This is a genomic window from Micromonospora matsumotoense, assembly GCF_900091525.1.
Classification (GTDB): Bacteria; Actinomycetota; Actinomycetes; order Mycobacteriales; family Micromonosporaceae; genus Micromonospora; species Micromonospora matsumotoensis.
Genome location: NZ_FMCU01000002.1, coordinates 397,614 through 455,284 on the forward strand (window position 1 = coordinate 397,614; position 57,671 = coordinate 455,284).

The 57,671-nt window shown below is 73.4% G+C and carries 41 protein-coding genes (1 of these 41 only partly in view); 22 read left to right on the top strand and 19 right to left on the bottom strand.

Annotated features, from left to right (window positions below; translation table 11 throughout):
* The 9 genes from GA0070216_RS05500 to GA0070216_RS05540 form a co-directional block, all read right to left on the bottom strand.
* Positions 1-3,055, bottom strand: partial view of an eCIS core domain-containing protein gene (locus tag GA0070216_RS05500; RefSeq protein ID WP_091239903.1) — the 5' end (the start) only. 4,514 nt of this gene lie to the left of the window's left edge; only the first 3,055 of its 7,569 coding nucleotides appear in the window; it begins with the start codon at positions 3,053-3,055; the stop codon falls past the left edge of the window.
* Complete coding sequence (locus GA0070216_RS05505) at positions 3,052-3,294, bottom strand: hypothetical protein (RefSeq protein WP_091239909.1); 243 nt, start codon at positions 3,292-3,294, stop codon at positions 3,052-3,054. The genes GA0070216_RS05500 and GA0070216_RS05505 overlap by 4 nt, the downstream gene beginning before the upstream one ends.
* Positions 3,291-5,138: an ATP-binding protein gene (locus GA0070216_RS05510; RefSeq protein WP_091239913.1), complete on the bottom strand. Its 1,848-nt coding sequence runs from the start codon at positions 5,136-5,138 to the stop codon at positions 3,291-3,293. The genes GA0070216_RS05505 and GA0070216_RS05510 overlap by 4 nt, the downstream gene beginning before the upstream one ends.
* Positions 5,138-6,424, bottom strand: a complete 1,287-nt coding sequence (locus tag GA0070216_RS05515) for a Pvc16 family protein (protein ID WP_091239915.1) — start codon at positions 6,422-6,424, stop codon at positions 5,138-5,140. Before GA0070216_RS05515 ends, GA0070216_RS05510 begins: the two co-directional genes overlap by 1 nt.
* The gene (locus GA0070216_RS05520) at positions 6,421-7,245 is read right to left on the bottom strand and encodes a hypothetical protein (RefSeq protein ID WP_091239918.1); all 825 of its coding nucleotides are present in this window, start codon (positions 7,243-7,245) and stop codon (positions 6,421-6,423) included. The genes GA0070216_RS05515 and GA0070216_RS05520 overlap by 4 nt, the downstream gene beginning before the upstream one ends.
* Positions 7,242-7,958: a hypothetical protein gene (locus tag GA0070216_RS05525; RefSeq protein ID WP_091239922.1), complete on the bottom strand. Its 717-nt coding sequence runs from the start codon at positions 7,956-7,958 to the stop codon at positions 7,242-7,244. The genes GA0070216_RS05520 and GA0070216_RS05525 overlap by 4 nt, the downstream gene beginning before the upstream one ends.
* Positions 7,955-8,473: a phage tail protein gene (locus GA0070216_RS05530; protein WP_091239926.1), complete on the bottom strand. Its 519-nt coding sequence runs from the start codon at positions 8,471-8,473 to the stop codon at positions 7,955-7,957. Before GA0070216_RS05530 ends, GA0070216_RS05525 begins: the two co-directional genes overlap by 4 nt.
* Before the next feature lie 12 nt (positions 8,474-8,485).
* On the bottom strand, positions 8,486-10,501 hold the full coding sequence (locus GA0070216_RS05535) for a phage tail sheath family protein (protein WP_091239928.1): 2,016 nt from the start codon (positions 10,499-10,501) through the stop codon (positions 8,486-8,488).
* Between the two features lie 184 nt (positions 10,502-10,685).
* The gene (locus tag GA0070216_RS05540) at positions 10,686-11,618 is read right to left on the bottom strand and encodes a LamG domain-containing protein (protein ID WP_091239931.1); all 933 of its coding nucleotides are present in this window, start codon (positions 11,616-11,618) and stop codon (positions 10,686-10,688) included.
* Between the two features lie 164 nt (positions 11,619-11,782).
* Here GA0070216_RS05540 and GA0070216_RS05545 point away from each other — a divergent pair, with 164 nt between their 5' ends.
* From GA0070216_RS05545 to GA0070216_RS05560, 4 genes are all read left to right on the top strand, one after another.
* Positions 11,783-12,691 (top strand): bile acid:sodium symporter family protein, encoded by a 909-nt coding sequence (locus GA0070216_RS05545; protein ID WP_091239935.1) that lies wholly within the window; start codon positions 11,783-11,785, stop codon positions 12,689-12,691.
* 42 nt (positions 12,692-12,733) lie between these two features.
* Positions 12,734-13,477 (top strand): YqjF family protein, encoded by a 744-nt coding sequence (locus GA0070216_RS05550; protein WP_091239939.1) that lies wholly within the window; start codon positions 12,734-12,736, stop codon positions 13,475-13,477.
* 186 nt (positions 13,478-13,663) lie between these two features.
* A complete protein-coding gene (locus tag GA0070216_RS05555; RefSeq protein ID WP_091240911.1) occupies positions 13,664-14,326 on the top strand; it encodes a HEAT repeat domain-containing protein in 663 nt (220 codons plus the stop codon).
* Positions 14,327-14,330: 4 nt separating this feature from the next.
* Entirely contained in the window at positions 14,331-15,344 is a 1,014-nt protein-coding gene (locus GA0070216_RS05560; protein WP_091239943.1) for a HEAT repeat domain-containing protein, read from the top strand.
* Between the two features lie 96 nt (positions 15,345-15,440).
* Here GA0070216_RS05560 and GA0070216_RS05565 read toward each other — a convergent pair whose 3' ends face one another.
* On the bottom strand, positions 15,441-15,659 hold the full coding sequence (locus tag GA0070216_RS05565; protein WP_091239946.1) for a hypothetical protein: 219 nt from the start codon (positions 15,657-15,659) through the stop codon (positions 15,441-15,443).
* A gap of 169 nt (positions 15,660-15,828) precedes the next feature.
* On the opposite strand from GA0070216_RS05565, the gene GA0070216_RS05570 reads away from it, so the two are divergent.
* The 8 genes from GA0070216_RS05570 to recD2 all read left to right on the top strand — a co-directional run bounded on the left by GA0070216_RS05570 (position 15,829) and on the right by recD2 (position 29,046).
* The gene (locus GA0070216_RS05570) at positions 15,829-17,055 is read left to right on the top strand and encodes a sensor histidine kinase (RefSeq protein ID WP_091239948.1); all 1,227 of its coding nucleotides are present in this window, start codon (positions 15,829-15,831) and stop codon (positions 17,053-17,055) included.
* The gene (locus GA0070216_RS05575) at positions 17,043-17,699 is read left to right on the top strand and encodes a response regulator transcription factor (protein ID WP_091239950.1); all 657 of its coding nucleotides are present in this window, start codon (positions 17,043-17,045) and stop codon (positions 17,697-17,699) included. The genes GA0070216_RS05570 and GA0070216_RS05575 overlap by 13 nt, the downstream gene beginning before the upstream one ends.
* Before the next feature lie 111 nt (positions 17,700-17,810).
* On the top strand, positions 17,811-18,626 hold the full coding sequence (locus GA0070216_RS05580) for an ABC transporter ATP-binding protein (RefSeq protein WP_091239952.1): 816 nt from the start codon (positions 17,811-17,813) through the stop codon (positions 18,624-18,626).
* On the top strand, positions 18,623-21,106 hold the full coding sequence (locus tag GA0070216_RS05585) for an FtsX-like permease family protein (protein WP_091239955.1): 2,484 nt from the start codon (positions 18,623-18,625) through the stop codon (positions 21,104-21,106). Before GA0070216_RS05580 ends, GA0070216_RS05585 begins: the two co-directional genes overlap by 4 nt.
* A 128-nt stretch (positions 21,107-21,234) precedes the next feature.
* On the top strand, positions 21,235-22,329 hold the full coding sequence (locus GA0070216_RS05590) for a winged helix DNA-binding domain-containing protein (RefSeq protein ID WP_091239958.1): 1,095 nt from the start codon (positions 21,235-21,237) through the stop codon (positions 22,327-22,329).
* A 46-nt stretch (positions 22,330-22,375) separates the two neighbouring features.
* On the top strand, positions 22,376-22,972 hold the full coding sequence (locus tag GA0070216_RS05595) for a GNAT family N-acetyltransferase (protein ID WP_091239960.1): 597 nt from the start codon (positions 22,376-22,378) through the stop codon (positions 22,970-22,972).
* Between the two features lie 368 nt (positions 22,973-23,340).
* Positions 23,341-26,706, top strand: a complete 3,366-nt coding sequence (locus GA0070216_RS05600; protein WP_091239963.1) for a reprolysin-like metallopeptidase — start codon at positions 23,341-23,343, stop codon at positions 26,704-26,706.
* A gap of 111 nt (positions 26,707-26,817) precedes the next feature.
* Positions 26,818-29,046, top strand: coding sequence for an SF1B family DNA helicase RecD2 (recD2, locus tag GA0070216_RS05605; protein ID WP_091239966.1), 2,229 nt, complete (start codon positions 26,818-26,820; stop codon positions 29,044-29,046).
* A 184-nt stretch (positions 29,047-29,230) separates the two neighbouring features.
* Here recD2 and GA0070216_RS05610 read toward each other — a convergent pair whose 3' ends face one another.
* Complete coding sequence (locus tag GA0070216_RS05610) at positions 29,231-30,835, bottom strand: arabinofuranosidase catalytic domain-containing protein (RefSeq protein WP_218108135.1); 1,605 nt, start codon at positions 30,833-30,835, stop codon at positions 29,231-29,233.
* A 209-nt stretch (positions 30,836-31,044) separates the two neighbouring features.
* Positions 31,045-32,877 carry an RICIN domain-containing protein gene (locus tag GA0070216_RS05615; protein WP_176738842.1) on the bottom strand — a complete coding sequence of 611 codons (1,833 nt, stop codon included), beginning with the start codon at positions 32,875-32,877 and terminating at the stop codon, positions 31,045-31,047.
* 304 nt (positions 32,878-33,181) lie between these two features.
* Here GA0070216_RS05615 and GA0070216_RS05620 point away from each other — a divergent pair, with 304 nt between their 5' ends.
* From GA0070216_RS05620 to GA0070216_RS05635, 4 genes are all read left to right on the top strand, one after another.
* Positions 33,182-34,408, top strand: a complete 1,227-nt coding sequence (locus GA0070216_RS05620) for a sugar ABC transporter substrate-binding protein (protein ID WP_091239973.1) — start codon at positions 33,182-33,184, stop codon at positions 34,406-34,408.
* Between the two features lie 111 nt (positions 34,409-34,519).
* Positions 34,520-35,431: a carbohydrate ABC transporter permease gene (locus GA0070216_RS05625; protein ID WP_091240918.1), complete on the top strand. Its 912-nt coding sequence runs from the start codon at positions 34,520-34,522 to the stop codon at positions 35,429-35,431.
* Between the two features lie 65 nt (positions 35,432-35,496).
* Positions 35,497-36,258 (top strand): carbohydrate ABC transporter permease, encoded by a 762-nt coding sequence (locus GA0070216_RS05630; RefSeq protein ID WP_091240921.1) that lies wholly within the window; start codon positions 35,497-35,499, stop codon positions 36,256-36,258.
* Between the two features lie 31 nt (positions 36,259-36,289).
* The gene (locus GA0070216_RS05635; RefSeq protein WP_091239976.1) at positions 36,290-38,020 is read left to right on the top strand and encodes an amylo-alpha-1,6-glucosidase; all 1,731 of its coding nucleotides are present in this window, start codon (positions 36,290-36,292) and stop codon (positions 38,018-38,020) included.
* 116 nt (positions 38,021-38,136) lie between these two features.
* Here GA0070216_RS05635 and GA0070216_RS05640 read toward each other — a convergent pair whose 3' ends face one another.
* Positions 38,137-39,150, bottom strand: coding sequence for a LacI family DNA-binding transcriptional regulator (locus tag GA0070216_RS05640; protein ID WP_091239979.1), 1,014 nt, complete (start codon positions 39,148-39,150; stop codon positions 38,137-38,139).
* Between the two features lie 313 nt (positions 39,151-39,463).
* Here GA0070216_RS05640 and GA0070216_RS05645 point away from each other — a divergent pair, with 313 nt between their 5' ends.
* The 3 genes from GA0070216_RS05645 (at position 39,464) to GA0070216_RS05655 (ending at position 43,985) form a co-directional block, all read left to right on the top strand.
* Positions 39,464-40,933 carry a lectin gene (locus tag GA0070216_RS05645; RefSeq protein WP_091240925.1) on the top strand — a complete coding sequence of 490 codons (1,470 nt, stop codon included), beginning with the start codon at positions 39,464-39,466 and terminating at the stop codon, positions 40,931-40,933.
* A gap of 209 nt (positions 40,934-41,142) precedes the next feature.
* The gene (locus GA0070216_RS05650) at positions 41,143-41,670 is read left to right on the top strand and encodes an RICIN domain-containing protein (protein ID WP_141723011.1); all 528 of its coding nucleotides are present in this window, start codon (positions 41,143-41,145) and stop codon (positions 41,668-41,670) included.
* Positions 41,671-41,738: 68 nt separating this feature from the next.
* Positions 41,739-43,985, top strand: coding sequence for an ATP-binding protein (locus GA0070216_RS05655; protein WP_176738843.1), 2,247 nt, complete (start codon positions 41,739-41,741; stop codon positions 43,983-43,985).
* Positions 43,986-43,988: 3 nt separating this feature from the next.
* Here GA0070216_RS05655 and GA0070216_RS05660 read toward each other — a convergent pair whose 3' ends face one another.
* Complete coding sequence (locus GA0070216_RS05660; RefSeq protein WP_091239986.1) at positions 43,989-45,116, bottom strand: helix-turn-helix domain-containing protein; 1,128 nt, start codon at positions 45,114-45,116, stop codon at positions 43,989-43,991.
* A 162-nt stretch (positions 45,117-45,278) separates the two neighbouring features.
* A complete protein-coding gene (locus GA0070216_RS05665) occupies positions 45,279-46,751 on the bottom strand; it encodes an RICIN domain-containing protein (RefSeq protein ID WP_091239989.1) in 1,473 nt (490 codons plus the stop codon).
* 482 nt (positions 46,752-47,233) lie between these two features.
* Here GA0070216_RS05665 and GA0070216_RS05670 point away from each other — a divergent pair, with 482 nt between their 5' ends.
* Entirely contained in the window at positions 47,234-48,133 is a 900-nt protein-coding gene (locus GA0070216_RS05670; protein ID WP_091239993.1) for a hypothetical protein, read from the top strand.
* A 77-nt stretch (positions 48,134-48,210) separates the two neighbouring features.
* On the opposite strand, the gene GA0070216_RS05675 is transcribed toward GA0070216_RS05670, so the two are convergent.
* The 3 genes from GA0070216_RS05675 to GA0070216_RS34385 all read right to left on the bottom strand — a co-directional run bounded on the left by GA0070216_RS05675 (position 48,211) and on the right by GA0070216_RS34385 (position 53,744).
* The gene (locus GA0070216_RS05675; RefSeq protein ID WP_091239996.1) at positions 48,211-49,797 is read right to left on the bottom strand and encodes a class I SAM-dependent methyltransferase; all 1,587 of its coding nucleotides are present in this window, start codon (positions 49,795-49,797) and stop codon (positions 48,211-48,213) included.
* 129 nt (positions 49,798-49,926) lie between these two features.
* The gene (locus GA0070216_RS05680) at positions 49,927-52,749 is read right to left on the bottom strand and encodes a M14 family zinc carboxypeptidase (protein ID WP_091240000.1); all 2,823 of its coding nucleotides are present in this window, start codon (positions 52,747-52,749) and stop codon (positions 49,927-49,929) included.
* A gap of 176 nt (positions 52,750-52,925) precedes the next feature.
* A complete protein-coding gene (locus GA0070216_RS34385; RefSeq protein WP_176738844.1) occupies positions 52,926-53,744 on the bottom strand; it encodes a CPBP family intramembrane glutamic endopeptidase in 819 nt (272 codons plus the stop codon).
* 196 nt (positions 53,745-53,940) lie between these two features.
* On the opposite strand from GA0070216_RS34385, the gene GA0070216_RS05690 reads away from it, so the two are divergent.
* Positions 53,941-55,122: a sensor histidine kinase gene (locus GA0070216_RS05690; protein WP_091240003.1), complete on the top strand. Its 1,182-nt coding sequence runs from the start codon at positions 53,941-53,943 to the stop codon at positions 55,120-55,122.
* Complete coding sequence (locus tag GA0070216_RS05695) at positions 55,119-55,784, top strand: response regulator (protein WP_091240007.1); 666 nt, start codon at positions 55,119-55,121, stop codon at positions 55,782-55,784. The genes GA0070216_RS05690 and GA0070216_RS05695 overlap by 4 nt, the downstream gene beginning before the upstream one ends.
* A 72-nt stretch (positions 55,785-55,856) precedes the next feature.
* Here GA0070216_RS05695 and GA0070216_RS05700 read toward each other — a convergent pair whose 3' ends face one another.
* On the bottom strand, positions 55,857-57,305 hold the full coding sequence (locus tag GA0070216_RS05700; protein ID WP_245722319.1) for a CehA/McbA family metallohydrolase domain-containing protein: 1,449 nt from the start codon (positions 57,303-57,305) through the stop codon (positions 55,857-55,859).
* Positions 57,306-57,671 lie beyond the last annotated feature (366 nt).

A 57,671-nucleotide genomic window follows, 5' to 3' on the forward strand; every position in this document is an offset into this window, starting at 1 on the left:
GCGCGTCGCTGATCTTGGACAGGAACGGCAGCCCACCGTAGAACGAGATGACGTGGTGCAGCAGATGGATCAGCGGGTCGATGATCGGGATGCCGACCCAACCGTGCCGGCCCGGCTCGGTGACGTTCTCCTGCCCGGTCGCCCCGGCCCGGAAGGCCAGCGTGGACAGGCCGAACCGGCTCAGCCCGAGCAGCCCGCCGGGCAGCCCGTCGCTGGCGTACACCACGTCGGAGACGCTCAGCGCGCCCATCCCGGCCTGCGCGCCGACCGGCCGGTCGTAGCCCCGGTCGGAGAACGAGGCGACGATGTCCAGGTCGGTCAGGGTGACCCGGCCGGTCCGCAGCGAACTGCCGGTGAAGGTGCGGTGGAACCCGTCGAGTTCCAGCCGGGGCAGCCGGACCCGCAGCACCCCCTGCCGGGCGTCCACCGACAGCGAGAGCCGGTTGGTGCGCTCCCGGTCGGTGTCGCGCAGCCGGGCGCCACCCAGGTCGCCGCTGATCCACTGGGCGTCGTGCAGGTCGAACTCGTCGACGGTGACCTCGTCGGTGAACAGGCTCAACCCGGTGCGGCTGAGGAACAGCAGCTTCAGCCCCACCGCGACCAGCCGGGCCAGGTCACCCACCACGGTCGGCAGCCCGTCGGTGCGCAACGACTCCGGGTCGAACGAGGGTCGGCGGGTGGCGTGGTAGAGCCGCAGCTGCGCCACCAGCGTCGCCAGGTCGGGCAGCAGGTCCGCGCGGACCTCGCGGGAGCGCAGGAACACCCACCGCCGGTCGTCCAGCGCGTACGACTGGATGATCAGCGACCGCAGTTCGGTGGCCCGCCCGGCGCGCCAGAGCCGGTCGTCGCGCAACCGGTCCCGCAGCTGGTCGCGGGCCTCCACGCGGCGGGGACCGGAGATCGCGGTGGTGGCGAGGGAGGCCCGCATCTGCGGGGTCATCCCGGACTGCATCCGGGCCCACCGGTCCGGGTCGTCGGCGGCCAGCCGGGCCTGGTCGGCGACCGGCAGGTTCCGCACCAGCTGGAACGCCAGCCACGCCTCCCGGGGGTTGACCGCCCAGTCGGTCAGCCCGGTCGCGAGCAGGCTGCGGGCCTGCCGCTCCAGGTGCGCCGGGTCGCGCAGCGCGAGCAGGTCGAGCAGTTCGGCCCGCCACGTCTCGTGGGTCAGGTACGCGTCCGGCAGGGCGGCGAGGATGCGGTCCAGGTCGCGCAGCGCGTCCAGCCGGTGCACGGCGGTCCGCAACGCCTCCCGACCCCGCGTGCCCGGGTCGGCGGTCGCGCCGGTCGGCCGGTCGTAGCCGATCAACCGGCGGACCAGCTCGACGGCGTTGACCCCGTCCAGGCCACCCTGCACGACCCGGTGGATGTCGGCGACGAGCCGCTCGGCGTCGACCTGCCCGGCGCTGCGCCGACGGCGGTCCCACGGCTCGGCGAGGGTGCCCACGCCGGTGTAGCCGCCACCGAGCACGTCCTCGGCCGGGATGTTCTCCTCCAACCGGTCGAACCAGCTGCCCTGGTCCCGCCGCCGCCACCGGTCCTGGGCGGCCAGCGGGAGGCTGCGCAGCAGCAGGTACGCGAAGCGGGCCTCGTGGTCGCGGATCGCCCAGTCGAACACCCCGTACGACAGCAGCCCCTCCACCCGGGCCAGGTTCCGGTGTTCCGGGCGGGCGGCGAGGACGACCAGCAGCCGGGGGCCGAGCGGGGCGTCGACCCGCCGCTCCTCCCACGGCAGTTGGTCGAGCAGGGTGTCCAGGTGGCCGCTGTCGTCGAGCTGGCGTACCGCGTGCCGCAGTCTCGGCCCCGGCTCGGGCGGCCCGGCGTCGACCGACCCGGTGCCGGCCGGGGTGCCGGTGGGCGGGGTGCCGGCGGTAGGCGGGGCGGGGGCCAGGTCGGTCAGTAGGCGCAACGCCTCGACGGCCTGGCGTTCGCCGATCAGCCGTTCCACCCGGCGCAACCGGGTGCCCAGGTCGGTGTCCCGGTCGAGCCGGGCGTCGTCGGTCTCCGCGCCGCCCAGCGCGGTGATCTGCTCGCGCAGGTCGGCGGCGTCGCTGCCCGACGGGGGACGTTCGGCCAGCAACGCCCGGAAGTGTGCCTTGCGGTCACCGCCCAGCAGCTCCCGCAACACGCTGGTCCGCAGGGCCCGCAGCACGTGCAGCGCGGTGCGTCGCTGCACCGGGTCGAGCCCCTCGGTGCGCAACCCGTGCACGTTGTCGGCTTCGAGCACCCGCAGCAGATAGGGGGTCTGCCCGCCGAGGGCGGCCAGCGCGGCACGCGGATAGGCCCGGTGGTGGTCGTCGTCGAGGTTGCCGGCCAGGTCGGTGCGCCGGGGCGCGGGCAGGCTGTGCACCAGGCTGCGGGCGACCACGAACGGCAGGGTGTCCAGGATACGCAGGCAGCCCCGCACGTCGTCGCCGGAGACCCAGAGGCCGTCGAGCAGGTCGATCATGCGGGCCCGTTCCGCCCGGTACCGACGGTCCACCAGCGCGCCCAGCTCCGCCTCCAACGGCCCGCTCCCGGCCTCGTCGGCCGGTGCCCGGTCGGGGGCCGGCGGGCTGGCCGGGCGGGGCGGGGTGGCGACCGCACCGGTGTCGGCGGCGACCGCACCGGCCGGCAACCACGCCACCGGCGTCCACAGTGCCCGCCCGGCCGAGGCGGCGTCGGCCAGCGCCCGCGCCTCGGCCTCCGGGTCGGTCGCCCGCTGCCCCGGGTACGCCGTGCCGCCTCCCGCCTGCGCCAGGTGCCCCAACTCGTGCACCAGCAGGGCCCGCCCGGCCGCCCGGGACGGGTCGAAGCCCGGGGCCAGGTGCACCGCGCCGTCGGCGAGCAGCCCGTGCGCGCCGTGGTTGGCGGCCCGTCGACCCGCCGCGCCGAGGCGTACCCGCACGGCGTCCGGCCGTAGGCCCAGCGCCGGGGCGTACCGGTCGACCAGTTCGCGGGTCAGCGTGGCGAGGGCGTCGTCGCGGCCCGGTGCGGGTTGCCTCGTCGGTGGGGGAGCCCGGTGGGCGGCCGTCTCCCGGGCGGCTCCCGCGCCGGTGGCCGGGTCGGAGGTGGTCATCGGTCCACCCTCGCCAGACCCAGCCGGGCCCAGATCGTCTCGGCCAGCGCGGTTGGCAGATCATCGGTGACCGGTGGGTCGCCGGCCGAGCCGTCGGCCGACGGCAGGCCACGGTCGGCCAGCAGCCGGCTCAGCCGGGCGCCCACCTCGGCCGCGAGGGTGGCGTCGACCGGCACGTCGACGCCGGTGAGGACCAGCCGGCGGATGTCGACCTCGATGGTGGTGACCTCGATGTTCATGACCACAGCCCGGGGTCGGCGGGCCGGTCGTGCTTGGCGTACTCGGCGGCGACCGCGTCGAGCACGTGCCGCATCCCGACCGGGTCGCCCTCCCCGGCGGCGACCAGGGCGGCGCGCAGCGCGACGGTGTGGATGTCCCCACCGGTGAGGTCCAGCGCGGCGAGGCGGGGCAGGTCCAGGTCGGTGGTGGCGATCGCGGGAGGGAAGGCCCGCCGCCACAGGCCGGCCCGCTCGGCGGGACCGGGGTGCCCGAACGGGACCACCACCCGCAGCCGGCGCAGGAACGCCGGGTCGATGGCGGTCCGCATGTTGGTGGTCAGCACCGCCACGCCCCGGTACTGCTCCATCCGTTGCAGCAGGTACGACACCTCGATGTTGGCGTACCGGTCGTGGCTGTCGCGTACCTCCGAACGGCGGCCGAACAGGGCGTCGGCCTCGTCGAACAGCAACACGGTGCCACCGCGTTCGGCGGCGTCGAAGATCCGCCGTAGCTGCTTCTCGGTCTCGCCGATCCACTTGCTCACCACGGTCGCCAGGTCGACCCGGTGCAGGTCCAGCCCGAGCACACCGGCGACCACCTCGGCGGCGAGGGTCTTGCCGGTGCCGCTGGGCCCGGCGAACAGCGCGGCCACCCCGAGGCCCCGGCCGGTCCGACCGGCGAAGCCCTGCTCGGCCAGGAGCGTCCGGCCGGCCGCGGCGGCGGTCAACTGACGCAGCTGGGCCAGGGCCGCGGCGGGCAGCACCAGGTCGTCCCAACCGGCCCGTACGTCGATCCGTTCGGCCAACCCGTCCAGGTCCCGCCGGACCCGCTCACGCACCAGCCCCCGGGCCAGCCCCACCGGGTCGACGGTCGGGCCGGGGACGGCGGGGGTGGCGGAGTCGAGGATCTCCCGGTGTCCCAGGTCGAACTCCCGGGCCAGGAGGGCGGCGGCTGCTTCGGCGCGGCCCGGCAGCAGCTTCCGCCAGAGCGCCCGCTGCTCGGCCCGGGTCGGCCGGTCCACCGTCGGCCCGGGGGTCACCCCGTCGAGGGCGACCGCGCGGGGGGTGCAGACCACCACGTCGCCGACGAGCCGGGCCATGAGCTGCGCCACGGCGGCGCTCGCCTCGGGTGGCTCGTCGCCGGTCAGCTCGACGACCAGCACCGGGTCGGCGAGCACCACCTCCCGGTTCCACAGCCGGGCGAAGGCGTCCCGGTCGGTCACCGCGCGGGGCAGGTCGGTGGCGGTCACCCGGTGCCCGGCCCGGCCCACCGTCGCGCAGGCCGCCGCCAGCACGTCGACCCGGTCGGCGTGGTCGGGTCCGCAGACCCGCAGCGGGCGACGGCCGGCCTGCCACGCGGCGCAGAGCTGCCGTGCGGCCCGGCGACGGCTGGCCGGCAGGACGGTCGGCGGCGGGGGCAGCTCCACCAGGTAGGGCCGTAACCGTTCGTCGAGCCGCCCGACGCCGCGCAGCTCGTGCAGGATCCGCTCGTCGGCCCGCAGCGGAGCGTGCGGCAGCGGTCCCTCGCCCAACTCCACCAGCCGGGCCGCGCGCAGCGGACGGTCGGCGGCGAGGGCGTCCCAGTGCCCGCCGGGCAGGGCGTCCAGGCACCAGGCGAAGGTGGCTGGCCGGTCCAGCAGGCCCAGCTCCCCGGCGACCGAGGCGACCAGCACGTCGCGTTCGAAGGCGGTCAGCCCGAACCCGGTGGCGATCCGGCGCAGCGTCGAGGCGTCGGCCGGGCCGTCCGGTGTCGGTTCGCCCTTGAGGAGCAGGTGTATCCGCGCCACCTCGGCGGCCAGCCCGTCGTCGTGCCCGGCGACCGGTGGTGGGCCGGGCCAGCGGGCGGCCGGGCGCGGGGCGGGCATCACAGCACCACGGCGGGGCCGTCGTACCGGCCGGTCGGGTCGGCGTGCAGTGGACTGTCCACCCCGTCCACCCGCAACCGGGCCAGGTAGGTGCCGGCGGGCAGGTCCCGGAAGGCGAAGCCGATCCGCCCGGTGCGCGGCCCACCGGACGGCACCCCGTTGTCGGCCGGCGCGGCGAGCACCGTGCCACCCGCCCCGGTCAGACCGAGGGTCACCTGCTGGCCGGCCTCGACCTCCGGGACGACGTCGACGGTGACCGTCCCGGTGCGCAGCACCACTCCGTCGACCGTCCGGCTGGACCCGACCACCACGTCGCCGGGGGCGACGGTGATCGTCGGGCGGTAGCTGACCGGCACCGCGTCGGAGCTGATCGCCGGCCGGGGTGTGGGTGGGTCGCCCAGCGCCACCGCGTGGGTGACGACCAGACCACGGATGCCGGCCGCGACGGGTCGGTCGAAGTCGGACAACGGCACCCGCAGCTCGCCGGCCGAGGCGGTGGCCGGGCTGGCCGAGGCCGTCCCGATCCGGACCCGGACGTCCGGCCCGGCCAGGTTGCGGCCGGTCACCACCAGGGTCGCGCCCGCCGTGACCGGGGTGCCGGTCGGCCCGTCGGCGCGGACCTGGTCGACCTCGGGGCCGTCGACGTCGACGGTGCCGGCGGTGACCGCGCGGACCGGCAGCGGCTCCCGGGCACCGCGCAGCGGGTCGATCAGCACCACCGACACGTCGAAGAAGACGCTGCTGCGGTACGGCGCGCTGAACGCCGACCAGAGCCGGAAGCTCTCCTCCCCGCCGGGGCTGTTGGTGACGCTGACCCGGAGCAGTTCGACCTGCTCGGCGAGGCGGGAGTCGGCCACCGCGGCGGGCAGCGTCGGGTCGGGCGGGTCGGGGGCGAGCGACCGGCGGATCGCCGCCCGGGTCAGCACCGGCGTCTCGTGCAGCATCGCCAGCAGGTGGCCGAGCAGGATCTCCCCGGTCAACGGGTCGTGGCCGTAGACGCTGGCCACGTAGTGCAGGTCGACGCCGAGCGGCGGCGCGGCGACGTCGTCCCCACCGGTGCTGCGCGGGGGCGGCCCGAGGTTGGCCCAGGTCGGGTTCCGGGTCACCCGGCTGAGGAACAGGTTGACCTGGTTGCCCTCCTGGTTGCCGACGGTCACCCGGTCCGGTGGGCCGGCGGAGACGGAGACCCCACCGACCGCCGACGAGGCGCCGGTGGCCCGCAGGTAGGCCATCAGCTGCCCGCGCAGCACGGCGGTGACGGCGGCCAGGGCGTACCCGGTGCTCATCGCGTCGCCCCCGACCCGCGCAGGTACGACTCCAGCTCCGGGGCCGGCCCCGGAGCGACGGTGGGGGTCGTGGCGGCGGTCGGGGTGCCGGCGGGCACGGCGGTCGTCGTCCGCCGGTCGCCGGTGAGGCGTACCTCGATGCGGCCGATGTGCACGTGCACGGTGACCGGCTCCGGGGTCCGGGCGGCGGCCCGGGTCACCGGGGCGCGACTCGCGGGCGCGGCGGGCGGTCCGGGGTGGGCCACCGGGCCGGCGATCACCGGCGGGACGGCCGGGGGCACGACGACGGGGTGCGGGGCGGGGGTGCGGGGCGGCGGTTGGTCCGGGGCGTCCCGGCGGGGTGGCTGCGGTGACCGGTCCGCGACGGCCGGGGCGACCGGCGGGCGGGGCGGTGTGGCCCGGCTCGTCGGTGCGGGCCCGGTGGCGGGTGTGGACGTGGTCGCGGTCGGGCCGGCGGCAGCCGTGGGGGCCGGCACGGGTACGGGCAGGTCCGGTCCGGCGGCCGCGGGGGTGGCGGGGGCGGGTGGCGGCGCCGGCCGGGGTCGGACGGCGGGCTCCGGCGTCCGCGGGACCGGTGCCGGTGGCGTCCCCAGCGGGACGGCCGGCGGCGTCGCGACGTGGGCGCGGGGTGCCGGCGGCGGGTCCGTTACCGGCGGGGCGACCGGGCGGCCGGCCGGCGGGGGCGCGGTCCGCTCCTGCTCGTCGGTCAGGAACCCGTCCGCCTGCGGGGTTTCCGGCTCGAAGCGGCCGTGGCCGCGCGGGCGTAGCCGGGGGGCGGTGCCGACGGCCAGCGCCGCCAGCGCGGCCAGGTAGCCGGTCACGGGACCCGCTCCAGGTACGCGGCCCGCCGGTGCGGGCCCAGCGCCAGCACCTCCGCCTCCGACCAGCCGTAGGCCCGGGCGAGTCGGTGCACCTCGTCGAGCAGCCGGCGGACCCGGGCGTCGGCGGCCTGCCACGCCCAGGCCGGCACGTCCAGCAGCGCCTCGGTGGTGCCGCCACAGCTCGGGCAGGTCAGCGACACCGCGACGACGCCGAGCGGGTCGCGGTCGGCCATCGCGGCGGACACCGCCGGCAGCGCGGCGGACGGGTCGGCCAGCGGTGGAACGGCGTCGAGCAGGCAGGCGTCGAACAACCACCGCTCGGCCGCCGCCGCGTCGCCGGCCCGGGCCGCCCCGGCCAGGTCGGCGGTGGTGGGCAGCCGCAGGGTGAGCAGGTGTCCCCGCCAGGTCAGGGTGAACGGCCCGGCGGTCCGGTCCGGGTCGGTGCGTTGCGGCGCGGCGGCCAGCAGGTCGGCGACGGTGAGGGTCACCTCCAGGTGCTCCGGGCAGGCCCGACAGTCCACGGTGGCCGCCACCCGGCCGCCCGTCCAGCCGGCGGCGGCGGCCAGCAGCAGGGCTGTCACCTCGCCCACCGGCAGCCGGTCGGCGTCGGCCCGGCCGAGCAGCAGCAGCCCCCGGCCCGGCCCGGGCCGACCGAGCGCGCTGTCCCAGGTGTGCACCAGCTCCACCTCGGTCAGCGGCGGCCCCACGGTCACGACCCGAGCCGTGGTTCGGCCGGTTCGGGCACCGCCTCGTCGCGTTCCCAGCCCTCGTTCTCCAGCTTGATGTGCTCGATCGCCACCGCGTTGGCGTTGGCGTCCAGCTCCGGCAGCGCCTGGTACTCCGAGACCCAGCAGCGGAACAGCCGGTACGACTGGGCCACCTGGCCGGCCTCGTTGAGCAGCTCGATGGTGATGTCCCGGCGGAAGTCGGCCAGGGACACCTCCGCGCCGGGCCCGGCGTGCAGCGCCCAGATCCGGCCCGCCCACTGGGCGAACTCGGCGTCGTGGGTCAGCCCCCGCTCCAGGGTGACCGCCTCGAACTCGGTGCGCCCCGGCGACTTGTGACTGGTCGAGGCGTTGCCGCCGTCGCGGTGCTTGACCACCTCGGTGGTCCGTTTCAACGCGCTGACCTTGCTGACCCCGGCCACGTAGCGGCCGTCCCACTTCACCCGGAACTTGAAGTTCTTGTACGGGTCGAAGCGCGTCGGGTTGACCGCGAACTGCACCATGACTCACACCTCTCAGGACGGGCTCTGGCCGGCGAGCTGCTGGATCCGCACGATGACGAACTCGGCGGGTTTGAGCGGGGCGAACCCGACGACCACGTTGACCACGCCCCGGTCCCGGTCGTCGCTGGTGGTGGTCTCCGCGTCGCACCGCACCAGGTACGCCTCGCGCGGCGTACGCCCGGCGAACGCGCCCTTGCGGAACAGGTCCTGCATGAACGACGTCAGGTTCAGTCGCAGCTGTGACCACAGCGGCTCGTCGTTGGGCTCGAAGACCGCCCACTGGGTGCCCCGGAAGACGCTCTCCTCGATATAGAGCGCGAGCCGTCGGACGGGGGTGTACTTCCACTGGCTGGCCAGCACGTCCGCCCCGGCGGTGGTGCGGGCGCCCCAGTTGACCGTGCCGGTCACCGGGAAGGTGCGCAGGCAGTTGAGCCCCAACGGGTTGAGCACCCCGTTCTCGGTGTCGGTCAGCGGATAGACCAGGTTGGTCACCCCGCGCAGCTGGGCCTCGGTGCCGGCCGGCGCCTTCCACACGCCCCGCTCGGTGTCCTGGCGGGCGTACAGGCCGGCGAGGGTGCCGCCGGGGGCGACGGTGCGGGGGCGGAAGCCGTCGGTGGGGTCGGGGATGCGCAGCCGGGGGAAGTGGGCCACCGCGTTGGGGCCCTTGACCCCGAGCTGGTTGATCCAGTCCAGGGCGCGGTCCGGGTCGTCCACGCCGGGCGGCGGGTCGACCAGCAGGATCGCCCGCCGCCGTTCGCAGACGTCGTAGGCGGCCGACCAGACCGCCTCCGGGTCCAACCCGTTGTCGACGACGCCGGGGTCGCCGTGCCGGGCCCGGGTGGCGTCGGGGATGCAGAGCAGGTTGAACAGATCGGTCTTGAGCAGCGCATAGATGCCGGAGTAGGCGGCCTCGCTGCCGATCAGCGCGGCAGTGCCGGGCAGGGTGGTGCCGTCGGAGCCGGTGACCAGGTCGCCCTGGCCGAGCCGCTTGGCGCCCACCGGGCTGAACCGGCCGACGTTGGTGGTGGCGCCGGACAGGCCGAGCAGAGCCGCGCCGTCGGCCACGTCACCGGCGGGGGAGACCCCCGCGACGGTGAAGGCGGCGTCCACGGCCGCCGGGGCGACCAACGCGTCCACGTCGCCGAGGACGCGCAGCCCACCGGCGGCGGTGGGCGTCACCCGTACCCGTAGGCCGGCCGCGCCGTCGGCGGCGCCGAGCGCGGTGTTGATCTTCCGTTGCAGCAGCGCGGCCACCCCGGCGGGGGAGGACGGCAGCCGCTCGCCCTTGTCCAGCACGGTGACGGTCACCGCGGCGACCGCCGGCAGGGTCTTGGCGGGGTCGTTCGGGTCGGGTTTGGTGGGCCGGTCCGGCTGCACGGTGAGCCGGTAGTTCTTCGCGGCGTCCACGGTGGGCGTGCCGATCGCCGCGCCGGCCGTGCCGCTGGGCACCGGCCGGCCCGCCCCGGCGGCGCCCGCCCGCGCCCGGACCAGCGCCGAACCCCGGTCCGGGTCGTTGAGCAGGGCCACCGCGTACGCGGCGCTGGTCGGGTCGGCGGACAGGCCGGTGAACCGTTCGGTGTCGCCGGTGGCGGTGTCGGAGACGCTCAGGTTGAACGACTTGCCGTCGGCGACCCCGTCGTGGTCGACGTCGAGGAGCAGCCCGCTGCCCCACGCGCCGGTGCTCGTCGCGTCCAGCAGCAGCGCGGACTTCGCCCCGGCGCCGATCTTGTCGAGCAGGGTCACCGAGGCGGCCCGGGCATCGGCGCGGGGCACCCGCACGACCAGGGCGGCGGCCCCGCCGTTGCGGAAGAACTGCTGCACGGCCAGGCTGAGTTCGGAGTCCCGGTCGACCCCGCCGAAGCGGCGTTCGAAATCGCCGAAGGTGTCCACCCGGACGGCGCGGTTCTCCGGCCCGGTCCGGACGTACCCCACGAAGGCGGTCACCCCGGTCGCCACGCCGATCACGGGGCGGACGGAACTCGCGACTTCCTCGATGTACACGCCGGGATAGCTCGGAGTGACGGGCATGACTACCTCGTCTCGCAGTGGCGGGTCGACTGGTGTCACCCTCCGCTCACCCCACACCCACCTCTAGCGGGCACCCGACTACGCTGCGTCCACTACCCGACACCCGTTGTCGACTGCCGTTGCCGGCCATCGGCTCCCGGAGGCGATTCGATGCTCCGGCGCCGGGCCTGCCGGTGTCCTGCGGTCACCGGTAGAGCTGGAAGTTGTCGAACTCGAAGACGCCGGTGCTCGTCGCGATGACCCCGCTCTGCCCGTCGGTCAGCTCCACCGCCGGCACCGTCCTGCCCCGGGTGTCGTTGAGATAGAGGTCGAGCCGGTCACCGTGGCCGACGATCCCGATCCGGTTCCAGCCGTCGGGCCGGACCCGGTCCGAGACTTCGGTGAGCTGGTAGGACAACCCACCGCCGGTCGGCCGGCGGACGGCGAACGAGTAGGTGCCGTCGGACGAGACCAGGAAGGCGTAGTACGCCCGGGGCTCGCCGGCACACCGGTAGAGCAGGCCCGCCGAGCTTGCCGGCGTGCCGCGCTCGGGAATCCGGACGTCGACGGTGACCGGTCGGTCGGCGGCGTCGAGCGCCGTGCCGGTGGCGTCGTCCCGGACGCTGACCCAGTGGTAGCGCACGGCGTTGCGGTCCGTCCGGTTGGTGAGTCGGAACAGGCCGCTGGTGGTGTCCACCTCGGTGGTCCAGGAGTCGTCCGGGTCGGGGTCGCGGTCGGGGACGATCCAACTCGCGTAGTAGCGGTCGGCCTCCTGCGGGTCGGCCAGCGGCGAGTTGAACGCCTCGGAGAAGGCCGACTCGGCGAAGGGCGAGGGCGGGGCCGGGTGCGGGATCAACGCCACGACTCCGCCCACCACCCCCACCACCCCGGCGAGTACGGCGACGATGGTCGGAATCGACCGGACCAGCCGTTGTCGGCGCGTCGGCCGAGCGTCGGCCGACGGCTCGTCCGCGCCGCTGCCGGGCGGACCGGGGTCGCCGTCCCCGTCGTCGGGTCGGGCGGGTCCGGCGTCCGCTGTCCGCTCCTGCACCGGGATGCGGTCCTGCTCGGCGGTGCGGTCCTGCGCGCGGCGCGCGGGGGCGGCGGCGGAGCCATCGATGTGATCGGAAGATGACATGGAGTGATCATCTTTGTCGTGCGCACCCGTTCGTCCCGGCCGGCCGTCGGCTACTCGACACCGGTCGTCGGGGGTGGCTGAGCATGCGGCGAGATGACCGACGGGACCGGTCGATGCCAGGCTGCAACGAAGAAGGTCAATGTCATGTGGGAGGGTGGTGGGTCATGGGTTCCGGGTTGTCGCTTGCCCTCTTTCCGGTCGCCCTCGGCATCGTCATGCTGGGCATCGGTCTCAGCCTGACCGTCGAGGACTTCCGCCGGGTAGCCCGCCATCCCCGGGTGGTGCTGATCTGCCTCGGCTGCCAGATGCTGATCCTGCCGGCGATCTGCCTGGGCCTGGTGGCCGCCTTCGACCTCCGCCCGGAGTTGGCGGTGGGGATGATGCTGCTCGCCGCCTCGCCGGGCGGCAGCACGGCCGGTCTCTACAGCCACCTGTTCCGGGGCAACGTCGCGCTCAACGTGTCGCTGACCGCGATCAACTCGGTGCTCGCCCTGTTCACCCTCCCGCTGATCGTCAACCTGTCGGTGGCCGGTTTCGTCGGCGCGGACAGCACGATCGGCCTCCAGTTCGGCAAGGTGGTCCAGGTCTTCGCGCTGGTCCTGATCCCGATCGCCGTCGGCATGCTGCTGCGGCGACGGTTCACCGCCTTCGCCCTCCGGATGGAACGCCCGGTCAAGATCACCTCCGTCGTGGTGCTGGCCGTGATCATCGTGGGGGCGGTGGCCGGCATCAAGGACGACGTCCTGGCCACCCTCGGTGAGATCATCGGGGTCGTGGTGCTGTTCAACCTGATCAGCCTCGCCGTCGGATACCTCGCGCCACGCCTGCTGCGGGCCGGGCACCGGGACTCGGTCGCCTCCTCCTTCGAGATCGGCCTGCACAACGCGACCCTGGCCATCACCATCGGGATGAGCCCGACCCTGCTGGACAACGCCACGATGGCCATGCCGTCGGTGGTCTACGGCAGCCTCATGTTCGTCACCGCCGCCGCCTTCGGACTCGTCGTCGCCCGTCGCTCCGCCGCCCCGTCGCCCACCGTCGCCGGGGAAACGGCCCGACAGACCCTCCGTTGACCCACCCCACCCGTCGTCGGGGTGGCGGAGCAGGATGGGTGTGTGCAGATCGAGCCGGTCGACCCCGCGCCCGTCCCGACGTTCCCCCGTACGCTGCTGCGCCAGCGCTGGGCGGACCTGACCTTCCTGCACTGGGCGGTCGCCCCGGAACTCGTCGCGCCGCTGCTGCCGGCCGGCACCCGCCCGGACACCCTCGACGGGACCACCCACGTCGGACTGATCGGCTTCCGGATGGTCGGCCTCGGTCTCGGCCGGGGGCCGGCCGTCCCGTACCTGGGGACCTTCTGGGAGACCAACGTACGGCTCTACTCGGTGGACCAGGCCGGTCGGCGGGCCGTGGTGTTCCGCTCCCTCGACGCGTCCCGGCTGATCCCGGTGCTGGTCGCCCGGATCACCCTGCGGTTGCCGTACCTGTGGTCGGCGATGCGGCTGGACCACGACGGTGACCTGCGCAGCTACCGGTGTCGTCGGCGCTGGCCGGGGCCGGTCGGGACGACCAGCCGGATGGTGGTCCGGGTGGGTGCGCCGATCCGCCGGCCGACCCCGCTGGAGCACTTCCTCACCGCCCGGTGGGGCCTGCACACCCGGGCGTACGGGCGCACCCGGCACCTGCCGAACTGGCATCCGCAGTGGCCGTTGCACCGGGCCGAGTTGCTGCACCTGGACGACGAACTGGTCACCGCCGCCGGACTACCGACGCCGACCGGACCGCCGGTCAGCGTGCTGTACTCACCCGGCGTGCCGGTCCGGTTCGGTCCACCGGCCGCGCTGCGCCGTCCCCGGTGACCCGGCGGACGCCAACCGATCGGGCGTACGCCGCGGGCTCCGATGACCGGGCGTACGCCTACCGGATCGGCGGACGCCGCGGGCTCCGATGACCGGGCGTACGCCTACCGGATCGGCGGACGCCGCGGGCTCCGGTTGACCCTGACACGGTGTCAGGGGCAACACTGCGCCGGGGAGGTGGTCCGGATGACCAGATCGGAAACGGACACGACACGGGCGCTGCGAGGGCTGGCGAGTGGTGACCCGTCGGTGCGGCTGCGGGTCGCGCTGGCGATCGGCACCACCCCCGACCCGGGGTTCGTGGACCCGCTCGTCGCCCGCTGCGCGACCGAACCGGACTTCTCCGTCCGCGAGATGCTGACCTGGGCGCTCACCCGTCACCCGCCGGCGGCGACGGTGCCCCGGCTCGTTGCCGCCCTGGGGTCGACCGGCACCCGGGCCCGCAGTCAGGCGTTGCACACGCTGTCCAAGATCGGGGACCGGCGGGCCTGGCCGGCGCTCACCCGGGCCCTGCTGACCGACACCGACGACGAGGTGGCGCGCAGCGCCTGGCGGGCGGCGGTCGCCCTGGTGCCCGACGGCGCAGAATCCGGACTGGCCGAGGTGCTGGCCACCCAGCTCGGCCGGGGCGACCGTGCGACGCAGTGGAGCCTGAGCCGGGCGCTGGCCGCGCTCGGCGAGGTCGTCGCGCCGCTCCTGCATACTGCCGGGACGGATCCGGATCCCCGGGTACGCGCGCACGCGGTCGCCACGCAGCGGCTGTTGCGCGACCCGGACGCCGGATTCGAGTTCTCCCTCGGGGAGGCGACGCGCATCGTGGCTCTCGGCGGGACCGGCGGGCAGGGGTGAAGCGGTGCTGATCGGTGACGTGTCACGACGCTGCGGCGTCAGCGCCCGGATGCTCAGGCACTACGAGTCGCTCGGCCTGCTGCGACCGACCGGCCGTACCGGCGTCGGTTACCGCGAGTACTCCAGCGCGGACCTCCGACGGATCTTCCACATCGAGAGCCTGCGCTCGCTGGGGTTGTCGCTGCGGGCGGTGGGGCGGGCGCTCGACGATCCCGCCTTCACCCCTTCGGCACTCGTCGACGACCTCATCCGGCAGACGCGGGCGCGGATCACCGCGGAGCGGGAGCTGCTCACCCGCCTCCGGCGGATCGACGCCGCCGGGCCGACCGACTGGCAGGACGTCCTCCGGGCCGTCGCGCTCCTGCGGGACCTGGGCTCACCGCGCGCGGGCCAGCGTCAACGCGCGGCGCTGGCCTCGGTCGGTGAGGTCCCGGTGCCGGTGGAGGCGCTGGTCGAGGCGGCGTTGGGCGAGTCCGACCCGAACGTCGCCGGGGCGTTGCGCTGGGCGCTGGCCCACGCGGGGGCCGACGGGCTGCCCCTGCTGGCGGAGGGGCTCGACGCACCCGCGCCCGAGGTGCGGGAACGTGCCGTCCGGGCCGTCGTCGAGATCCCGGGCGGGGACGCCACCACGCTGCTCCGCGACGCCCTGCGCCACCCGGACCCGGTGGTCGGCAGGTACGCGGCGCTGGCGCTCGGGACCCGTGGCGAACCCGATGCCGTACCGACGCTCATCGACATGATCGTCGGTGAGGTGAACGACGTCGACGCCGCCGACGCGCTGAGCGCGCTGGCGACCGATCCCGCCACGGCGGAGCGGATCGCCGCGCGCCTGATCGACCTGCTCACCCACGGCAACCTCGGGGCGTCGGCGCGTGGCCGGCTGACCCAGGCGCTCGCGGGCGTCCCGGGGGACACGACGTCCCGGGCCCTGGCGGGGCTGACCGGGGACGACGACCGGGCCGTCGCGCTCACCGCGAGCTACGTGCTCACCCTCCGTACCGCCCCCACCGGCCGCTGAGCACCGGCCAGTGGTGGGCCGGTCACCGGAGGCGGCGGCCGGCCCACCATCGGCCCCGCGCCGCAGGCGGGCCGGCCCGGCGCCCCCGTGCGCCGGTCACCGCCCCCGGCGGTGCCGGACGATCAGCGTCCCCGCGCAGAGCACCGCCACCAGGCCGCACGCGGAGCCGATCCACGGGTCGTCCAGCGCGGTCGTCAGCACCACGTTGGCCGCCACGCTGACGAACAGGACCAACCACAGCAGCGGGCGGAGCAGGCCGACCGGCCGCTGCGGCGGACCGGCCGGGGCGTCGACGATACGGTACGGATCGGTCATGGCTGCCTCCTCGGGTGGACGTGCATCGACCCGTTCGACGCTAGGCGGGAGGCTGCGGCGGGACGATCCCGCCAGCGCCACCAGCGGCGGTACAGCAGGCGGTACTTTCCGCGCCGGCCGCTGCCGACCGGGCCCCCTGGTGGCCTATGTTGGCGCGGGAGGTCTTCCGATGACACACCTGCGGGACCGGGCCCGTGCCTCGGTCGACGCCCTCGAACACCTCGTCGGTGGGCTCGGCACCGCACTGTTGGCGTTGGCCGCGCTGCTCTGGGCGGTGTGCGTCGCGACGGCCTGCCTGGTCTGGGTGGGGCTGCCGGCGGCACCCGGCGCGCTGCGGGCGGTACGCGCGGTGGCCGACCGCGAGCGCGCCCGGCTGTCCCGCTGGGGCGGGCCGATCCCCGCCCCGGGGCCGGTGCCGGCCGCGCTGCGGGTGGCGGTGCGCGACCCGTTCGTCCGCCGGGAGCTCGGCTGGGTCACGCTGCACTCGGCCACCGGCCTGATCAGCGGGCTGCTCGGCCTGGCCCTGCCGCTCTATGCCGTGCAGGACATCACGTTCCCGCTGTGGTACCGGCTGCTCCCGCCCGAGGCCGGCGCACCGGGGATCGTCTGGTGGCGCATCGACGGGCTGGCCGAGGCGCTCATGGTCGGGTTGCTCGGGGTGGGCTGGCTGGCCGCCACGGTCGCGGTCGGCCCGGTGCTGGCCCGCCTCCAGGCCCGTCCGGGCCGGTGGCTGCTGCCCCCGCCGCCGGGTGTCGACCTGTCGTTGCGGGTCGCCGAGCTGACCGCCACCCGGGCCGCGGCGCTGGACGCCCACGCGGTCGAACTGCGCCGCATCGAACGGTCCCTGCACGACGGCACGCAGAACCGGCTGGTCGCGGTCAACGTGCTGCTGGGGGCGGCCCGTCGGGCGGTGCGGCGGGACCCGGACCGGGCCGACGAGATCCTCGGGCAGGCGCAGGACGCGGCGGAACAGGCGCTCGGCGAACTGCGGACGGTGGTGCGCGGCATCCTGCCGCCCGTGCTCGACGACCGGGGTCTCGCCGGAGCCCTGGCCGGGCTGGCCAGCGGCTGCGCGGTGCCCTGCCGGCTCACGGTCGACGTGCCGGTACGCTGCGCCGTCTCGGTCGAGGCCACCGCCTACTTCGTGGTGGCCGAGGCGTTGACCAACGTGGTCCGGCACAGCGGCGCCGGCCGGGTCGACGTGACCGTACGCCGTGAGCAGGGTCGGCTGCTGGTGACCGTCGAGGACGACGGGCACGGCGACGCCGACGAGACCCGGGGCTCGGGGCTGACCGGCATCCGTCGGCGGGTCGGGGCGTACGACGGTCGGATGACCCTGACCAGCCCACCGGGTGGGCCGACGAGAATGGAGGTGGAGCTGCCGTGCGGATCGTGATCGCCGAGGACGACCCGCTGCTGCGGGAGGGGCTGGCCCTGCTGCTGCGGGCGGAGGACCTGGATGTGGTCGCCACGGCGGGCACCCCGGGGGAGTTCCTGACCGCGGTCGACGCGCACGCGCCGGACGTGGCGATCGTGGACGTGCGGATGCCACCGACGCACACCGACGAGGGCATCGTGGCCGCGGTGGAGGCCCGTCGCCGCCAGCCCGGCCTCGCGGTGCTGGTCCTCTCGGCCTACGTGGAGCAGGCGTTCGCCACCGACCTGTTCTCGGTCGGCGCGGTCGGGCTCGGCTACCTGTTGAAGGAGCGGGTGGGCCGGGTCGAGGAGTTCCTCGCCGCGCTGCGCCGGGTCGCCGACGGTGGCAGCGTGATCGACCCGGAGGTGGTGGGGCAGTTGCTGGCCCGCCACCGTCGGCCGGACACGGCCCTGAGCGAGTTGTCGCCGCGTGAGCGCGAGGTGCTGGGGCTGATGGCCGAGGGGCTCGGCAACACCGCGATCGCCGAGCGGCTGTTCGTCACCGACGGCGCGGTGCACAAGCACATCCGCAGCATCTTCGCCAAGCTCCAGCTGCCCCCGGACGACCGGGTCGACCGCCGGGTCACCGCGGTGCTGCGCCATCTCGACGGCGGCCGGGGGTAGCGCCTGCGGTACCCCCGGCCGGTAGTCCGCGGGATGGTCCGCGGTCGCTGACCTGCATAGCGTTCCTGGTGCGCGCAGCCCACCCCCGCTGACACGGAAGAGGCCACCAGGATGCCAGTCCATCCGGCACACCCCATCGACACCGCGTGGCCCGTCGACCCGGTCGGGCCCGTCGCCCCCGCCCGCCCCGTCGGCACGGCGGTGCGCGTCGCCCGGCTCACCCGGGTCTATCCGGCCGGCCGTACCCCGGTGACGGCGCTGGCCGGGGTCGACGTCGGCTTCGACCGGGGCACCTTCACCGCGGTGATGGGCCCCTCCGGGTCCGGCAAGAGCACCCTGTTGCAGACCGCCGCCGGGCTCGACCGGCCCACCTCCGGCCGGGTCGTCATCGGCGACACCGACCTGTCGGGGCTGTCCGAGACCCGGCTGACCGAGCTACGGCGGACCCGGATCGGGTTCGTCTTCCAGGCGTTCAACCTGATCGGCGCGCTCACCGTCGAGGAGAACATCGTGCTGCCGCTGCGGCTGGCCGGGGTCCGCCCGGACCGGGCCTGGTTGCGCCGGGTGGTCGCCCGGGTCGGCCTGACCGACCGGCTGCACCACCGGCCGGCGGCGCTCTCCGGTGGCCAGCAGCAACGGGTGGCGATCGCCCGCGCACTGGCCACCCGGCCCGAGGTGATCTTCTGCGACGAGCCCACCGGCGCGCTCGACTCGCACACCGCGGCCCAGGTGCTGACGCTGCTGCGGGCGGTGGTCGACGAACACGGGTTGACCGTGGTGATGGTGACCCACGACCCGGTCGCCGCGTCGTACGCCGATCGGGTGCTGGTGCTGGCCGACGGCCGGATGGTCGCCGAACTGCCGCAACTCGGCGCGGCCCGGATCGCCGAGCACCTGGCGACGCTGGACGGGCGGGCCGTCCGATGACCGGGCTCGCCGCCCGGCTGCTGCGGCACCGCGCCGGACCGGCCGTCGCCACGCTGCTCGCCCTGGTCGCCGGGGTGATGATCCTGGTCGCGATGGGCACGCTTGTCGAGTCCGGGCTGCGGTGGCGCCCGGAGCCCCGGCTCTGGGCGGCGGCCGACCTGGTGGTCGCCCACCGCGCGGTCAGCCACCAGGTGCGGGAGTTCGACGGGGACACCACCACCAGCACCGTCGGCCTTCCCGAGGGGGGCTCGGTGGACGCGGCACTGGTGCAACGGCTCCGTCGGCTGCCCGGCGTCGCCGCGGTGACCGGCGACGACCGGGTGCCGGTCGGCGTACCCGCAGCCGTCGGGCACGGCTGGGGCACGTACGCCTTCGCCGGCCGACCGGTCACCACGGGCGGCGCCCCCCGCGCCGACGACGAGGTGGCGGCCGACGCCCGGCTCGGCGTGTCCCCCGGCGACCGGATCGACCTGGTCGTCGGCGGGGTCGGCCGGTCCTACCGGGTGAGCGCCACCGTCGACACCGGCACCGCCTCGGTGTTCTTCACCGACGCGCAGGCCGCCCGGTTGTCCGCCCACCCGGGTCGGGTCGATGCGATCGGCGTGCGGCTGACGCCCGACGCCGACCACGACGCGGTCGCCGACGCGGTCCGCCGGATCGTCTCGCCCACCGGCGCCACGACCTACGTCGGCGCGGACCGGGGGAAGGCCGAGCAGTCGGCGCACCTGGCCGCCCAGGGCCTGCTGGTCGCCGCCGGTTCGGCATTCGGCGGGTACGTCGTCCTGTTGATCGTCTTTGTGGTGGCCGGCACGATCGGACTCTCCGTGCGGCACCGCCGCCGGGACCTGGCGCTGCTGCGCGCGATCGCGGCCACCCCGGGCCAGGTGCGCCGGATGCTGCTCGCCGAGGCCGCCCTGCTCGCCCTGGTCGCCGCCGCGTTCGGCGGGCCGGCCGGTCTGCTGGCCGCCCGCTGGGTGCACGGTGAGCTGGTCGACCGGGGGTTCGTCCCGGCCGATTTCCCGATGACCGGCGGCCTGCTCGCGGTGCCGGCCGCCGCCGGCACGGCGGTGCTGGTGGCGGTGCTCGCCGCCCTGCTCGCCGGGCGTCGGGTCACCGCGATCAGGCCGGTCGAGGCGCTCGGCGAGATCGCTGTCGAACCTCGGCGTCCCGGCCGGGCACGGCTGGTCGCCGGTGGCCTGACGCTGGCGGGCGCCGGCTTGTCCGGGGCGTTCACGGTCGGCAGCACCGGTTCGACCGGCGCGCTGGCCGGCGCGACCGGCATGCTCTACCTGTTCGTCGTCGCGGTGGCGCTGCTCGCGCCGTGGATCAACGGGTACGCCGCCCGGCTGCTCACTCCGGTGCTGCCCCGCCTCTGGGGAGTCAGCGGTCACCTGGCCGCGGCCAACCTGCGGGCCAACGCGCAGGGCACGGCGACGGTGCTGACCGCCCTGGTGCTGTCGGTCGGGCTCGGCGGCTCGGTCTGGTTCCTGCAGACCAACCTGGAGCGGCAGACCGTGGCCCAGAGCGGTGCGGGGACGCGCGCCGAGCGGGTGCTGACCGCGCCGGGCGGGCTGCCCGCCGACGCCGCCGGCCAGGTCCGCGAGCTGCCCGGGGTGCGGGCCGCCACCGGGGTACGCCGTACCCAGGTGGTGGTGCGGTCCATCGACGGGATCGCGCCGGTCGACGCGCAGGCGGTCGACCCGGTCGGCCTCGCCGACACTCTGGACCTCGACGTGCGCGAGGGCGACCTGGCCGACCTGGTCGTGGGCACCGTCGCGCTGTCCGCGACCCAGGCGTCCGCATCCGGGTGGCAGGTCGGCGACCGGGCTGACCTCTGGCTGGGCGACGGCACCCCGGTCACCCTGCGGGTCGTCGCGATCTACGGGCGGGGCCTCGGCTTCGGCGACGTCACGCTGGCCACCGGGACGGTCACCGGGCACACCGCCGAGGTCACCGCCGACGAGATCCTGGTCCGGGCCGGCCCGGACGCCGACGCCGCGCTGGCCGCCTGGTCGGCCGGGCACCCGGGCGGTCAGGTGCGCGACGCGGCCACCCGTACCCGGCTGATCGGCACCGACCTGGCCCTCGGCGCCTGGCTGAACCGGCTGCTGATCGGCGTGCTGGTGGGCTATGCGGCGCTGGCCGCGGCCACCACGATGATGCTGGCGGCGCTGGCCCGCCGCCGCGAGCTGGCGCTGTTGCGGCTGGTCGGGGTCACCCGGCGGCAGGTCCGGCGGATGGTCCACGCCGAGCAGGCCGGGCTGCTCGGCAGCGCGGTGCTGATCGGCGCGACGATCGCGGCGCTGACCCTGGGTGCGATCGTCGGCGCGCTGACCGGCAGCCCGCTCCCGTACGTGCCGCCGCTGGGCGCGGTGGCGGTGCTCGGCGGCGCGACCCTGCTGGCGATGGCGACCACGGTGTGGCCGATCCGCCGGCTGCTCCGGGTTCCGCCGATCGACCACATCGGCCTGAAGGAGTAGCGGCGGGGAACCCCTCCGGCCGGCACCCGGGGTGCCGGCCGGAGCCGTCGGCGTGCCGTGCGGGCGCTCTCGGCGTGCCGAACCCGACGGCGGCGGGTTCTGTCGGGGGTGCCGCCTAGGCTGGCCGGATGATCGACCGGCGGCAGGTGCTGCACTTCCGCGTGCAGGCGCATCAGCTCGACCGGCCCGGGGGCACGCTCGCCGACACCGCGATCCTCGACATCGGGGCGCAGGACACCGGCCCCGACGGCGGCCGGTGGGCGCTGGCCGTGCGCGGGGTCGAGGTGCCGGCACCGTCCCTGGCGGACCTGGTCCTGCTCTGGACCGTGCGGGGTGCGCCGCACCTCTACCGACGCGCCGACGTGGGCGAGGTGGCGGCGGCGGTCGCGCCGTACTCCGACGCCGACGCGGGCAAACGTATCTATGACGCCGCCAAGCCGTTGAAGGCGGCCGGCATCGGAAACCTGGCCGCCCTCGACGAGGTGGCCGCGCGGCTGCGGGACGTCGTCACCACGCCGACGGTCAAGGGGGACGTCTCCGGTCGGTTGGCCGAGCTGCTGCCCCAGCCCTACCTCCGGTTCTGCCGCCCCTGCGCCGCCACCCACCTCTACGAGATGCCGTTCCGGCTGGCGGCCGTGCGGGCCGGGCTGGAGCTGCGCCCGGACACCTCGCCACCGGTCCTGCACCGCATCCCGGGATTCACCAGGGCCGCCACGTCGGGTGACCGGTTCGACCTGATCCGCGCCTACCTGCGGCTGCTCGGCCCGGCCACCCCCCAGCAGGTGGCCGACTATCTCGACGCCGCGGTCAGGGACGTGAAGGCCCGCTGGCCCGAGGACGTGACCGAGGTACGGGTCGACGGGGAGGCCCGCTCGGTGCTGGCCGCCGACGCGCCGGCACTCGTCTCCTGCGACGACACCACGGCCGTCCGCCTGCTCGGCCCGTACGACCTGTTCCTCCAGGCCAGGGACCGGGCGACCCTGGTGCCGGACGCGGCCCACGCCAAGGAGTTGTGGCCGGTGCTGGGCCGCCCCGGCGCCGTCCTGGCCGGCGGCGAGCTGGTCGGCACCTGGCGTCCCCGCAAGTCCGGCCGGACGATGAAGCTCGCCGTCCGGCCGTGGCGCAGGCTGTCCGCCGCCACCCGCGACAGCATCGTCGCGCAGGCGCAACGCCTCGGCGCGCACCGGGGCGTCTCCCGCGTCGACGTCGACGTCGCCGGATGACCCCGGCGGCTTGACACCGGTCCGCCGTGGTGGGGGAGGATGAGGTGTGCGGGTACCGCTCTCCACGCCACCGACCATTCCCGCCGGGGCCCTCGCCGCCGGCCCGCAGCCGATCCTCTCCGCGCCGGGTGGCCTGGTCCTGCGCCCCTGGGAGCCAGCCGACGCGGCGGTGTTCCTGGCCGCCTACCAGGATCCGGAGATCCGGCACTGGCACAGCCGTCATCCTGCCTCCGAAAGTCAGGTCCGGGAGTGGTTCGTGGAATACCACCAGGCCTGGGCGCGGGAGACCGGTGCCAGCTGGGCGGTGACCCGGGGCGGCGGTGAGGTGCGCGGCCGGATCGCCCTGACCAGCATGGATCTCGACGACGGCGTCGCCGGATGTGCGTACTGGGTGCTTCCCGCCGCCCGGCGGGCGGGGGTGGCCTCCCGGGCGTTGACGGCGCTGGGCGACTGGGCGCTGGACGGGGCGGGCTTCCACCGTCTGCACCTGGATCACTCGACCCGCAATGCCGCGTCCTGTCGGACCGCGCTGCGGGCCGGGTTCCTTCTGGAGGGCACCAAGCGCAGCGACGCCGTCCATCGCGACGGCCGGCACGACATGCATCTGCACGCCCGCATCCGGGGCGATCGACCACCCCTCTGACAGTCGCCGGGGCGGTACCCCCCGGCTGGTCACCGCCGGCCGGGCGGGGTGTCGGGGCCACGGCCGGACGTAGCCCGGTCCCGGTCGACGCCGCGGTCCCGCTGACTGCCCGGCGGACCTCGGTGAGCCTGGTCCGGCCGAGCCGCGCGACGGCATGGTCTCTTCTGCGCTCCGCATCCTCGGTCACGGCATCGCCGCCCCACAGGGGAGGATCTACACTGCCGTCGCCGTCGCCGCTTCGACTTTACGGATGATGTCTGTCGACAGGGGACCCGTCATAGCGTGTGCTTCCCGGGACAGCCCGGCGTGGCCCACGAACGCCACGCCATCCGGCCCGTTCCCCGACCTCGTGAAGTGAGGCCCCCTCGATGACGGTTCCACCCCCCGATTCCGCCGGTCCAGGCCGTCGGCGGCTGGCCGGCCTGCTCGCCGCGGTGCTGGTCGCCACCGCGCTGCCGTTGACCGGCGGCGCTGCGGCGGTCGCCGCGCCGGCCGACGCCGGCCCGTGGCGGCAGCTACCCGGCGAGTTGTCGACGAACGCCCGCGACGGGCGGGTGCCCGACATCCGCGCCGAGCGGTTCGCCGCGTACACCCTCGACCGGGCCAGCCTGGCGGACACCCTCGCCGACGTGCCGGCCGAGCGGGCCGGCGCGGCCCGGCGGGGGCAGTCGGCGTTGACCGTCGCGCTGCCCACCCCGACCGGGCGGTTCCAGCGGTTCGCGCTTGTCGACTCGCCGGTGATGGAGCCGGGGCTCGCCGCCCGGCACCCCGAGATCAGCACGTACGTCGGCCGGGGGCTGGACGACCCGACCGCGACCATCCGGGCCGACCTGACCCCGTTGGGCTTCCACGCCTCGATCCGGTCGACCGGCGGCAGCTGGTATCTCGACCCGTACTACCACGGCGACCAGAGCGTCTACGCCAGCTACTTCGCCCGGGACCTGCTCGACACCGACCCGGCCCTCGTGGAGCGGGAGGACGTCGCGGCGGCGGCCGAGGCGCTGACGCCGGAGGCGGCCGGGGACGAACCGGCGGGTCCGCCGGTCACCCTGCGCACCTACCGGCTGGCCCTGGTCACCGACCCCTCGTACGCCACCTTCTTCGGCGCGGAGAACGTCACCGCGGCCAAGGTGACCCTGATCAACCGGGTCACCCAGATCTATGAGGACGAGACGGCGATCCGGTTGGTGCTGGTCAACGACACCGACAAGACCAACCTGAACACCGCCGCCCTGGCCACCGAGGCGAACGGGCCCTGTGGCGCGGCGGCCTGCTACACCCCGGCGCAGATCTCGTCGTGCACCAGCTCGCTGCTCAACCGCAACCGGATCGTGCTGGGTCAGCTCGTCGGCGCGGGCAACTACGACGTCGGGCACATCGGGCTGGGCCTGCCCGGTGGCGGGGTGGCCGGTCTCGGCGTGGTCGGGCTGGACGGCAAGGCCCGGGGCTGCACCGGCCTGCCGACGCCGGTCGGCGACTTCTACGCGGTCGACTACGTCGCGCACGAGGTCGGGCACCAGTTCGCCGGCAACCACACGTTCAACGGCACCCAGTACAACTGCTCCGGCAGCAACCGCAGCGCGGCCAACTCGTACGAGCCGGGCAGCGGATCGTCGATCATGGCGTACGCCGGCATCTGCCAGCAGGACAACCTCCAGCCGCACAGCGACCCGTACTGGTCGCAGCGCAGCTACACCGAGATCAGCACGTTCGTCACCGGCACCCGGGCGGCGCTCAACGAGGTGCAGACCGTCTCGCTGTCCGGTTTCGACACCGACGGTGACTCGTTCACCATCAGCTACGCGGGGCAGTCCTCCGGGCCGGTCGTCCGGGGCGGCAACTACACCGCGGCCGGGATCAAGGCGGCCATCGAGGCGATCACCGGCTGGCCGGCCGGGGCCACCGTCAGCGTGACGGCCTTCGGCGGGCTCGGCGCGCCGAACGACACCGGCTTCCAGGTCACCTTCGGCGGCGGCCCGCTGGCCGGGGTCGACGTGTCGTCGCTCGGGCTCACCGACACCGTGGGGATGACCGGCTTCGTCGGCGAGACCGCCCGGGGCGGCGCGGCGGGCAACGGCGGCTTCGCGACCGCGCAGACCGGCAACCGGGCCCCGGTGGTCACCGTGCCGGCACCGGCGCACACCATTCCGGCGCGGACCCCGTTCGCGCTGACCGGTGGCGCGACCGACGCCGACGGCGACACCGTGAGCTACCTGTGGGAGCAGAACGACCGGGGCGGCAGCACCGGCACCGCGCTGGTCAACAACACCAAGACCAACGGGCCGCTGTTCCGGCAGTTCGGTGAGGCGGCGGCGGTCAGCCCGACCGACACGTTGGAGTACCACTCGCCGGGCGAGAACGCGGTGACCACCGACCCCACCCGGCACTTCCCCAACCTGACCCAGATCGCCGCGAACAACACCAACGCCGCCACCGGGGCCTGCCCGGCCGCGCCGGCACCACCGGCCACCGGCGGAGCGAGCAACGTGCCGGCCGCGACGGTGGACTGCTACTCGGAGTTCCTGCCCACCGCCGACTGGGTCGGTGCCACCTTCGACCGGACCCTGCACTTCCGGCTCACCGGCCGGGACCACCACCCCGGTGGCGGCGGCATCGGCAGCGCCGACGTGGCGCTGACGGTCGCCCCGGCGGCCGGACCGTTCCTGGTCACCTCGCAGGCGACGCCGACGGCCCTCCTGGGCGGCGGCACCACCCCGGTCACCTGGGACGTGGCCGGCACGGACACCGCGCCGATCAACGTGAGCGAGGTGCGGATCTCGCTGTCCACCGACGGCGGGTCGACCTTCCCGTACGTGCTGGCCGAGCGCGTCCCGAACACCGGTGCGGCGACGGTGACCTTGCCGAACGTGGACACCGCCCGGGGCCGGCTGAAGATCGAGGCGGTCGGCAACGTCTTCTTCGACCTGAGCGACGCCGACCTCGCCATCACCCAGGTACGCGCGGCCACGGTCACCTACACCGGTGACGCCCTGGCCTCCCCGGTGGACGACGCCGACTCGACCGGCGTGCTGCTGCGGGCCACCGTCCTTGGTGGTGGCGGTGACGTCCGCAACGCCACGGTGACCTTCACCGAGGGCGGTGAGACCCTCTGCACGGCGGTCGCGACGCCGTTCGGCGCGGCGGCGGACGACGGCTCGGCCAGTTGCCGCGCCGTGCTGCCGCACGGCGCGCACCCGGTCACCGCCACGCTGTCGGGGGCGTACACCGGCAGTGCGACGGCCACCGTCACGGTGGCCGGCGGGTACGGCCGGTCGGTCGCCGGCTCGGGCTACCTCAGGGGCGGGGCCACCGCCGGTGGTTACCCGCTCGACGATGACCGGCGCATCGAGGTGACCCTGGACGGCCGGATCAACAACGGCAAGAAGTTGGTCGGCAGCGCGAAGGTCGGCTACAAGTCGGCAGGCAAACGGTACAAGTTCCAGAGCACGGCGCTGGAGTCGTTCGGCGTCGCCACGGGGGCCGGGGAACCGGTCGCCGACCTGCGCTACCAGGTCACCCTGTACGACATCTCCACCGCGCAGGACCCGGTCGCGGTGGCGACCGGGCTGACCATGCGGGTGACCGCCACCGACCGGGGCGAGCCGGGCCGGCGGGACGGGCTCGGGATCACCGTCTGGGACGGTGACCGGTTGCTGTTCTCGTCGGACTGGGCCGGGTCGACGACCCGGGAGAGCACCCTGACCGCCTCCGGCGGCAACCTCACCATCGGCTGACCAGGCCGACCGCGACACCCGACGTCCTCCTCCGCCCACCCGGCGGGGGAGGACGTCGGCTTCGCGCCGGGCGGTGGGTGGGGCGCGACGGGCACCCGGCACGATGCAGGGGTGACCGCCCCCGCCCCCGCCTCCGCCCGTGCGCCGCTCGCCACCCTGGACGCGGTCCTCGAACGGCTGACCTACGTCAACGAGGAGACCGGCTACACCGTCGCCCGGGTCGCCACCGACCGGGGGAGCGACCTGCTGACGGTGGTCGGCGCGCTGCTGGGCGCACAGCCGGGGGAGAGCCTGCGGCTGTCGGGGCGCTGGTCGTCGCATCCGAAGTACGGCCGGCAGTTCGAGGTGGACTCCTACACCACAGTGCTGCCGGCGACCGTCCAGGGCATCCGCCGGTATCTGGGCTCCGGCCTGGTCAAGGGCATCGGTCCGGTGTTCGCCGAACGGATCGTGGCGCACTTCGGCCTGGACACCCTGCGGATCATCGAGGAGGAACCGGCCCGGCTGGTGGAGGTCGCCGGGCTGGGGCCGAAACGCACCGCGAAGATCACCGCGGCGTGGGAGGAGCAGAAGGCGATCAAGGAGGTGATGGTCTTCCTCCAGGGGGTCGGGGTGTCCACGTCGCTGGCGGTACGGATCTTCAAGCAGTACGCCGACGCGTCGATCGAGGTGGTGACGAAGGAGCCGTACCGGCTGGCGGCCGACGTGTGGGGGATCGGGTTCAAGACCGCCGACACCATCGCCCAGGCGGTCGGCATCCCGCACGACAGCCCGCAGCGGGTGATGGCCGGCCTGCGGTACACCCTGTCCGAGGCCACCGACTCGGGCCACTGCTACCTGCCCGCCCCCGCGCTCGTCGCCGACGCCACGAAGATCCTCGACGTGCCCGGTGACCTCGTCACCCGCTGCCTGGACACCCTGATCGCCGAGGAGGGGGTGGTCCAGGAGTTCCTACCCGACGGCGACGGCGATCCGGTGCCGGCGGTGTACCTGGTGCCGTTCCACCGGGCCGAGCAGTCCCTCGCCGCCACCCTGTTGCGGCTGCTGCACGACCGGGCCGACCGGTTGCCGCACTTCACCGACGTCGACTGGCCCCGGGCGCTGGCCTGGTTGCGGGCGCGCACCGGCAACGACCTGGCCCCCGAGCAGGAGCACGCCGTGCGGTTGGCGCTCACCTCGAAGGTCGCGGTGCTCACCGGCGGGCCCGGCTGCGGCAAGAGCTTCACCGTCCGCTCGATCGTCGAACTCGCCGCCGCCAAGAAGGCCAGGGTCACCCTGGTCGCCCCGACCGGTCGGGCCGCGAAACGGCTGTCGGAGCTGACCGGGCACCCCGCCGCCACCGTGCACCGGCTGCTGCAACTGCGGCCCGGCGGGGAGGCCGCCCACGACCGGGACAACCCGCTCGACGTCGACCTGCTCGTCGTCGACGAGGCATCCATGCTCGATCTCATCCTGGCCAACAAGCTGGTCAAGGCGGTGCCGCCGGGGGCGCACCTGCTCCTGGTCGGCGACGTCGACCAACTGCCCAGCGTGGGCGCCGGGGAGGTGCTGCGCGACCTGCTCACCGCGTCCGCCATCCCCCGGGTGCGGCTGACCCGGGTGTTCCGCCAGGCCGCCGAGTCCGGCGTGATCACCAACGCCCACCGGATCAACGCCGGCCGGCCGCCCGTCCTCGACGGCCTGCCGGACTTCTTCCTGTTCGCCTGCGACGACACCGAGGCGACCGCCGCGCTGACCGTCGACGTCGCCTGCACCCGGATTCCCGCCCGGTTCGGTCTCGACCCGCGCCGGGACGTGCAGGTCCTCGCCCCCATGCACCGGGGGCCGGCCGGTGCCGCCGCCCTCAACACCCTGCTGCAACAGCGCCTCACCCCGCACCGCGAGGGCCAACCCGAGCGGCGGATGGGCGGGCGGGTCTTCCGGATCGGCGACAAGGTCACCCAGATCCGCAACAACTACGACAAGGGTCAGGCCGGCGTCTTCAACGGCACCCTCGGCATCGTCACCGCGCTCACCCCCGAGGAACAGACCCTCACCGTACGCACCGACGAGGACGAGAACCTCGACTACGAGTTCGACGAACTGGACGAGTTGGCCCACGCGTACGCGATGACCATCCACCGCTCCCAGGGCTCGGAGTATCCCGCCGTCGTCGTGCCCCTGACCACCAGCGCCTGGATGATGCTGCAACGCAACCTGCTCTACACCGCCGTCACCCGGGCCCGGCAGCTCGTCGTCCTCGTCGGCTCCCGGCGCGCCCTCGCCGCCGCCGTGCGCACCGTCGGCGCGGGCCGCCGCCACACCGCCCTGGACCACCGCCTCGGCGGATCGGCCGGATAGCGGGTGTGGCCTGCCGGTCTTGGTCGGGCCTGCCGGTCGCGGTGGGCCCGCCGGGTGCGGGACCTCCCTGCGGTGGTTCCGCACCCCGCCGCCCGCACCGACAGCTGACAGTCGGCTGTCGCGCCGGTCACCGTCCGAGGGCGGTGACCGGCGCGACGATCCGGTCAGGTGGTCGGCACCGGGGTCAGCGGTAGCCGGCGGCGGTGATGTTCGCCTGGACCGCGTTCTCGGTCGCGTCCGACGGGTAGCCGGCGACCATCGCCCCCTCGTAGAAGGTGCCGGCGCTGAGGTTCGCGCCGCCGTCGGGCTTGCAGCAGTCCCCGCCGCTGCCCAGGATGATCGCGCCCTGCTTCTTCATCGGGCTGTAGCCCGGGGGCAGGGAGCCGTCATAGAGGGTGTAGAGGCTGCCGGACTGGGCGTTGCTGCCCTTGATGGCGAAGCGTGAGGTGCCGTTGTTCTTCAGGGTGGCGGTGACGAACTTGCTGGTGAACGCCCGCTGGTTGGGGTTCCAGGAGCTGCTGCCCCCGGGGAACAGGCCCCACTCCAGGTCCGCCTGCACCCACGGGCCGGAGCCGGAGCAGCCGCCGAACCAGCACTGGGTGCCGAAGTTGAGCGCGTCCATCGCCCCGGCGGCGTCGGCCTTGCGGGTGGTCTCGCTGTTGCCGTAGTCGAAGCAGCAGCCGTTGTTGACGTGGGTGCCGCTGGTGACCATGTACATGCCCTCCGGCGCGGCGCCGGTCGGCACGCCGGTCAGGTGACCGTCGCGCCAGTAGCTGTTGCCCGGGTTGATGTAGAGCGAGTACGCCTTGGCGCCGCCCACCGTCAGCGACTCCGACGTCGCGACGGCCGGCCGGCTCTGCGGCGAACCGGGAACCACGCTGGACCCCTGGTACCAGAGGTCGTTGCCGCGACCGGACTGGTCGAACACGACGGTCACCACACAGGTGGTGCCGGTGCAGAACGAGTCCTGGGTCGCCGCGTTGGCGGTGCCGCCCGCACCGGACAGTCCGATGTTGCGGGTGGTGTTGTCCGAGGAACGGCGTACCTGGTAGAGGTTGCCGGCGTACGCCGCGTAGAGCGCCCGGGTGGTGCTGTGGGCGGCCACACACGGGGTGCCACCGGCGGCGTAGATGTCGCACGGCAGCGCGCCGCCCGGCGGGGGCGTGGTGGGTGGGGTGGTGGGCGGCGGCGTGGTCGGCGGGGCGGTGGTCGTCGGCGAGGTCCACCGCTGGTTCGTCTGACCGTTGCAGGTCCACAGCAGGATCTTGGTGCCGTTCGCGGTGCCGTTGCCGTTGGCGTCCAGGCACAGGCCGGACTGCACGCCGACGATGCTGCCGTTGGCGTTGACGTTCCACTGCTGGTTGTTCTGGCCGTTGCAGTCCCAGATGATCGCCGCCGTGCCGGCGGTGGTGCCCCGACCGGAGGCGTCCAGACACTTGTTGCCGTACACGGTGAGCTGACGGTTGGCCGTCCAGGTCCAGGTCTGCCCGGCACCGCCCTGGCAGTCCCACAGCTGCGTCTGGGTGCCGTTGGTGGTGCTGGCGTTGGGGACCTCGAGGCACCGGCCGGAGGCGGTGCCGACGATCCGGGTGCTCTGCCCCGGCTCGATGGCGGCCAGCGCGGGTGCGGCGGCGGCCTCGGCGCTCGGCGAGGTGAGGCCGGGCGTGGCCCCGGCGACGACGAGGACACCGGCCAACGCACCGACCAGCATGGTCAGCCGGTGGAGACGACGGCGTCGGGGGATGGGATCGCGGACCTGACCTGGTCCGCTCGGGGACGGGGTGCGCACGAAGCGGCTCCTTGGTTCGTCGGCGGCGCGGGCCTGGCGGGCCCGCCCACGGGTGGTGGCGGTGGTGGTGGCGGTGGCGAATCGGTTCGGAACTCCCCAAGGATCACCGAAAAAGCGACATCAATCAATGCCTGAGGTGGTTCGTCTGCTGTCTCCCGTCACCCGGGCGGCCGGCCGGGTGACGGCCGCCCGGTACCCGACCCGTGGTCCTACCGGCCCCAGATCCGCCACGTCTGGTTCAGCGGGCTGCTCTGGCTGACCGGCTTGCAGGTCCACTGCAGGATCCGCGCCTGGGCGGCGGTGGAGACCCCGTTGACGTCGACACACTTGTTGCTGTGCCGGGCGACGAGTTGGTAGTCGTGGGAGTCGTTGCCCCCGTAGGTCACCCTGCGCAGGGTGAACTGCTGGCTGGGGCCGTTCTGGCAGGTCCCCTGCTGCACGGCCGCGCCGTCGGCGGTGGACGCCCCGCTGACGTTCAGGCACTTGCCGCTCTGCTGGTTGACGACCGTGTAGGTGTTGGCCACCCCGTCGACCGGGCGGAAGTTCCACAGCTGCTGGTCACCACCCTCACAGGGGAACTGCTGCTGGGGGTTGCCGTCGGTGGTGCCCGAGCCGGTGTTGTCCAGGCACTGCTGCGAGTGCTGGGCCACCGCCACCGACTGGAAGCCGGTGTCCGAGGGCGGCAGCAGGGTGACCGTGTAGGTGTCGTTCTGGTTGCCGTACGGCAGGGTCACCGTGACGTTGTTGTTGGCCACGGTGACTACGGTGTTCGACACCGTGACCGGCCCCTGCACCGCGCCGCCGTTGTTGTACGGGATGCGCTGGGTGAGCACCCGCACCTGGTTGTTCTGCACAATGCCGCTGGTGGCGTCCAGCCGTTGCAGGTTGACGGTCAGGTTCCCGGTGGTCCGCCCGCCACCGACCAGGACCTTCGCCACCCCGGTCGCCCTGGTGGCGAAGGCGTCGTAGGACTGGCTGGCGGTCACCGCGGCGATCTGCCCGGTCTGTGAGGCGTAGTAGCGGTAGACCCACCACTCGCCCTTGGGCTGGTGCTGGCCGGCCGAGTTGCGGATCAGCAGGTTGCCCAGGTCGTTGTGCAGGTTGCCGCCGCCGGCCCAGTTCGCCCGCAGGCCGTCCGCGCGGGCCCGCTCCAGCCGGGCGACGTACCAGGCGCCGTCCGCCGGGTTCTGCTCGTTGGACGCGCCGTACTCGTTGATCTGGTACGGCCGGGGGTGGGGGATGCCGCGCGGGTCGAGGGTGGCGTTGGCGGCGGCGACGTTGGCGACCGGGTCGCCGGGCAGCGAGTGCCAGCTGACGATGTCCGGCACCGTGTTGGTGGAGCGGACGAAGTCCAGGTACTGGTTCCAGAACGCGTGGTTGGTCGACGGCACGCAGGCGCAGCTCGGCCCGACGATGAGCTGGTTGGGGAACTCCGCCCGCAGCCGCTGGTAGGTGCGCCGCCACAGTTCGAGGTACTGGGAGATCGGGCGGTTCCAGAAGATGGTGATGTTGGGTTCGTTCCAGATGTCCCACTGCACGGTCAGGCCGGCCGCCCGGACGTCGCCGATGAGGCGGGTCAGGAAGTTGTCGTAGTCGGTCCAGTTGCCGTTGTCACCGGGAAAGCGGGAGATCCCCGCGCCGTCGGCGCCCCACAGGTCGTGCGGCAGGATGATGAACTGACCGCCCAGGGCGGCGGTCCGCCGGGCCTGGGCGAGCGTGGCGTTCCACCGGCGGTCGTAGTTTCCGCCGACCCAGCCGCTGCCCGGTAGCTGCGCGCCCCCGGCCCGCATGTACTGGAACTTGACGTCCCGGTAGAAGTGGTCGGCCGGGCCGCTGGCGTTCTCGGTCATGCCGTAGATCCAGCCGGAGGCGCGGTAGGTCGGCGTGCCGTCGGCGGCGGAGAAGTTGACGCTGATCGACTCGTCGGCGGCCTGGGCCGGGGTGGCGGCGACGGCGGTGGCGGCGACGGCGAGCAGGCCGACGGCGAGTCGGGTGACGATCACGCGGATTCGTCCGGGCCGGCTGCGGGACGGGGTTTTCACGGGCGGCTCCTTGGTGGGGCGCGGGGACGCTCTCCGGAGGGCTTCGCATGCGAATCGATTCGCAGGGATCGTAGGGCGAGACTGTGACGGATGTCAATGAAATGACAGGGCGATGAAGTCGACGTTTCCGCCGATGATCCTGTTTCTGGGCAACTCCTCTTGACCCGGTTGCATTGACGGCCCTATGTTCGTTCGCACCGGTGCTTCGAATCGATTCGCCTCATGATCGGGCTGCGCCCCACCCGCGCGGTGGTCACCGCCCTCCCCGCCACCTCCTGACGTCCCACCCGAATTGAGGCAGCAGATGACAGCAACCAGCCGACGGCGGTGCCTGGCCGCCGCCGTCGCCACCCTCGTCGCGTTGGCCGGCGGTGCCTGCTCGTCCGCCGACGAACCCTCGGGCGGCGGCAGCTACCTGGTCTGGGACCCGTACCCCCAGTTCGCCGACGACTCCGCCTGGGTCGCGCTGCTCAGGAAGTGCGGTGAGGGGGCCGGGGTGACGGTGGAGCGGACCGGTTACGACACCACCGACCTGACCAACAAGGCCCTGCTCGCCGCCCAGCAGGGCAACTCGCCGGACGTGCTGATCGTGGACAACCCGGTGATCTCGACCCTGGCCGAGGCCGGCGCGCTCACCACCACGGACGAGAACAAACTGGACGTGGAGGCCATGGCGGCGAACCTGCTCGGCGCCGGCCAGCGCGAGGGCCGGACCTACGGGGTGCCGATCGGGGCCAACACCCTCGCCCTCTACTACCACAAGGAGGTGCTGGCCGCCGCGGGCGTCGACCCCGCCACCATCACCGACTGGGCCACGCTGAACAGCGCGTTGACCAAGGTGAAGGCCAAGGGCAAGAAGGGCATCACCTTCTCCGCGATCGGCACCGAGGAGGGCAGCTTCCAGTTCCTGCCCTGGTTCTGGGGGGCCGGTGCCCAACTGACCGCGCTGGACTCGCCGCCGGCGGTCTCCGCGCTGACGCTGTGGGCCGACTGGCTCAGGCAGGGTCACGCCCCCAACTCCGTCATCAACAACACCCAGACCACGAGCTGGCAGGAGTTCGCCACCGGCGACTACGCCTTCGCCGAGAACGGCACCTGGCAGCTGGCCAACGCGGAGAAGCTCGGCTTCGGGTACGGCATCATCGCGATCCCGGCCCGCGCGGGTGGCCCGGCGCCGGCACCCACGGGCGGTGAGTTCGTCTCCATCCCGGTGCAGCGCGACAGCGGCCGGTACGCGACGTCGCGGCAGCTCGTCACCTGTCTGACCAGCGCCGACAACCTTCTCGCCACCGACACCACGCTGTCCTACGTCGCGCCCGTCACCGCCGTGCAGGATCGGCAGGTGGCAGCCGACCCGAAGCTCACGGTCTGGGTGGAGGCGGTCCGGGCCGCCAAGGGCCGCACCGGTGACAACCTCGGCACGAGGTATCCGAAGATCTCCGAATCCCTGTGGACCGGGGTGCAGGCGGCGCTCAGCGGGGCGAAGACACCGCAGGAGGCGCTGGCCGCCGCGCAGCGTACCGCCGGATAGTCGGGTCGCGCCGACATCGTGACCGCCACGGGACCCACCGCCTCGCCCCCGACCACCTCGGCCCTGACCACCTCGACGGCTGCCGCCACCGCCGGGCGGAGCCGTCGGGGGATGGCCGCCACCGTCCCACCCGGGCACCGCGTGTCCCGGGCGGGACGGTGGTCGGCCTGGGCCTTCCTCGCCCCGGTGACCGGTTACCTGGTCGTCTGCTACGCGTACCCGCTCTACCGCAATGTGGAGTTGAGCCTGCGGGAGTACACCGTCCGGTCGTTCGTCCAGGGCGGGGCGCCCTTCGCCGGCCTGGACAACTACCGCACGACGCTGGCCGATCCGACCTTCGAGCCGGCGCTGACCCACACCCTGGTCTTCACCGTGGCCTCGCTGGTCCTCCAGTTCACCATCGGGATGGCGCTGGCCCTCTTCTTCCACCAGCACTTCCCGCTGTCCCGGACGCTGCGGGCGGTGATCCTGGTGCCCTGGCTGCTGCCGTTGATCGTCTCGGCGTCCACCTGGTCGTGGCTGCTCAACAGCGACGCGGGCCTGGTCAACGCGGCGCTCGGGGTGGTGGGGGTGGACCCGGTCCACTGGCTCACCTCGCCCCGCTGGTCGCTCGTCTCGGTGATCATCGCGAACGTCTGGATCGGTGTCCCGTTCAACCTGGTGGTGCTGCACAGCGGCCTCCAGGCGATCCCGGCGGAGCTGTACGAGGCGTCCGCCCTCGACGGGGCGACCGGCTGGCAACGGTTCCGGTCGATCACCTTCCCGCTGCTGCGCCCCGTCTCCGCGATCACCCTGCTGCTGGGCCTGATCTACACGCTGAAGGTCTTCGACCTCATCTGGATCATGACCAGGGGTGGCCCGGCCGATTCCTCCACCACCCTGGCCACCTGGTCCTACCGGCTCGGCTTCGGTAACCTGCTGCCCCGGTTCGGCCCCGGCGCGGCCGTCGGCAACCTGCTCATCGTGCTGGCCCTGCTCGCCGGGCTCGGCTACCTGCGGCGGCAACGGAGGCAGCAGTCGTGACCACCACCGCCCCGCCGCGCCGCACCTGGTGGAAGACCGGCATCGGCCTGGTGCTGACCGGGCTGATGCTCTTCCCCGTCTACTGGATGATCAACGTGTCGTTCACCCGGGAACGGGACATGCGGGCCAGCCCACCGCACCTGTTCCCCGTCGACGGCACCGTCGAGGGCTACCGCGCGGTGTTCGACCAGCAACTGCCGTACCTCGGCACCAGCTTCCTGGTCGGGCTCGCGACGGTGGCGCTGACGGTGGCGCTGTCCGCCCCCGCCGGCTACGCGTTGGCGAAGCTCCGGCCGCCGGGCGGTCGGGCGCTCAGCTTCGTGCTGCTGACCGCGCAGATGATCCCGGGCATCATCATGGCGATGGGCTTCTACGCCGGCTACCTCGAACTCGGCATCCTCAACACCCTGCCGGGGCTGATCCTGGCCGACTCGACCCTGGCGGTGCCGTTCGGCGTGCTGATCTTCACGGCCTTCATGTCCGGCATCCCCGACGAGTTGCTCCAGGCCGCCGTGGTCGACGGCGCCGGTCGGCTGCGTACCTTCTGGTCGGTCGTGCTGCCGTTGAGTCGCAACGCGGTCGTCACGGTGTCGTTGTTCGCGTTCCTCTGGGCCTGGTCGGACTTCGTCTTCGCCTCGACGCTGGCCGGCGGCGGCGGGCACCAGCCGATCACCCTGGGCATCTACCGCTACATCGGCAACAACAGCCAACAGTGGAACGCCATCATGGCCACCGCCGTCGTCGCCTCGATCCCCGCCGCCGTGCTGCTGGTCCTGGCCCAGCGGTACGTCTCGACCGGGATCACCGCCGGCGCGGTCAAGGACTGACCACCCGAACCACAGAAGGGCGTCACCAGCCATGACCGTCGCACCGTCCGGTCCGGAGTTCTCCATCCAGGACATCCCGTTCAGCTACCGCGGCTCGTGGCTCAACATCTCCCCGGTGGTGGCCGAGAAGACGTACGCCGACGACCTGCACCTGGTCTCCCACCAGACCGGACTGCACCCGGTGCTCCGCCTCGCCCCCGACGCCGGCACCACGGTCGTCGCCACCCCCGCGCTGTTGACCTGGCGCAGCGGCAGGGGCCGGATCGACGCCGCCTACCAGGGGCCGGACACCCTGCGGCTGCGGGGTCGGGGCCTCGGGCTGCGGATCGCCGCCGCCGCCGGCACCCTCACCCCGTTCAGTGGCACCTACCTCTACCGTGACCCGGTCGACGGGTCGACCGTGTTCACCTCCTACGAGACGGGCCGCCGCTACCGGGTCACCGTGCTGTCCGGCGCGCTGTGCGCGGCCCGGGGACTGGAGGCGCTCGGCCCGGCCGACCGCTGGCTGGACCTCCCCGCCGACCAGCCCTGGGAGATCGCGATCGAGGAATACCGCACCGCTCGCCAGCCCTACCCCCGAGCCGGCACCTTCGACCAGCTGTGCCGGGACCGCAGCACCGAGTTCGCCAGGTTCGTCGACGCGGTCGCGCCCTGGCGTGGCGTCGACACCCCCGCCGCCGAACTGGCCGCGTACGTGCTGTGGTCGGCCACCGTCGACCCGGCGGGTTTCGTCACCCGGCCGGCCGTGCTGATGTCCAAGCACTGGATGGACAAGGTGTGGAGCTGGGACCACTGCTTCAACGCGATCGCCCTGGCCGCCGGTGAGCCCGAGCTGGCCTGGCACCAGTTCCAGTTGCCCTTCGACCACCAGGACGACGCCGGTGCCCTGCCGGACTCGATCACCCACTCGGAGGTGCTGCACAACTACGTCAAACCACCCATCCACGGGTGGGCCCTGGGCCAGCTGCGCCGCTGGCTGCCCGCGCCGCCGGACCGGGCGGAGCTGGCCCGGACGTACGACCGGCTGGCCCGGTGGACCCGGTTCTGGCTCGACGCGCGCCGTGCCCCCGGCCACGACCTGCCCCACTACCAGCACGGCAACGACAGCGGCTGGGACAACGCCACCACCTTCGACGACGACCGGGTCCTGGAGACCGCCGACCTCGCCGCGTTCCTGGTCAGCCAACTGCGCTGCCTGGCCGACCTGGCCACCGAGCTGGGCGAGCCCGCCGACCGGTGGACCGCCGAGGCCGACCGGGTCCGCGCCGCCCTGCTGCGGGACCTGTGGGACGGCGCACGCTTCACCGCCCGCAGCCCGCACACCGGTCGACGACGGGCCAGCCGCAGCCTGCTCGACCTGATGCCCGTCACCCTGGGCGGCGACCTGCCCGCCCCGGTGGCCGAGGTGCTGGCCCGGGGCATCGAGGCCCACCTGACCACCCACGGGCTGGCCACCGAGCCGCCGGACTCGGCCCACTACCTCGCCGACGGCTACTGGCGTGGCCCGATCTGGGCGCCCTCCACGGTGCTGGTCGAGGACGGCCTGCGCCGGGCCGGGCACACCGCGATCGCCGACGAGGTCAGTCAGCGGTTCCTCGCCCTGTGCGAGAAGTCCGGGTTCGCGGAGAACTTCGATGCCGAGACCGGTGCGGGGCTCCGCGACCGGGCGTACACCTGGACCGCCAGCAGCTATCTCATCCTCGCCGCCGCCCAACAGGCACGCCGGGCCGCGGCGACGGGTCCGACGCGGGGCGACGCGTGATCCCTGCGCCGGGCCCGCCAGGGCGGGGTCCCGGCGCGGCGGCGTCCGGCACCCGGGGTGCCGGCCGTTCCGGCCCGCGACCGGGACGGCCGGCCCTGCGGGAGGTCGGGACCGGGTCAGCGGGCCCGGACCGGGCCGGTGCTGGAACGCAGCGAGATGGGCGGCGCATAGAGCCGGTGCCGGGGTGGGCCGCCGGGCGTGGCGATCAGCTCCAACAGCAGCGACACCGCCTCGGCGCCCATCTGGCGCATCGGCACGTCCGCGGCGGTCAGCGGTGGCCGGAAATCCTCCGCCCAGTGCTGGGCGGCCACCCCGGTGACGGAGAAGTCGCCCGGCACCGACAGGCCGGCGGCGTGCAACGCGCGCTGCATGCCGGGCAGCGCCGCCTCGTTGATGGTGGCCACCGCCGTGACCTCCGGATGCGTCGTCAGCAACTGTTCCACGCACACTTCGCCGGAGGTCGTGTCGTCGCCGCAGCAGACGTCGACGCCGGTCAGGCCCCGCTCGGCGACGGCCGCCCGGAAGCCGGTCAGGGCGCGGTGGCTCGGGCCGTAACCCGCGGCGACCAACTCGGCGGACCGGTTCACCAGGGCCACCTGCCGGTGCCCCAGGTCGGCCAGGTGGTGCACGCAGCGGGAGATCAACGTGGCGTAGTCGATGTCGATCCAGCTCATCCCGTGCGGCTCGGCCGTCCGCCCGATCGTCACGAACGGCACCCCCGCCGTCGCCAGCCGGGTCACCCGGTCGTCGGTCAGCCGGATCTCCATCAGCACCACCCCGTCGACCCGCCGCCCGGTGACGATGCGCTCGAACGACCGGTCGTGGTCGCCGCCGGAGGGGGACAGCAGCACGTCCAGATCGTGCCGGGCGGCCGCCTCGACGACGCTGGCGACGAAGCCCAACTGCATGTCGGTCAGGCGCTGGTTGGCCGGGGGGATCACCAGACCGAGGGTGCGGGTGCGCCCCTCCTTCAACGCGCGGGCGCTGGCGTTCGGCCGGTAGCCCAGCTCGTCGATGACCGCCTGGATCCGCTGCCGGGTCGTCGTCGACACGGTCCGCTTCCCGCTCAACACGTAGGACACGGTGCTGCGGGACACCCCGGCCCGCCGGGCGATCTCCCCGATGTTCATGCCCGCCCTCAAGCCGAGTTCCGGTATCGACACGGGAATGCGCCATGTCTCCCGCTGGAGCATAACGGTCCCCGGCACCCGGTTCAGGAACGGCTCCGCAACCGTCGTCGACGACCACCGGTGTTCGACGGTCCCGACCGGTGCCGTGGAAAGGCCCCGGTGATGGCGCATTTAATAGATCGACCTTAATGTAAAAGGTGTGACGTGTGACGTCACGGGGGCACCTGGTCGCCACCACCGTCCGGGGCGTCCGGACGGGACGACTCCGCAGGGCCGGGTGCCACCCACCATCACCGTGCCGGAGAGGGAACTGATGATCGTGAAGAGAAGGTTGGGCCGCCTGTTGGCGGCGGTGGGGGCCTCGTTGGTCCTTACCGTCGGTGCCGGCGGTTACGTGGTGTCGGGCGCGCCGCAGGCGCGGGCGGCCGGCACCGGTCCGTGTGACATCTACGCCTCGGGTGGTACGCCGTGTGTGGCGGCGCACAGCACCACCCGGGCCTTGTACGGGGCGTACAACGGTCCGCTATACCAGGTGCGCCGGGCGTCGGACAACACCACCCGGGATGTGGGGGTGTTGAGTGCCGGTGGTGTGGTCAACGCGGCGACGCAGGATTCGTTCTGCGCCAACACGAGCTGCCTGATCACCATTCTCTACGACCAGTCCGGCCGCAACAACCGCCTTACCCAGGCGCCCGGCGGCTACTGGCCGGGCCCCGCGCCGGGCGGCTGGGACAACCTGGCCGATGCGAAGGCGGCCCCGATCACGGTCGGCGGCCAGAAGGCGTACGGCGTCTACATCTCACCCGGCACCGGCTACCGCAACAACAACACCAACGGCGTCGCCACCGGCGACCAGCCCGAGGGCATCTACGCCGTCGTCGACGGCACCCACTACAACCAGTGGTGCTGCTTCGACTACGGCAACGCACAGACCGACGGCTTGGCCGACGCGCCGGCCATCATGGAGACGGTCTACTTCGGCGCCAACAAGCAGTGGGGCTACGGTGCCGGCGCCGGCCCCTGGGTGATGGCCGACCTGGAATGGGGGCTGTTCTCCGGGGTGAATGCGGGATACAACAACATCGCCCCCATCAACCACCGCTTCGTGACCGCGATGGTCAAGGGCGAGCCGAACCACTGGGCGATCCGGGGCGCGAGCGCCCAGTCGGGTGGTCTGACGACCTACTTCGACGGGCGGCGGCCCAACGGTTACCACCCGATGAAGAAGGAGGGGGCGATCCTGCTCGGCATCGGCGGCGACAACAGCGTCTCCGGCCGCGGCACCTTCTTCGAGGGCGTGCTGACCTCGGGTTACCCGTCGGCGGCCACCGAGGACGCGGTACAGGCCAACATCGCGGCTGCCGGGTACGCGCCGGTTGGTGGCGGCAATCCGCAGCAGGGTGTGCAGGTGGTGGGTGGTCAGTCCGGTCGGTGTGTCGACGTGCCGAACGGCAGCACCACCAACGGCACCCAGGTGCAGCTCTGGGATTGCACGGGTGGCACCGCGCAGCGTTTCACCTACACGGCGGGCAAGCAGCTGCAGGTGTTGGGTAAGTGTCTCGATGCGAGTGGGCAGGGCAGCAGCAACGGCACCAAGGTGATCATCTGGGACTGTAACGGCGGGGCGAACCAGCAGTGGAACGTCAATGCCAATGGGACCGTCGCCGGCGTGCAATCAGGGTTGTGCCTGGACGCCAACGCCGGGGCCACGGCCAACGGCACCAAGCTGATCCTCTGGTCCTGCAACGGGCAACAGAACCAGCAATGGAACCTGCGTAGCTGACCACTGCGCCGACCCCGGTCGGCCGGGCCTCCCCACCACGGGGAGGCCCGGCCGACCGGGCCCACCCGCCGGATGACCGCTCCGCGCCGCCGTCGCTTCTTGCCTGCCGTTCCGCATGGTCACCCTCGCCAGGTGTCGCTGTACTCGTGGTAGCCGGATGGCGTCGGCCCGCACGGGAAGGGCCGCACCGACGACAGGAGGAGCGAAGGGTGACAGTCAGGATGGGTGGCACGAACTGGCGGGGAGTCCTCGCCCGACTGGCCGCGACGATGATGCTGGTGGCCGGGGCCGCGGTGTGGACCGCCTCCCCGGCGGCGGCGGCCTACACGTTCACCGGGCAGTTCCAGAACTTTGCGACCGGCATGTGCCTGGACAGCAACAGCGCCGGGTCCATCTACACACTGCCGTGCCAGGCCGGCAACAGTTGGCAGATGTGGACCGTCTCGTACGCCGACAAGGCCCCGTCCGGATACGACCGGGTGACCATCCGCAACCGGCAGTCGGGCCTGTGCCTCGACATGTGGGAGTTCGGCGGCCCACAGCAGCACGCCAACCCGTGCAACGGCGGCCTGCGGCAGCTGATCGAGGGCTACGGTTCGAACTGGAACCAGGTGTCGCTGCGGCTCAACTTCTTCGACACCCGCTACATCTGCGTCGACACCCACGGCAGCGGGGACGCATACGCCCGGGCGTGCAACTACGGCAGTTTCCAGACGTGGCGGCTGAACGGTCGGTGATCCGACCATGCGCTACGTCACTCGTCGATGCCTGGAATCTCGGGCGGTGATCTGTGAGGGTGTGCTCGGTGAAGCCGATACCGAGCGCACCCGAACGGCCGACGCTGGGTGCCGTCCTGCGCGGTCGCCGCGTGGCGGCGGGCCTGTCGATCGAGGGGCTCGCCGAGCGCTGCGGGGTCAGTGCCCGGGCGATCAGCGACATCGAACGCGACCGGGTCCGCCGGCCGCAACGGCGTACCCTGACCGTCCTGCTCGACGTGCTCGACGTGCCGGACGACGAGCGTCGTCGCCTGGTCGAGACCACCTCCGTGCGGCCGGCCGGCGGGGGACTGCCCGATCCGCCGCGTTACTTCAGCGGCCGGGCGGCGGAGCTGCGGACCCTGGGCGACATCGCCCGTCGCCCGTCGGGTGACCGGCAGCAGGCCACCGTGCTCGTCGTCACCGGGCCGGCCGGGGTGGGCAAGACCAGCCTCGCCCTGCGGGCCTCGGCGGATCTGGCCACGGAGTTCCCCGACGGTCGGTTCTTCGTCGACCTGCGGGGCATGGACGACGTTCCCACCACACCCGGCGAGGCGCTGCACCGGCTGCTGCGCGCCCTCGGTGTGCCGGAACCGCGGATTCCCGCCGGGCTCGACGAGCGGTCCACGGCGTACCGGTCGGTGCTCTGCCAGCGCCGGGCCCTGGTGGTGTGGGACAACGCCGCCGACGAGGCCCAGGCGAGGCCGCTGCTGCCCGGGGCCGGGCCGGGTCTCGTGCTGTTCACCAGCCGGCGGCGGCTCAGCGGTCTCGACACCGCACAGTGGCTGTCCCTGGAGCCGTTGCCGGCCGAGGACTCCACCGCGATGCTGCGGGCCATCGCCCGGCCCGTCGCCGCCGACCCGACCGAGCTGCACGAGCTGGCCCGGCACTGCGGTCACATGCCCCTGGCGCTGCGCGTCACCGGGCAACGACTGTCGGACGAGCCGGGGCTGTCCGTCGCGGAGCTCAACCGACGGTTCACCGGCGAGCAGGCCCGCCTGCGGGTCATCGACGCCGGCACCGCCGGCATCCACACCGCGCTCAGCCTGTCCTACCGGCGGCTGGGGGCCGACCTGCGACGGACCTTCCGTCGGCTGTCCCTGATGCCCGGTCCGGACTTCGGCCCGGACCCGGTCGCCGTGGTCACCCAGGTCTCCGACGAGGAGGCCGAACAACGGCTGGAAGCCCTGGTCGAGAGCGGTCTGGTGGCCGCCGTTCCCGCAGACCGGTACGGGCTGCACGACCTGGTACGCGACTTCGCCGTCGACCGGATGACCGCCGAGGAACCGGACTCGGTGGGCCCGTCGCGGACGTGCTCGCTGCACTGGTGGTTGGCGCGGACCGCGGCCGCCGGGCGGCACTTCGAACCGAACGGGCCGACGTCGCTGACGGAGTTCCCCGATCGCGCGGCGGCGACCGCATGGCTCGACGCCGAGCGGGGCAACTGGTTCGCCGCGCTGCGGTCGGCCGCCGCCGAGGGCCTGCACGCCCCGGTGGTCGACACCGTCGACGCGCTGCACTGGTTTTCCGACAGCCGGGTCCATCTCGACCTCTGGGCCGAGGTCTTCCGGTTGTCCGCCGAGTCTGCCGCCCGACTGGGCGACCCGCGTACCGAGGCGGTCCATCTCAACTATCTGGCCTGGGCGCAGGCGATCTGCCAGCGGGAGTTCGCCGGCAGCGTGGCCACCGCCGGCCGGGCGCTGGACCGGGCGGTCAGCGCGGACGACCCGGCCCAGCAGGGCTGGGCGCTGCTCTATGCCGCCAGCGGCCACGCCGGTTTGGGCGAGCACGCGGCGGCGCTGCGGCAACGGCAACGGGCCTGGGTGATGCTGCGTCGCTCGACCGACCGCGAGGGCCTGCCGCAGGCGATGGCGTCGCTCGGCTCCTCGCTCCTGGCGCTCGGTAGGCCGGCCGAGGCGCTGCGGGTGCACCAGCGGACGCAACGGTTGCTCCGGGATCCGCGCTATCCCATCGCGGCCTTCGCCCGGGCCGCCACCGACGCGCTGAACTGCCGGCGCATCGGCGACGATCTCGCCGCCCTCGGCCGGTGGCCGGAGTGCGTCACCGCCCGGCGGGAGGCGGTCGCGCGTCTGCGCGCGACCGCCTTGCCGGCGATCGAGGCCCTGGCGTCGGTGGAGCTGGTGGAGGCGTTGCGGCGCACGGGGGAGACCCGGGAGGCCCCGGCGCACCTGGTACGGGCGATCGCGCTGGCCGAGGAGTGCGACGATCCGGACCTGGCCGGTCGGGCCGCGACGCTGCTGGCCGAGCTCTCCCGCGACGGCCTCACCCCCGGGTGAGGATCAGGTGCCGGGCGCGACGCGGGCGAAGGCGCGTACCAGCGGGTGCGGCTCGTAGCGGTGCTCCCGGCCGGCGGTGACCCAGCCCCGCTCGGCCAGATCGAGGAAACCCGCCTCGGCGGGGACGGGGCCGGCCGGCCGGGTCAGCAGCCGGACGGCGCGGCGGGCCCGGGCCGGCAGCCCGGCATAGGTCCGCTCGAACGCGTCGCGCACCGACAGGTCGCCGGCGACCAGCGCGTCCAGGACCCGCTCCGGCCTGCCCAACCGGTCGATCAGCCACTGGGCGCTCCACTGCGGCCGGGTCAGCAGCCGGTTCGCGGTCACCCGCAGCGCCAGCGGCAGCCCGCCGCAGCCGGCGGCCAGCGCGGCGACCGCGGGGGCGGGCGCGGTGCCGTCCACCATCGCGGTGAGGGCGGCCCGCGCGTCGGCCGCCGGCAGCGGTGGCACCAGCCGTCGATCGGTCGCCGGAAGACCCGTCAGCGGATGCCGGCCGGTGATCAGGGTGACGCCGAGGGCGTCGGGCGGCAGCAGCGGCCCGACCTGCCGGTCGTCGCGGACGTCGTCCAGCAGGACCAGGATCCGTCGGTGGCGTAGCAGGTCGCGGTACGCCCCGATGGCCACCGGGTCGGGGCCGTGCGACGCCGGGTCGGACGGTGGCAGCAACCGTCGCGCGATCGTGGCGGCGGTGGCGTCCGCGACCGGGCCGGGGAACCGCACCCCGTCGGGGAACCGCTCGGCCAGCACCGTGGCGGCCTGCACCGCCAACGCCGTCTTACCCGCCCCGGGCAGGCCGATCAGCTGTACCGCGGGGCGGCGTCGCAGCTGCCGGGTCAGCCAGGCGATCTCGTCGTGGCGGCCGGTGAAGTGTGCGGTCACCCCGGGCAGCCCGGTGACCCCGGCGACCTGTTCGCCGGCCGCGTGCAGTTGGCCGGCGTCGCGCACGTCCAGTCCCAGTGCCGCGCCCAGGGCGCGCAGGGTGCCGTGGTGCGGGCGGTGGATCCGGTGCCGTTCGATCCCGCCGATGGTCCGGGGGCTCACCCCGGAGCGGACGGCGAGTTCCTCGATGGTCAACCCGGCCACGATCCGCAGTGACCGTAACCGGTGGAGCTGTTCCTGCGTGTTGTCCCGCACCCCGTACCCCCGCCAGGACGACTGCTGTCCGGCCCAGTAGACGGCACCGGGGCGCCACCTGGAGTGACGACCTCGTCACACCGGCGCCTGGGCAGCCGGTACGCGGGGGTGGCATCCGGCCGCCGTCCCGGTCTGCGGGAGCCGGGACGGCGGCCGGGTCGGTCAGGAGGCCCCGACCCGCTGCCACTGCTGGTTGGCGGCGGTGCCACAGGTGTACTGGATCACCCGTGCGCCGTCGGCGGTGGAGTAGCCGGTGACATCGAGGCACCTGCCGCTGTGCCGGGCGACGATCTGGATGTAGCCGGAGCCCGCGTCCCGTAGCTGCCACTGCTGGTCGGTGCGGCCCGACTGGCACCCGGACTGCTGCACCTGCGCGCTGTCGGCGGTGGCACCGCCGGCCACGGTGAGGCACTTGTCGCTGTGCCGGGCGACGATCTGGACGTAGCCGGAGCCGGCATCCCGTAGCTGCCACTGCTGGTTGGTGCCGTTGTTGCAGGCGTACTGGGCCACGGCGGCGGCGTCGGCGGTGGACCGGTCGAGCACGTCCAGGCACTTGCCGCTGTGCCGGGCGCGCAGGGTGTCGAAGGTGTAGCCGCCGTTGACCCCGGTGACCACTCCGGTGGCGGTGTCGATGGTGAGCTGTGGATACCAGCTCATGGTGAGCGAGGTGGTCGTGGGGAAGTTCAGCGGCAGCCAGACGTACCGGGACTGGTTGACCGGGCCGCCCGTCGCGCCGGCCCACCGGTCGCCGAGGTAGAGGTACGACGTGGCGGCGCTGCCCTGCACCGGCAGCACGTACGCCGACTGGGAGTCGTAGGTGGTGCCGTCGCCGACGTTGGTCGGGTTGGTCCAGGTGCCGGCGACGCTGCTCGCGGTCGCGTACCGGCCCTGGTTGGGTGACCAGCCGGTGGCGCCCGAGGTGACCAGGAAGTAGACCCCGTTGCGTTTGAACATCGCCGGGGCTTCCCGGTAGTTGTCCGGCCACAGCGTCCGGACCAACGAGGCGACCCCGGTGTAGTCGGCGGTGAGGCGGTAGATGTTCAGGTCCGCGTTGTTGCGGGTGGCGGAGATCAGGTACGCGGTGCCGTCGTCGTCGCGGAACACCGTCTGGTCCCGGGAGTCGTGCCCCAGCGGCCGGAAGCTGCCCAGGTAGCGGTAGTTGCCGTCGACCGTGCTGGAGGTGGCCACCGCGACCCGGGCCTGGTGGTAGTCGACGCCGTTCTCCCAGTGCATCCAGAGGACGTACTGGCCGGTGCCGGCGTTGTAGATCACCTTCGGTCGTTCGATGTTGGCCGTCGCCAGCTCGTTCGCGGAGGACTGGGTGAGCACGTTGTTGCGGAACTCCCAGGTGCGCAGGTCGGTCGAGCGGTAGACCGACACGTACCGGAAGGTGTTGTTGTCGTTGCGGTTCTCGCCGAACCAGTAGTAGTAGTCGCCCACCTTGATCATGCCGCCGCCGTGGGCGTGCACCCCGGCGCCGGCGGTGTCGGTGAACTGGGTGCCGTTGGCCACGGTGACCGGTGCGGCCCGGGCGGCGGGGGCGGTGAGGGTGAGCGGGGCGAGCAGGGCCGCGCAGGCGGCGAGGGCGAGGACGATCCGGCGGAGGGTGGTGGTGGGGTGGGGCGCGGCAGGCATGGCCGCCTCCTCTTGCGATGGGCACGAGGTGCCCGCAGGGACGCGCGGGCCCTTTTCTCGACCCTCACGATAAGCCGGCCCACTGTCGCATGCCCATACTTTGATGTGATCTACATCGATGCCTGGTAGGCGAAGTGGGGTGCGCGTCCCGTATCGCCGGTTGGCCCGGTCGTCGCGCTTGTCGAGATCGTGATCAATGATCTACATCACATTGTGAACCGTTTTCGCAGTGCCCGGCACGGAAGGCGCGTTCCGGGCCGAATCCCTTCCCGCACCTCGCTTTTCGCCGTCGAAGGCGCCTGTGGCGGGTCGGTGAGCCCGACGGTGAGCCCGAATTCGCCACTCAGCGTAGTCAACTCTCAGCCGCCCGTGGTCGGTCGGGGTTCGTTGCCCTCCGACAAAGAGCGCCTCGGTTTGTGCCGCTCACTACCCTGACCGATGATCCAGTGCCTGGGTACCGTCGACAGCGATAAGGGCTTCAGATGAGCAACAGTCACCCTCCGTACGGAGAACAGCCGGATCCGAACGTCACCCCGTGGAGCGGGCCACCGGCCCCGCCCGCCGGTTACCCGGCGTACGGCCAGCCGGGCCAGGCCCCGCAGTACGGCCAGGCCCCGCAGTACGGGCAGGCCCCCCAGTTCGGTGTTCCCGTGCCGCCGCAGAAGTCGAACCGCGGTCTGGTCATCGGCCTGATCGTCGGCGCGGTGGTCCTCATCCTCGCGCTCTGTGGCGCCGGCATCGGGCTCGCCCTGGTCGGCAACGACGACGAGACCGACCCGACGCCGACGCCGAACGCGACCACCGACCGCGGTCCGGGGCCCGGCACGGGCACCTCGGCCGTCCCGCAGCCGTCCGAGTCGTCGCCGGAGCAGCCGAACAGCAACAACAACAACGCGGTGACCGCCCGCTACTCCAGCGACATGTCGTCGGTCTGCGACGGCAGCCCGATCCTCAACGCCGCCACCTACAGCGGCCCGGCCACCGCCAAGGCGTACGTCTTCTCGAACAACCCCGAGCGGCCGACGCTCTGGTCGTCGAAGCTGGTCGGCTCCGACAAGCGTTACTACGCCAAGTCGGCCGACTTCACCACCGTGTCGGTGGTCGGCTGCATGTCGATGGTCCCGGGCAGCGAGGGCGCGCCCAAGAAGTGCGACTACAAGGCGAGCGACGGCAAGAGCGTCAGCGTCTCCTACATCTCGTCGCGCTACCAGCTGACCTTCTTCGCCGCGAAGACGGCCGAGAAGATCGGCGACGGTGGGGTCGTCAGCGCCCCGGCTACCCGGTGCCCGAGCTTCATCTCGTACAACAAGACGACGATGAAGGCGTACGCGGCGCCGGACAGCGGCACCATCGAGGCCGCTCTGGACAAGTTCCTGTCCTGATCGGCTCCTGACGGCGGTGCCGGGGGCGGGAGCATCCTCCCGTCCCCGGCCTTCCGTCGCCGGTCGGGCCCGGTGGGTCAGGTGTTGACCGGCCGGCGGGCGACCAGCAGCACGTGCGTCACCGGCCAGTCCAGCGGTGCGCCGCCCAGCGTGGACAGCGCGGCGGCCGGCGCGAGCCGGTGGTCGACGATCCAGTCGTTGCGGTACGGGCCGCTGGCCGGGTCGACCTCGAAGCCCACGTCGGCCAGCAGGGCCTTCCAGTCGGCCCACTCCAGCCCGCAGAACTCCTCCTGGGTCTCCGACAGCCAGTTGTCGGTGTAGTCCTTGCGGGTGAGGAAGTCCATCGCCGCGCCGAGTGGCAGCTCGACCACCGCGCCGGTGCCGTCGTCGACCGGGCGGTGCGGGAACGGGAAGCGGTAGTCGACGGCGAACTGGTCCAGCCGGGCCCGCGTCGACAGCCCGGCGAGCCGTTCGGCCACCCGCTCGGCCGGCAGCGACGCCAGGTCGGGGTGGGGCTGCGCCGGGTTCGCCCCGTCGGTGGTCGACAGCCGCAGCCGCACCGTCCGGTCCCGGCCGTCCGGGCCGCACACGTCACTGTTGATCCACACTCCGCCGGGCACCGTGTGGTCGTAGATGGCCTGCACGAACCGGCGCAGCGAGGCCATCTGCTCGCCGTACGACCAGATCTCGTGGGTCAGCGCGAAGGTCAGCGTGGTGTCCACCGAGCGGGGCGCGAACACCGCCCCACCGAGCACGTTGCGGCGGTAGAAGAACACGTTCGGGTTGGCGAAGAAGCCCTGGGCCTTCTTGTGCACGCACTCCTCGTACAGGTGCCGCGCCACCTCCACCCCGATCAGGTCGCTCTCCCGCAGGGTCGGCTCCCGGTCGGCCAGTTCCAGCACCGCGCCCGCACCGCAGCCGACATCGACGATCCGGCCGGGCCGCACGTGCTCGCGCACCGCCGCCCACTTGCGCTGCGCCGCGTCGGCGAACGCCTCGGCGTACGTCCGGTAGTCGCGGGTGGCGGTCAGCCCGCCCTCGTCCCCGACCACCGGGTCGTTGACCACCGAGCGGACCAGGTCGTCGAGCCGGTAGCGGGCGTACACGTCGATGGTCGCCGGATGGGCCAGCTCCCGCCACGACGGGTCGTCGGCGGCCAGCCGCAGCAGCACGTCCCACGGCCGGGCCGGCGTCGGGTCGACGTCGGCCTCCACCCCGGCGATCGGGAACCCCAGCGCGGCGTACATCGCGGCGACCTGCGGGGTCGAGCAGGCGACCACGGTGTCCGCCGGGGTCAGCTCCAGGCCGGCGGTCGCCGCCACGTTCTTCAGGGTCACCTCGGCGAACCGGTCGGTGGCGGCGGTGTCGAAGACCGGCACCACCACCGACCGCAGCCCCGCCAGCACGCTGAACCGCTCGATCGCCGCCTCCCGCCGGTGGTAGGGGACGGGGTTGCGGCGGGTGTTCTCGTGGTTGGCCGAGGTGACCGCCCAGACCACGGTGACCGGGTCGTCGCCCGCCGTCGCGGTCGGCACGCCGTCGGCCGCAGCGTGGTCGCCGTCCGGATCGTCGTGGTGACCGGTGGTGGCGAGCCGGTGCAGATAGGCGGCCTGGAACCGGGTCAGCAGGTGATGTCGGCCGGGAAACAGCAGGTAGCGGGGCATGCACCGTTCCTAGCCGACGCCGGTTGCCCGGCGCCGCGCGGGGTGCCCGGGCGGAGGGCTCGGCTGCGCGCGGGTGCCCGGGTCGGGTGGGGGCGGCACCGCGCGGTGCCGCCCCCACCCTGAGGGGCCTTACCCCACCACGGAACGCAGCGGGATCTGCGCGGCCCGCAGGGTCCGCACCAGGTCACCCAGGAACGGGTGCTCGTCGATCTGGAGCCCTGCCGGGTTCGGGATCACCAGGTACGCCGAGCCGTCCGCCACGGAGACCCGGGCGGTGTCGGTGTACCGGTCGACGACCGCCTCGGTGCGGGCCAGGTCGCCGGCGGCCACCTGGATGGTGAACGGCCGCCACTCGCCGCCCAGGTTCTCCGCCACCGGCGCCGCCGCCGCGGCGGCGCGGGCCGGGTCGACCTGGACCGGCGACGCGGTCCGGGCCGCGGTGCCGCTGCTCGGGTAGAGCAGCGCGTTGGCCACCAGGTGCAGACCACTCTCGTTGTACGCCCGGAACAGCGGGTTGAACGCGAACAGCACCGCCCGTCCGGCCCCGGTCGGCTCGTCCACCACCGCGACCGTGCCCTTGAGCGTGTCACCCTGCACGGTGTAGCCGTTGGCCCAGAACGTGTCACCGCTGGGGTAGCGGAGCACGTTGCGGCCGGTGCTGCTCGGGTTGAGGATCGGGTCGTTGTTGTGGAACTCGAAGTCCTCCGCCGGCCGGCCCAGCCCGACCGGGCTGTCCGGGTCCACGTCGACCCGCAGGTGCGACCCGATCACCGTGTAGCCGGTCGGCTTCGGCTTCTCCGTGGTGGAGGTGAGCCCGGCGGCGCGGGCCAGCCGGGTGCCCTCGTTGCGCAGTCCGAGGTAGGTGTGGCCCTGGGCGATCCAGGCGCGCAGGTTGGCCTGCCCGGTCGCGGTGAGCCCGCCGGTCGCGTTGCTGCCGTCCGGCACCAGCAGCACCGTCCGGTTGGTGAAGGCCGGGGTGTTGTCGTTGATGTCGGCCGTGCTGACCGGGGTGAGGTCGAGGCCCCACCGCTTGCCCAGCACGTACCGGGCCTCGCCGTGCGAGCCGGAGGTGGTGGAGATGCCGGTGCCGGCGAACAGGCCGACGTCCGGCCGGCTGATCGGGGTGCCGACGGCCGCCGTGGTGTACGGGGTGAGCGTGACGCCCAGCTTCTTGGCCGTGGTGTTCAGCTCCGGCGTCAGCCCGCCGGCCGGCATGCCCACCTCGCCGCTGTCGAGGTCCCGGACCAGCTGCACACCCTTACCCAGCAGGGTGAAGGTGAACTCGGCCGCGGCGGCGGAGTCCAGCGCGTAGGTGTACGAGCCCTTCCACGGCGGGGCGGCCAGGATCTTGCCGCCACCGGTGTTCTGGATCTTGTCGATCAGCTCCGCGTTGGGCTTCACGTCGGCACCGGTGTAGACCGCGTTCACCCCCATCAACAGCGGGTTGCTCCACGACGACACGTCATAGAAGTACGGGAACGGCGTGTACGGGTCCTCACCCATGACCGCCTGGATCCAGTGCTTCTGCGGCTGGTTCATCGGGATCCAGTACGACCCCACCGGCACGGTCAGGTTGGTCGCCGAGCGGCCACCGAAGAGCTTCGCGGTGGGCAGCTTGACCGCCTTCTTGACCTGGTAGACCTCCACGTCCATCCGGCGCAGCCGCTCGACCAGCTGGCGGGCGTCGGCGAGCTGCCGGTCGGGCAGCAGGAAGTACGACCGGATGGTCTGCTCCGGCACCGGGAACTGCACGGTGTTGGTCGGTTCGACCACCTCGTTGGGCTCCAGCGCGCCGGCCCGGCCCTGGGCGAGCGCGTCCTTCCAGATCTTGAACCAGCCGGCGAGCACCTCGCTCTTGTGCGCCGCCGCCCAGCCGAGGGTCGACCACTGGGTGTGGAACTGCTGCTGCACCCGGTCGGCCACCGCCGACGCGCTGCCCTTCTCGAAGGTCATCCCGGCGGCGCCGAAGCCGGCGGCCGGCACCGTGTCGCCGTACCCCATGAAGAACAGGTCGTAGGTGGAGTAGTTGAAGTAGCACTCGGTGGTCACCGTGGCGCTGCACGCGCCGTGGTAGCCGAAGCCGGCCTTGTTGGCCTCGCCGATCCGGTTGATCCAGTCGACCGCCTCGCCGGCGATCTCGTGGTGGATCGGGTCGGCGTTGGGCGGGAAGAAGTACTGCCGGCCGCCCATCTCGTGCGCGTCGATGAAGACCTGCGGCGGGTACTTCCGCATCAGTTCGAGCTTGCCGTCGGTCTCCTGCTGGGTCCGGGCGAACCAGTCCCGGTTCAGGTCGAAGCCGTACTCGTTCTGCCGGCGGCTGGCGTCGCGGCCGTCCGGGTTCTGCGTCGGCACGATGATGGTGATCAGGTTGTCGTTGCGCTGCTGGACCTCGCAGGACAGCCCGGCGGCCAGCTCGTACAGCGTCTTGAGGGTGGCGTCGGTGCCGCTCTTCTCGCCGCCGTGCACGTTGGCGGTCACCCAGGCGATCGCCGGGGCCGCCTCGGCGATCTCGCCGGCCTGCTGCTGGTCGACCAGTCGGGGGTCGCGCAGCGAGCGGACGTCCTCGGCGATGCCCTTGAGCACGGCCGGCCGGACGTTGCGCTCGTTCGACACCACCGCGTACGGCAGCGGCTGGCCGAGCACGCTGGTGCCCATGACGCCGGTGACGACCCGCTTCGAGGCGGTGTCCACGGCGGCGAGATAGCCCCGGACCTCCTCGTTGGTGACCACCCGTTCCTGGCCGGTGCCGAGCGGGAAGCCGAGGAAGCTCTCCGGGCTGGGCACCGTGGACATCCGGGCGGTCGGGTCGCTGCCACAGGCCGGCGTCAGGGGCGCGGCCCCGGCCGCCGGCCCGGCGGTCAGGGCCGACGTCGCGGCCAACATGACGATGACGGCGGCACCGGCGAACCGTCGTGGGAAAACCAGGGTGGAGCTGCGCTGTGCAGGTCGCATGGGGCTTTCGTTTCCCTTCCCGGGAAAGGAATCAAGGGTGATCGAAGCCTAGGGGACGTCTCGTACCCGGGAACTGGGCGGGCTGCCGCCCGGTGAACCGAAAGATCCATTTCGGTGGAGCCGGGGACCGCCCGGGCGCGAGCAGCATCCGGGCGGCCTGAACCGATGTCCTGGCCTCACCGGACAGGCGCACCGACCGGGGTGGCCGTGGGGACGGTGGTGGGGGTGGTGCCGACGGGAGCGGGTGGACGCCGGGTCGACGTCCACAGTGCCGCCGCGGCGACCGCGACGAGGGTCACGACGCCGGCCTCGCGGCCCAGCGCGGCGACGGCGTCGGGACTGTCGGTGGCGGTGCTGGCGACGGCGACGGTGAGACCCATGTTGAACGCGGTGTGCATGATCACGACGGGGTAGACGCTTCCGCTGACCTCGCGGAGCCAGCCGTACACCTGCCCGGCGCAGGTGAGGACGGCGAGGAAGACCGGGACGATGATCCAGCGGTTGCCCTCGGTGAGGTACCCACCGGTGGCGAAGAAGACCAGGGGCAGGTGCCAGATGCCGTGCAGGAGCCCGGTGAGCAGGTGCGGCACGCGTCGCCCGGTGGACGCCAGCAGCGGACCGAGGTACCCGCGCCAGCCGATCTCCTCGAAGAACACGAAGACGAGCATGACCGGCAGGTCCACGAGCATGGCGACACTGTCGGCACCTGCGGGGAGGTGCCACCCGGTGAGCCCGGTCAGTCGGAGCACCGCCTCCGAGACGAGCAGGACGGACACCGGCGTGACGACGGCGACGGGCCAGCGCCGGGTGCCGAGCCGGCCCAGCCCCAGCGGCGTCCAGCCACTGCGGCGCCAGCCGTCCCGGGTGACCACGAGCTGCATGACGAGAACGGACAGCAACGGCGTGACCATGGCGAAGACCGCGGCGGCTTCGCCGTTGGGCCAGGTGAGGGCGAGCACCACGCACATGGTGAACGCCATGACGTAGAACGTCACCGCTCGGGCGGTGGCTGACAGATTCGTGAACACGTTGCACTCCGGTTGCTCGGGGGCCCTTACCGTCTCCTGCCGCCTGCCCGGTGCACCTCTGCCGGCAGGCCCGACGATCGCCGTGGGCCTCTGTCTGCAGACAGAGGCGGGGTAAGCCGCACAGCGGAGGCCCGTGGCTCCACCGGTCCGTAGCATTCGCCGCATGACCCGACCCGAGATCGGCGCGCTGCCCCTGCCGGTCCGGCGCGCGCCCGACTGGGTCGACGCCGCGCTGGCGGTGCTCGCGGCCGTGCTGGCCGTGGCGGTCCTGGTCAGCGCCGACGTGGCCGCGATCGACCCGGCCCTGCACCGGGCGTCGGTGACCGCAGTCGTGATCACCGCGGTGGGGGCCGCCGGGACCGGCCTGCGGCGGCGTCGCCCGCTGCTGGGGCTCGCCCTGGTGGCGGTGGCCGCCTTCGTCGTCTCGGGCGGCTCGTACTTCACCGGTGTATTGCCGTACCTGACGATGCTGGCCCTGTACTCGGTGGCGGCGCACGGCACCCGTCGCGAGGCCGTCATCGGCCTGGCCCTCGTCGTCGTGGCGTTCATCGCGTTGCGGGGCGCGGGCGTCCCGGACCTCGCCGTGATCGACGTCGCCACGAGCGCGGCCATCTGTGTCGCGGTCGTCGCGGTCGGTGACACCGTACGGCAACGGCGTGCCCATCAACGGGACCTCCTGGCCGCCGCCGGCGTGCGGGCCGACATCGCGTCCCGGCAGGCGGTCGTGGAGGAGCGACTGCGGATCGCGCGGGAACTGCACGACGTGGTCGCGCACAGCATGTCGCTGATCGCGGTGCAGGCGGGCGTGGGCGCACACCTGCTGCGCGGCGATCCGGACGCGGCCGAGCGGGCGCTCGTGGTCATCGCCGAGACGAGCCGCCGCGCGCTGGTGCAGACCCGGTCCGTGGTGGGCCTGCTGCGCGGTGGTGACGACGCGTCGCCGTCGGTGCCGGGTCTGGTGTCGCTGGAGACCCTGGTGCAGGGGGTTCGCGAGGCGGGGCTGAGCGTCGATGTGCGGATCGACGGGACGAGGCGCGACGTGCCCGCCGTGGTCGACCTGGCCGCCTACCGGGTGGTGCAGGAGGCCCTCACCAACGCGGTGAGACACGCGCCGGACCACCCGGTGACGGTGCGGATCACCTACGCGCCGACGGCCCTGCGGGTGGTGGTCGGTGCCGCCGGCACCGGCGAACGGGCCGACGTGCCGCCGACCGCGCCGGGCTACGGGTTGTTGGGCCTGCGCGAGCGGGCCCGGGCCGTCGGGGGCAGCCTGACCGCCGGAGCCACCGCCGACGGTGGGTTCCAGGTCTGCGCGGACCTGCCCACGGGTGAGGACCCGCCATGATCCGGGTCGCGGTCGTCGACGACCAGGAACTGGTACGGAGCGCGTTCGTGCTCCTGTTGCAGTCGCACCCGGGGCTGGCGGTCGTCGGACAGGCCGGTGACGGGCGGGCCGCGGTCGCGCTGGCCCGCTCCGCCCGGCCCGACGTGGTGCTGATGGACGTGCGGATGCCGGGCCTGGACGGGCTGGAGGCGACCCGACGGATCGTCGCGGACGACCGCTGCCGGGGGACCCGGGTGTTGATGCTGACCACCTATGACGACGACGATCTCGTGCACGCGGCGCTACGCGCGGGCGCGAGCGGCTTTCTCCTCAAGGACGTGCGCCCCCAGCACCTGCTCGACGCCATCGAGGTCGTCGCGGGCGGTGAGGCGCTGCTCGCACCCACCGTCACGCGGCGGCTGATCGAGCTGTTCGCCACGCTTCCGGCCCTGCGGCCGGTACACGCGAGCGTCACCGAACGCGAGCGTGACGTCCTGCGGGCCGTGGCTCGTGGGCTCGCCAACCGGGAGATCGCCGAAGCGCTGAACCTGGGCTACGGCACGGTCAAGACGCACGTGAGCTCGCTGCTGCTGAAGTTGGGCTGCCGCGATCGGGCACAACTGGTGATGTACGCCTACGAAACCGGCCAGGCCGTCCCCGGCACACCCACTGCCGAAAAGTAGCGGCGCTGCCCGACCCCGACATCGGCGGGAGCGGTGTGGACCGTCCGCCGCCGACGTCGGGCCGCAATGCGGTCAGCGCACCTGCACGAACACCGGGTTGGAATAGAACCACAGGTCGCTCCACGGGCTCTCCAGCCCGTCGGCGAGCGGCTCGGCCTCGTCGGTGCTCGTGCCGCGTACCCGCAGGTAGCTGTCGGTCTCGACGTTGCGCAGGGTGTGCCGGATGACCTGCTGGGCGCCCTGCTGCTGCCAGTCGCGCGGGCCGAACCGGGCGACCACGGCGGTGCTCGGATTGGTGTCGGCGTCCCGGTCGGCGCTCGGCCCGGTGACCTGGCCGACGATCAGGTCCACCCGCCGGACCTGCGGTCGGTCCCCGTTGCCGTTCGTGCCGGTCGGCGGCCGGAACCGGATCTCGACGTCCACGTCGGTGCGGTTACGGCGGTTGACCGTGACGGTCTCGCCCGACCCGGCCGAGTGCCCCTGGCTGCTGGCCGTCACGTCGAGCCGGGTGATCAGGTCACCGGTGGTCACGAAGATCCGCCCGTGCCGCAGCCCGTCCATGATGTCGCGGTACTCCTGGCGGGCCAGCACGTAGGTCTTGCTGTACTCGCCCGGCCAGAAGTCGGTGCCACCCCGGGTCCAGTGCACGTGCGAGTCGGAGGTCGCGGTGATCCACCACCGACGCCCCTCACCGAGCAGCGCGTCCCACAGCCCGCCGACCCGGGCGGTCGCCTGGTCGAAGCCGCCGTAGGTGGGGTGGTTGCCGTAGCCGCCGCGCGCGCTGCCGTTGAGCGGGCCGGCCTGGTGCCCCGGGGCGCCCTCGAAGCCGACGTACACGTCCGGGGCCGCGTCGTTGCCGTTGCGGAACTCGTGCGGCAGGTCCTGCCCGTAGACGCCGAGCCCGGTCGCCGAACGGGAGGTGTGGTGGGCGATCACCAGCGGCTTGTGCGGCATGGTCCGGGCCACCTTGAGGAACTCCACCATCTTGGCCTCGGTGTCCCGGCCGGGATCGGCCGGGAACGGGTCCCGCTTGGCGAACCGGCTCTCCAGCTCGAAGAGCTGCTTCGCCTCGTCGGCGTGCCGGGGAATCATCAGGGTGTGGTGGTCCATCGCCGGGGCGTCGAACTCCATCCCCCAGAACTGCAACACCTCGGGCACCAGCCGGCGGGACCGCAGCAGGTCGGGGTACGCCTGCTCCAGGTTGACCTTGGAGTGTGTCGGTCCACCGTGGTCGGTGCACATCGCCCAGGTCAGTCCGAAGTTCTTCGCCATGATCGCGTTGGTGACGATCGGGTAGACCGCGTCGGCGCCCTTGCGGAACGTCGGCGGGTTCGTCGTGGTGTCGAAGTCTCCGCTGTACTCGGAGTGGATGTGGTGGTCCCCGGCCCGCCAGATCCGGTTGTCGGGCCGGCCCGCGCCGGCCTGCGCCTGATCCTGCCGGTCCGGGTCGGCGTGGGCCGCCTCGACGCCCACGAACGGGCCGGCGGCGGCGAGCGTCGCGCCGACGCCCGCGTACTTCACCAGTTGGCGACGCGACAGCTGCCCGCCTGTGGCGTCCTCGGATTCCCTGTGCTGCGCTGCGGAGCCTTCCGCTCGATCCGGTGTTGACCGTGTCGATCACGAAGCCTGGGAGAGGGCGGTGAACAGCCGTTGCACGGCGGTCGGGGGCGGCGTGAACGCCGCCCGACCAGCCGAGGGCCGCCGGCCGGTCCGCGCCCGAAGGTGGGCGTCCCGTCGCGTTGCGCGATGGGGGCATCCGATCATCGTCCGGCATGTGGCGACGTACCGACGGATCGGCAGCGACCGCGAGGGTCTCGGGTGGGCGTCGGCCGGCCCGTGGGTGCCGGGGCCGTCGCCTGCCGACCGCCGTGCGCGCCGGTTGCTTCC

Coding starts and splice junctions, on each gene's coding strand:
- GA0070216_RS05505 (WP_091239909.1), bottom strand. CDS start 3,294: ATGAACATCGAGGTCACCACCATCGAGGTCGACATCCGCCGGCTGGTC.
- GA0070216_RS05510 (WP_091239913.1), bottom strand. CDS start 5,138: ATGCCCGCCCCGCGCCCGGCCGCCCGCTGGCCCGGCCCACCACCGGTC.
- GA0070216_RS05515 (WP_091239915.1), bottom strand. CDS start 6,424: ATGAGCACCGGGTACGCCCTGGCCGCCGTCACCGCCGTGCTGCGCGGG.
- GA0070216_RS05530 (WP_091239926.1), bottom strand. CDS start 8,473: ATGGTGCAGTTCGCGGTCAACCCGACGCGCTTCGACCCGTACAAGAAC.
- GA0070216_RS05535 (WP_091239928.1), bottom strand. CDS start 10,501: ATGCCCGTCACTCCGAGCTATCCCGGCGTGTACATCGAGGAAGTCGCG.
- GA0070216_RS05540 (WP_091239931.1), bottom strand. CDS start 11,618: ATGTCATCTTCCGATCACATCGATGGCTCCGCCGCCGCCCCCGCGCGC.
- GA0070216_RS05545 (WP_091239935.1), top strand. CDS start 11,783: ATGGGTTCCGGGTTGTCGCTTGCCCTCTTTCCGGTCGCCCTCGGCATC.
- GA0070216_RS05555 (WP_091240911.1), top strand. CDS start 13,664: ATGACCAGATCGGAAACGGACACGACACGGGCGCTGCGAGGGCTGGCG.
- GA0070216_RS05565 (WP_091239946.1), bottom strand. CDS start 15,659: ATGACCGATCCGTACCGTATCGTCGACGCCCCGGCCGGTCCGCCGCAG.
- GA0070216_RS05570 (WP_091239948.1), top strand. CDS start 15,829: ATGACACACCTGCGGGACCGGGCCCGTGCCTCGGTCGACGCCCTCGAA.
- GA0070216_RS05580 (WP_091239952.1), top strand. CDS start 17,811: ATGCCAGTCCATCCGGCACACCCCATCGACACCGCGTGGCCCGTCGAC.
- GA0070216_RS05585 (WP_091239955.1), top strand. CDS start 18,623: ATGACCGGGCTCGCCGCCCGGCTGCTGCGGCACCGCGCCGGACCGGCC.
- GA0070216_RS05590 (WP_091239958.1), top strand. CDS start 21,235: ATGATCGACCGGCGGCAGGTGCTGCACTTCCGCGTGCAGGCGCATCAG.
- GA0070216_RS05600 (WP_091239963.1), top strand. CDS start 23,341: ATGACGGTTCCACCCCCCGATTCCGCCGGTCCAGGCCGTCGGCGGCTG.
- GA0070216_RS05620 (WP_091239973.1), top strand. CDS start 33,182: ATGACAGCAACCAGCCGACGGCGGTGCCTGGCCGCCGCCGTCGCCACC.
- GA0070216_RS05625 (WP_091240918.1), top strand. CDS start 34,520: ATGGCCGCCACCGTCCCACCCGGGCACCGCGTGTCCCGGGCGGGACGG.
- GA0070216_RS05630 (WP_091240921.1), top strand. CDS start 35,497: ATGCTCTTCCCCGTCTACTGGATGATCAACGTGTCGTTCACCCGGGAA.
- GA0070216_RS05635 (WP_091239976.1), top strand. CDS start 36,290: ATGACCGTCGCACCGTCCGGTCCGGAGTTCTCCATCCAGGACATCCCG.
- GA0070216_RS05640 (WP_091239979.1), bottom strand. CDS start 39,150: ATGAACATCGGGGAGATCGCCCGGCGGGCCGGGGTGTCCCGCAGCACC.
- GA0070216_RS05645 (WP_091240925.1), top strand. CDS start 39,464: ATGATCGTGAAGAGAAGGTTGGGCCGCCTGTTGGCGGCGGTGGGGGCC.
- GA0070216_RS05665 (WP_091239989.1), bottom strand. CDS start 46,751: ATGCCTGCCGCGCCCCACCCCACCACCACCCTCCGCCGGATCGTCCTC.
- GA0070216_RS05670 (WP_091239993.1), top strand. CDS start 47,234: ATGAGCAACAGTCACCCTCCGTACGGAGAACAGCCGGATCCGAACGTC.
- GA0070216_RS05675 (WP_091239996.1), bottom strand. CDS start 49,797: ATGCCCCGCTACCTGCTGTTTCCCGGCCGACATCACCTGCTGACCCGG.
- GA0070216_RS05680 (WP_091240000.1), bottom strand. CDS start 52,749: ATGCGACCTGCACAGCGCAGCTCCACCCTGGTTTTCCCACGACGGTTC.
- GA0070216_RS05690 (WP_091240003.1), top strand. CDS start 53,941: ATGACCCGACCCGAGATCGGCGCGCTGCCCCTGCCGGTCCGGCGCGCG.
- GA0070216_RS05695 (WP_091240007.1), top strand. CDS start 55,119: ATGATCCGGGTCGCGGTCGTCGACGACCAGGAACTGGTACGGAGCGCG.